Annotated in this window: 58 protein-coding genes and 2 pseudogenes (1 of these 60 running past the window's edge); 40 read left to right on the top strand and 20 right to left on the bottom strand. The window is 43.0% G+C overall.

Going from position 1 to position 43,105, the window contains the following annotated elements:
• From PCAR9_RS02520 to PCAR9_RS02510, 3 genes are all read left to right on the top strand, one after another.
• The coding region (locus PCAR9_RS02520; protein ID WP_232091096.1) for a GNAT family N-acetyltransferase at nucleotides 1-687 on the top strand (687 nt) is incomplete at its 5' end.
• A complete protein-coding gene (locus PCAR9_RS02515; protein WP_179982263.1) occupies nucleotides 687-986 on the top strand; it encodes a hypothetical protein in 300 nt (99 codons plus the stop codon). The genes PCAR9_RS02520 and PCAR9_RS02515, both read left to right, overlap by 1 nt.
• A 68-nt stretch (nucleotides 987-1,054) precedes the next feature.
• The gene (locus PCAR9_RS02510) at nucleotides 1,055-1,462 is read left to right on the top strand and encodes a GNAT family N-acetyltransferase (RefSeq protein WP_179982262.1); all 408 of its coding nucleotides are present in this window, start codon (nucleotides 1,055-1,057) and stop codon (nucleotides 1,460-1,462) included.
• Between the two features lie 102 nt (nucleotides 1,463-1,564).
• Here the strand turns inward: PCAR9_RS02510 and PCAR9_RS02505 are convergent, their stop codons facing one another.
• Complete coding sequence (locus PCAR9_RS02505; RefSeq protein ID WP_069943669.1) at nucleotides 1,565-1,867, bottom strand: type II toxin-antitoxin system RelE/ParE family toxin; 303 nt, start codon at nucleotides 1,865-1,867, stop codon at nucleotides 1,565-1,567.
• Nucleotides 1,864-2,106, bottom strand: coding sequence for a type II toxin-antitoxin system ParD family antitoxin (locus PCAR9_RS02500; RefSeq protein WP_014978218.1), 243 nt, complete (start codon nucleotides 2,104-2,106; stop codon nucleotides 1,864-1,866). Before PCAR9_RS02500 ends, PCAR9_RS02505 begins: the two co-directional genes overlap by 4 nt.
• A 192-nt stretch (nucleotides 2,107-2,298) precedes the next feature.
• Here PCAR9_RS02500 and PCAR9_RS02495 point away from each other — a divergent pair, with 192 nt between their 5' ends.
• The 7 genes and pseudogenes from PCAR9_RS02495 (at nucleotide 2,299) to PCAR9_RS02465 (ending at nucleotide 5,482) form a co-directional block, all read left to right on the top strand.
• On the top strand, nucleotides 2,299-2,772 hold the full coding sequence (locus PCAR9_RS02495; RefSeq protein WP_179982261.1) for a GNAT family N-acetyltransferase: 474 nt from the start codon (nucleotides 2,299-2,301) through the stop codon (nucleotides 2,770-2,772).
• A 111-nt stretch (nucleotides 2,773-2,883) separates the two neighbouring features.
• A complete protein-coding gene (locus tag PCAR9_RS02490) occupies nucleotides 2,884-3,579 on the top strand; it encodes an alpha/beta hydrolase (RefSeq protein ID WP_232091095.1) in 696 nt (231 codons plus the stop codon).
• 288 nt (nucleotides 3,580-3,867) lie between these two features.
• Complete coding sequence (locus PCAR9_RS02485; protein ID WP_232091094.1) at nucleotides 3,868-4,500, top strand: DUF1349 domain-containing protein; 633 nt, start codon at nucleotides 3,868-3,870, stop codon at nucleotides 4,498-4,500.
• 27 nt (nucleotides 4,501-4,527) lie between these two features.
• Complete coding sequence (locus tag PCAR9_RS02480) at nucleotides 4,528-4,725, top strand: addiction module protein (protein ID WP_232091273.1); 198 nt, start codon at nucleotides 4,528-4,530, stop codon at nucleotides 4,723-4,725.
• Nucleotides 4,726-4,728: 3 nt separating this feature from the next.
• Nucleotides 4,729-5,013 (top strand): type II toxin-antitoxin system RelE/ParE family toxin, encoded by a 285-nt coding sequence (locus PCAR9_RS02475; protein ID WP_179982260.1) that lies wholly within the window; start codon nucleotides 4,729-4,731, stop codon nucleotides 5,011-5,013.
• Nucleotides 4,971-5,189 (top strand): annotated as a pseudogene (locus PCAR9_RS02470) (type II toxin-antitoxin system RelE/ParE family toxin); the annotation flags it as partial. The gene PCAR9_RS02475 and the pseudogene PCAR9_RS02470, both read left to right, overlap by 43 nt.
• Complete coding sequence (locus PCAR9_RS02465) at nucleotides 5,189-5,482, top strand: HigA family addiction module antitoxin (protein WP_179982259.1); 294 nt, start codon at nucleotides 5,189-5,191, stop codon at nucleotides 5,480-5,482. The pseudogene PCAR9_RS02470 and the gene PCAR9_RS02465, both read left to right, overlap by 1 nt.
• A 118-nt stretch (nucleotides 5,483-5,600) precedes the next feature.
• Here PCAR9_RS02465 and PCAR9_RS02460 read toward each other — a convergent pair whose 3' ends face one another.
• The 4 genes from PCAR9_RS02460 to PCAR9_RS02445 all read right to left on the bottom strand — a co-directional run bounded on the left by PCAR9_RS02460 (nucleotide 5,601) and on the right by PCAR9_RS02445 (nucleotide 6,948).
• Nucleotides 5,601-5,891, bottom strand: a complete 291-nt coding sequence (locus PCAR9_RS02460) for a type II toxin-antitoxin system RelE/ParE family toxin (RefSeq protein WP_179982258.1) — start codon at nucleotides 5,889-5,891, stop codon at nucleotides 5,601-5,603.
• A complete protein-coding gene (locus PCAR9_RS02455) occupies nucleotides 5,884-6,105 on the bottom strand; it encodes a TA system antitoxin ParD family protein (RefSeq protein WP_012518669.1) in 222 nt (73 codons plus the stop codon). Before PCAR9_RS02455 ends, PCAR9_RS02460 begins: the two co-directional genes overlap by 8 nt.
• A gap of 172 nt (nucleotides 6,106-6,277) precedes the next feature.
• Nucleotides 6,278-6,559 carry a type II toxin-antitoxin system RelE/ParE family toxin gene (locus PCAR9_RS02450; RefSeq protein ID WP_179982257.1) on the bottom strand — a complete coding sequence of 94 codons (282 nt, stop codon included), beginning with the start codon at nucleotides 6,557-6,559 and terminating at the stop codon, nucleotides 6,278-6,280.
• Entirely contained in the window at nucleotides 6,556-6,948 is a 393-nt protein-coding gene (locus tag PCAR9_RS02445) for a type II toxin-antitoxin system TacA family antitoxin (RefSeq protein ID WP_420000779.1), read from the bottom strand. Before PCAR9_RS02445 ends, PCAR9_RS02450 begins: the two co-directional genes overlap by 4 nt.
• Nucleotides 6,949-7,024: 76 nt before the next feature.
• Here PCAR9_RS02445 and PCAR9_RS02440 point away from each other — a divergent pair, with 76 nt between their 5' ends.
• The 18 genes and pseudogenes from PCAR9_RS02440 to PCAR9_RS02355 all read left to right on the top strand — a co-directional run bounded on the left by PCAR9_RS02440 (nucleotide 7,025) and on the right by PCAR9_RS02355 (nucleotide 15,315).
• On the top strand, nucleotides 7,025-7,372 hold the full coding sequence (locus PCAR9_RS02440; protein ID WP_179982256.1) for a DUF3024 domain-containing protein: 348 nt from the start codon (nucleotides 7,025-7,027) through the stop codon (nucleotides 7,370-7,372).
• A gap of 211 nt (nucleotides 7,373-7,583) precedes the next feature.
• Nucleotides 7,584-8,147: a helix-turn-helix transcriptional regulator gene (locus PCAR9_RS02435; RefSeq protein WP_179982255.1), complete on the top strand. Its 564-nt coding sequence runs from the start codon at nucleotides 7,584-7,586 to the stop codon at nucleotides 8,145-8,147.
• A 142-nt stretch (nucleotides 8,148-8,289) separates the two neighbouring features.
• Nucleotides 8,290-8,523, top strand: coding sequence for an RH3 domain-containing protein (locus PCAR9_RS02430; protein WP_179982254.1), 234 nt, complete (start codon nucleotides 8,290-8,292; stop codon nucleotides 8,521-8,523).
• Nucleotides 8,507-8,773, top strand: a complete 267-nt coding sequence (locus PCAR9_RS02425) for a type II toxin-antitoxin system RelE family toxin (RefSeq protein WP_179985126.1) — start codon at nucleotides 8,507-8,509, stop codon at nucleotides 8,771-8,773. Before PCAR9_RS02430 ends, PCAR9_RS02425 begins: the two co-directional genes overlap by 17 nt.
• Nucleotides 8,774-8,785: 12 nt before the next feature.
• Nucleotides 8,786-8,899, top strand: a pseudogene (locus PCAR9_RS02420) (peptidase); the annotation flags it as partial.
• A 32-nt stretch (nucleotides 8,900-8,931) separates the two neighbouring features.
• On the top strand, nucleotides 8,932-9,174 hold the full coding sequence (locus tag PCAR9_RS02415) for a HigA family addiction module antitoxin (RefSeq protein WP_332066659.1): 243 nt from the start codon (nucleotides 8,932-8,934) through the stop codon (nucleotides 9,172-9,174).
• Nucleotides 9,175-9,264: 90 nt separating this feature from the next.
• Entirely contained in the window at nucleotides 9,265-9,753 is a 489-nt protein-coding gene (locus PCAR9_RS02410; protein ID WP_179982253.1) for a zinc-ribbon domain containing protein, read from the top strand.
• Nucleotides 9,754-10,017: 264 nt separating this feature from the next.
• On the top strand, nucleotides 10,018-10,479 hold the full coding sequence (locus PCAR9_RS02405) for a DUF3291 domain-containing protein (RefSeq protein ID WP_179982252.1): 462 nt from the start codon (nucleotides 10,018-10,020) through the stop codon (nucleotides 10,477-10,479).
• Between the two features lie 120 nt (nucleotides 10,480-10,599).
• Nucleotides 10,600-11,181: a DUF6630 family protein gene (locus PCAR9_RS02400; protein WP_179982251.1), complete on the top strand. Its 582-nt coding sequence runs from the start codon at nucleotides 10,600-10,602 to the stop codon at nucleotides 11,179-11,181.
• A 68-nt stretch (nucleotides 11,182-11,249) separates the two neighbouring features.
• Nucleotides 11,250-11,687 (top strand): hypothetical protein, encoded by a 438-nt coding sequence (locus PCAR9_RS02395; protein ID WP_179982250.1) that lies wholly within the window; start codon nucleotides 11,250-11,252, stop codon nucleotides 11,685-11,687.
• A gap of 140 nt (nucleotides 11,688-11,827) precedes the next feature.
• The gene (locus PCAR9_RS02390; RefSeq protein ID WP_179982249.1) at nucleotides 11,828-12,277 is read left to right on the top strand and encodes a hypothetical protein; all 450 of its coding nucleotides are present in this window, start codon (nucleotides 11,828-11,830) and stop codon (nucleotides 12,275-12,277) included.
• Between the two features lie 177 nt (nucleotides 12,278-12,454).
• A complete protein-coding gene (locus tag PCAR9_RS02385; RefSeq protein ID WP_179982248.1) occupies nucleotides 12,455-12,751 on the top strand; it encodes a hypothetical protein in 297 nt (98 codons plus the stop codon).
• Nucleotides 12,752-12,833: 82 nt separating this feature from the next.
• Complete coding sequence (locus tag PCAR9_RS02380; protein WP_179982247.1) at nucleotides 12,834-13,118, top strand: hypothetical protein; 285 nt, start codon at nucleotides 12,834-12,836, stop codon at nucleotides 13,116-13,118.
• A gap of 118 nt (nucleotides 13,119-13,236) precedes the next feature.
• Nucleotides 13,237-13,671 (top strand): energy transducer TonB, encoded by a 435-nt coding sequence (locus PCAR9_RS02375; RefSeq protein ID WP_179982246.1) that lies wholly within the window; start codon nucleotides 13,237-13,239, stop codon nucleotides 13,669-13,671.
• Nucleotides 13,672-13,689: 18 nt separating this feature from the next.
• Nucleotides 13,690-14,016, top strand: coding sequence for an antibiotic biosynthesis monooxygenase family protein (locus PCAR9_RS02370; RefSeq protein ID WP_179982245.1), 327 nt, complete (start codon nucleotides 13,690-13,692; stop codon nucleotides 14,014-14,016).
• Nucleotides 14,017-14,024: 8 nt separating this feature from the next.
• The gene (locus tag PCAR9_RS02365; RefSeq protein WP_179982244.1) at nucleotides 14,025-14,453 is read left to right on the top strand and encodes a GNAT family N-acetyltransferase; all 429 of its coding nucleotides are present in this window, start codon (nucleotides 14,025-14,027) and stop codon (nucleotides 14,451-14,453) included.
• 52 nt (nucleotides 14,454-14,505) lie between these two features.
• A complete protein-coding gene (locus PCAR9_RS02360) occupies nucleotides 14,506-14,961 on the top strand; it encodes a GNAT family N-acetyltransferase (protein WP_179982243.1) in 456 nt (151 codons plus the stop codon).
• A gap of 24 nt (nucleotides 14,962-14,985) precedes the next feature.
• Entirely contained in the window at nucleotides 14,986-15,315 is a 330-nt protein-coding gene (locus PCAR9_RS02355) for a zinc ribbon domain-containing protein YjdM (protein ID WP_118490383.1), read from the top strand.
• 17 nt (nucleotides 15,316-15,332) lie between these two features.
• Here the strand turns inward: PCAR9_RS02355 and PCAR9_RS02350 are convergent, their stop codons facing one another.
• Entirely contained in the window at nucleotides 15,333-16,190 is an 858-nt protein-coding gene (locus PCAR9_RS02350; RefSeq protein ID WP_179982242.1) for a LysR family transcriptional regulator, read from the bottom strand.
• A gap of 233 nt (nucleotides 16,191-16,423) precedes the next feature.
• Here PCAR9_RS02350 and glyA point away from each other — a divergent pair, with 233 nt between their 5' ends.
• Nucleotides 16,424-17,680, top strand: a complete 1,257-nt coding sequence (gene glyA, locus PCAR9_RS02345; RefSeq protein ID WP_179982241.1) for a serine hydroxymethyltransferase — start codon at nucleotides 16,424-16,426, stop codon at nucleotides 17,678-17,680.
• An 11-nt stretch (nucleotides 17,681-17,691) separates the two neighbouring features.
• Here glyA and PCAR9_RS02340 read toward each other — a convergent pair whose 3' ends face one another.
• The 4 genes from PCAR9_RS02340 to PCAR9_RS02325 all read right to left on the bottom strand — a co-directional run bounded on the left by PCAR9_RS02340 (nucleotide 17,692) and on the right by PCAR9_RS02325 (nucleotide 21,795).
• Nucleotides 17,692-18,159, bottom strand: a complete 468-nt coding sequence (locus PCAR9_RS02340; RefSeq protein WP_179982240.1) for a hypothetical protein — start codon at nucleotides 18,157-18,159, stop codon at nucleotides 17,692-17,694.
• Between the two features lie 247 nt (nucleotides 18,160-18,406).
• Nucleotides 18,407-19,678, bottom strand: coding sequence for an NRAMP family divalent metal transporter (locus PCAR9_RS02335; protein WP_179982239.1), 1,272 nt, complete (start codon nucleotides 19,676-19,678; stop codon nucleotides 18,407-18,409).
• 181 nt (nucleotides 19,679-19,859) lie between these two features.
• The gene (locus tag PCAR9_RS02330; protein ID WP_179982238.1) at nucleotides 19,860-20,657 is read right to left on the bottom strand and encodes a substrate-binding periplasmic protein; all 798 of its coding nucleotides are present in this window, start codon (nucleotides 20,655-20,657) and stop codon (nucleotides 19,860-19,862) included.
• A gap of 19 nt (nucleotides 20,658-20,676) precedes the next feature.
• A complete protein-coding gene (locus tag PCAR9_RS02325) occupies nucleotides 20,677-21,795 on the bottom strand; it encodes a TonB-dependent receptor (RefSeq protein ID WP_179982237.1) in 1,119 nt (372 codons plus the stop codon).
• Nucleotides 21,796-22,138: 343 nt separating this feature from the next.
• Between PCAR9_RS02325 and PCAR9_RS02320 the strand changes: the two genes are divergently transcribed.
• The 4 genes from PCAR9_RS02320 to PCAR9_RS02305 all read left to right on the top strand — a co-directional run bounded on the left by PCAR9_RS02320 (nucleotide 22,139) and on the right by PCAR9_RS02305 (nucleotide 24,175).
• Nucleotides 22,139-22,393, top strand: coding sequence for a Rho-binding antiterminator (locus PCAR9_RS02320; RefSeq protein ID WP_179982236.1), 255 nt, complete (start codon nucleotides 22,139-22,141; stop codon nucleotides 22,391-22,393).
• Between the two features lie 45 nt (nucleotides 22,394-22,438).
• Nucleotides 22,439-22,828 (top strand): VOC family protein, encoded by a 390-nt coding sequence (locus PCAR9_RS02315; RefSeq protein WP_179982235.1) that lies wholly within the window; start codon nucleotides 22,439-22,441, stop codon nucleotides 22,826-22,828.
• 88 nt (nucleotides 22,829-22,916) lie between these two features.
• Nucleotides 22,917-23,228 (top strand): hypothetical protein, encoded by a 312-nt coding sequence (locus tag PCAR9_RS02310; RefSeq protein ID WP_179982234.1) that lies wholly within the window; start codon nucleotides 22,917-22,919, stop codon nucleotides 23,226-23,228.
• Between the two features lie 233 nt (nucleotides 23,229-23,461).
• On the top strand, nucleotides 23,462-24,175 hold the full coding sequence (locus PCAR9_RS02305) for a YitT family protein (protein ID WP_179982233.1): 714 nt from the start codon (nucleotides 23,462-23,464) through the stop codon (nucleotides 24,173-24,175).
• Nucleotides 24,176-24,877: 702 nt separating this feature from the next.
• Here the strand turns inward: PCAR9_RS02305 and alr are convergent.
• Nucleotides 24,878-25,954 carry an alanine racemase gene (alr, locus tag PCAR9_RS02300; protein ID WP_179982232.1) on the bottom strand — a complete coding sequence of 359 codons (1,077 nt, stop codon included), beginning with the start codon at nucleotides 25,952-25,954 and terminating at the stop codon, nucleotides 24,878-24,880.
• 188 nt (nucleotides 25,955-26,142) lie between these two features.
• Between alr and murQ the strand changes: the two genes are divergently transcribed.
• Together murQ and PCAR9_RS02290 are read left to right on the top strand one after the other, a co-directional pair.
• Nucleotides 26,143-27,138, top strand: coding sequence for an N-acetylmuramic acid 6-phosphate etherase (murQ, locus tag PCAR9_RS02295; RefSeq protein WP_179982231.1), 996 nt, complete (start codon nucleotides 26,143-26,145; stop codon nucleotides 27,136-27,138).
• A gap of 56 nt (nucleotides 27,139-27,194) precedes the next feature.
• Nucleotides 27,195-28,661, top strand: a complete 1,467-nt coding sequence (locus PCAR9_RS02290; protein WP_179982230.1) for an exo-beta-N-acetylmuramidase NamZ family protein — start codon at nucleotides 27,195-27,197, stop codon at nucleotides 28,659-28,661.
• A 147-nt stretch (nucleotides 28,662-28,808) separates the two neighbouring features.
• Here the strand turns inward: PCAR9_RS02290 and PCAR9_RS02285 are convergent, their stop codons facing one another.
• Both PCAR9_RS02285 and PCAR9_RS02280 read right to left on the bottom strand, forming a co-directional pair.
• A complete protein-coding gene (locus tag PCAR9_RS02285; RefSeq protein ID WP_179982229.1) occupies nucleotides 28,809-29,879 on the bottom strand; it encodes a mechanosensitive ion channel family protein in 1,071 nt (356 codons plus the stop codon).
• An 89-nt stretch (nucleotides 29,880-29,968) separates the two neighbouring features.
• Entirely contained in the window at nucleotides 29,969-32,071 is a 2,103-nt protein-coding gene (locus PCAR9_RS02280) for a glycoside hydrolase family 3 N-terminal domain-containing protein (RefSeq protein ID WP_179982228.1), read from the bottom strand.
• A gap of 220 nt (nucleotides 32,072-32,291) precedes the next feature.
• Between PCAR9_RS02280 and PCAR9_RS02275 the strand changes: the two genes are divergently transcribed.
• The 3 genes from PCAR9_RS02275 to PCAR9_RS02265 all read left to right on the top strand — a co-directional run bounded on the left by PCAR9_RS02275 (nucleotide 32,292) and on the right by PCAR9_RS02265 (nucleotide 35,722).
• Nucleotides 32,292-33,668, top strand: coding sequence for a Na+/H+ antiporter NhaC family protein (locus PCAR9_RS02275; RefSeq protein ID WP_179982227.1), 1,377 nt, complete (start codon nucleotides 32,292-32,294; stop codon nucleotides 33,666-33,668).
• Nucleotides 33,669-33,744: 76 nt separating this feature from the next.
• Nucleotides 33,745-35,463, top strand: a complete 1,719-nt coding sequence (gene ggt / locus PCAR9_RS02270; RefSeq protein WP_179982226.1) for a gamma-glutamyltransferase — start codon at nucleotides 33,745-33,747, stop codon at nucleotides 35,461-35,463.
• A gap of 67 nt (nucleotides 35,464-35,530) precedes the next feature.
• Nucleotides 35,531-35,722, top strand: a complete 192-nt coding sequence (locus PCAR9_RS02265; protein ID WP_179982225.1) for a hypothetical protein — start codon at nucleotides 35,531-35,533, stop codon at nucleotides 35,720-35,722.
• On the opposite strand, the gene PCAR9_RS02260 is transcribed toward PCAR9_RS02265, so the two are convergent.
• Nucleotides 35,697-36,167, bottom strand: a complete 471-nt coding sequence (locus PCAR9_RS02260; RefSeq protein ID WP_168463103.1) for a LabA-like NYN domain-containing protein — start codon at nucleotides 36,165-36,167, stop codon at nucleotides 35,697-35,699. The two genes, PCAR9_RS02265 and PCAR9_RS02260, sit on opposite strands and share 26 nt — an antisense overlap.
• Before the next feature lie 89 nt (nucleotides 36,168-36,256).
• Here PCAR9_RS02260 and PCAR9_RS02255 point away from each other — a divergent pair, with 89 nt between their 5' ends.
• Complete coding sequence (locus PCAR9_RS02255; RefSeq protein WP_232091091.1) at nucleotides 36,257-36,964, top strand: PepSY domain-containing protein; 708 nt, start codon at nucleotides 36,257-36,259, stop codon at nucleotides 36,962-36,964.
• A gap of 127 nt (nucleotides 36,965-37,091) precedes the next feature.
• Here the strand turns inward: PCAR9_RS02255 and PCAR9_RS02250 are convergent, their stop codons facing one another.
• The 5 genes from PCAR9_RS02250 to PCAR9_RS02230 form a co-directional block, all read right to left on the bottom strand.
• Complete coding sequence (locus tag PCAR9_RS02250; RefSeq protein ID WP_136783501.1) at nucleotides 37,092-37,508, bottom strand: VOC family protein; 417 nt, start codon at nucleotides 37,506-37,508, stop codon at nucleotides 37,092-37,094.
• 11 nt (nucleotides 37,509-37,519) lie between these two features.
• Entirely contained in the window at nucleotides 37,520-38,926 is a 1,407-nt protein-coding gene (locus PCAR9_RS02245; RefSeq protein ID WP_110289448.1) for an aldehyde dehydrogenase family protein, read from the bottom strand.
• A 316-nt stretch (nucleotides 38,927-39,242) separates the two neighbouring features.
• Nucleotides 39,243-40,541 carry an adenylosuccinate synthase gene (locus PCAR9_RS02240; RefSeq protein WP_156085873.1) on the bottom strand — a complete coding sequence of 433 codons (1,299 nt, stop codon included), beginning with the start codon at nucleotides 40,539-40,541 and terminating at the stop codon, nucleotides 39,243-39,245.
• Nucleotides 40,542-41,044: 503 nt separating this feature from the next.
• Nucleotides 41,045-41,227, bottom strand: coding sequence for a DUF2065 domain-containing protein (locus PCAR9_RS02235; protein ID WP_014948108.1), 183 nt, complete (start codon nucleotides 41,225-41,227; stop codon nucleotides 41,045-41,047).
• A 56-nt stretch (nucleotides 41,228-41,283) separates the two neighbouring features.
• The gene (locus tag PCAR9_RS02230; RefSeq protein ID WP_179982224.1) at nucleotides 41,284-42,462 is read right to left on the bottom strand and encodes an aminotransferase class V-fold PLP-dependent enzyme; all 1,179 of its coding nucleotides are present in this window, start codon (nucleotides 42,460-42,462) and stop codon (nucleotides 41,284-41,286) included.
• A gap of 264 nt (nucleotides 42,463-42,726) precedes the next feature.
• Between PCAR9_RS02230 and PCAR9_RS02225 the strand changes: the two genes are divergently transcribed.
• Nucleotides 42,727-43,105, top strand: partial view of a hypothetical protein gene (locus PCAR9_RS02225; protein ID WP_179982223.1) — the 5' portion only. 41 nt of this gene lie beyond the right edge of the window; only the first 379 of its 420 coding nucleotides appear in the window; its start codon is at nucleotides 42,727-42,729; the stop codon falls past the right edge of the window.

The raw sequence follows: 43,105 nt of genomic DNA, 5'->3' as shown, positions 1-43,105 counted from the left end.
GCATTTACGCGGGGCGGCTTCGCCATTATGCCCCACGTACCTGCGCCCCTTAGCTTAATGTTATGCATCTTTATAGGATTTAAAGGTATGTTTAGAGAGTTTAATTTGGAAGATTCATCAAATATAGTCGCATTGTTGAACGATGCTGATGTTTCAAAGTGGACCTCTCACATTCCTTTTCCATACACAGAAAACGACGCGATTTCTTGGCTAAAAAAACAAGAAAATTCTCTTCGAAAACCACTCGCCATAGAAATAGAAAACAAACTAGTTGGTTGCATTTCATATTGGCATTTAGATTCACTGACTACCGAAGTGGGCTATTGGATAGGCAAATCTTTTTGGGGTAAAGGAATCGCGACCACTGCAGTGTCTAGTTTACTAGACAGTACAATATTCCCAACCACTCCGAAAGTTGCTGCAAAAGTAGCAGCAGAAAACATTGGTTCACTGCGAGTTCTCGAAAAATGCGGATTTAAGGTTAACAAAAAATGTAGGGTAGAAAAGTCTGGCAAAATGATCGACGCTTTTTTTTTTACATTAAAACTAATGCATAACAACCCAATCAACACACTCACTGCGTTCGCTGGGACGCATACACGCGGGGCGGCTACGCCATTATGCCCCACATGTCTGCGCCCGTTATTGGAAAGTTATGCCCCATCGAGTTTAACAAGGAGAAAATAATGGAAGAATTAACAGTTACATGGACCAAAGCATTAAGGATATGGTGGAGTTGGTTTTGGCGCTCTATGGCGTATACATTGCCGGTTGCTTTCCTGTTTGGCTTCATAGTCGGTATTTCAGGTCAGGCGACAAATATAGATGCAACAACTATGGCCTTTATTACACAGTTGACAGGTGGGCTTATCGGTGTGTTTTTTGCAATCTTTGCACTAAAACGGGTCCTAGCGAAAAGCTTCAACGGTTATCGTATTGCACTAGTTAAAACAACTGACGTTTCTACTTCAACAGTTAAGGCATAACAAAAAAATTATGTCGCACGCAACTGCGCCGCTTAGCTTAATGTTATAAGCCTTACCAGAGCTGAGTTATGGAAATTGAAATCTTATCTGATAAAACGAAGCTCGATGTTGAGTTAATTCATCGTTTCTTGTCTCAAGAGTCGTATTGGGCGAAAGGCCGTTCCTTAGAAACAGTGGTTAACACTATCCAAAACTCGTTTTGTATTGCAGCCTATTCAAAGGGACGTCAGGTTGCATTTGCAAGGGTAGTAACAGACTATTGTACTCATGCATACATCATGGACTTCTTTACCTCAGATGGTCTGCGGAATACGGGAATTGGTAGTTCATTGTTAACGGCATTACTTGATGCGCCAGAGTTGTCTGCAGTAAACAAGTTCACTTTAAGTACAGACTCAGCTTCGCAGTTTTGTCGTCGGGCGGGTTTTAAACCAGTAGCGAAATCAATTTTAGCTTGGGAGCGGGGCGGCTTATAACAAACGCATTAAATCGCTCGCAAGCTCGCTAGGACGCTAACACATAGGCTGCGTCACTTCGTTTCTATTTTAGCCCATGTGTTACTGCCCCTTATGTGGAAGTTATGCGCCAAAGCGTACAGGATTTACATCCATACTTTTATGAAGGATTCTTATGATCAGAATTTCCTGACTGCCCGTTTGTTTGTAGAAAATCACATGGCTACCTTGAGGAAATTTTCTGTATCCATCTCTTATTTCGTCGCAGCTTTTACCAATGTCAGGATTTTCAGACAACATCCAAAATGAATCGTCGAATTGTTTAAGATATACATTACGCTGTTCTCGGCCCCATTTCCGTTGCGTAAACAATGCGATATCTTTTAGATCTGATTTTGCTAGTACGGTTAATTTAAACGGTTTCACTCTTTTAATTCACCGTCTAGTTCTGATATCAGATGCTCAAGGTCGTATTCAGCTTCACCGCTTTCTTCACCTGCTACAAGTAATTGACGCAGAGTGTTTAATTTGGTTTCCTGTGTTTCTAGTAAGCGAAGAGCTGAACGAATCACCTCACTTGCTGAACCATACCGACCAGTTTGAATTTGGCTAGCAATAAAGCCATCAAAATGGTCTCCAAGGGTAATGCTGGTGTTTTTAGCCATCTGATTTCTCCAAGTACCAATATATACCTAATTATGGTACTTGCGCGTTGTAAGTCAATAGCGCATAACAATCACATTAAGCCGCTCGCAGGCTCGCTGGGACAGTAACACATGGGCTCTGCCGCTTCGCTCGGATTTTAGCCCACGTGCTAGCGCCCCAAAGCTTAGCGTTATGCGTCAATTTGAGAATTTATGATTATTCGGAAAGGAAAACCTGGCGACGAGGAGATTATTCTTGCGCTAATACAACAGAAAGCTGAATTCGATAGAAGCATGAAAGGTTTTGATGGTGAAATTAGTACTGACGTTACAGCTATAAAAAACACTATCACTTCATCTACTCCATTTGCTGCTGTGTTGTTAGCAGAGAGCAATAATAGAGTAATTGGATTTGCTCTTTATCATTTCAGGTACTCGTCATTTAAAGGTCAGCCTTCTATCTGGCTTGACGACTTATTAGTTATTTCGTCCAATCGTTCAAAAGGCGTTGGACAAGAATTAATGAAAGCACTACAGCTAGAAGCAAACCTAATTAATGCGTCACATATTGCGTGGACAGCTAGCCCAAACAATAAGCGTGGAATAGACTTCTACATTCGCATTGGGGCAAATATTGATAGATACGAAGGTGAACGTCCCTTTTTTAGCTTGGAACTTAGCGCATAACAAACCAAGTAAGCGGGACACTAACACGTAGGCTTCCGTCACTTCGTTCCCTATTATAGCCTACGTGTTATTGCCCCTTCTTGGGGCATTATACACATCAAGGAAGTTAGTATGAATAAATTAGTGTCAGTGATTATGGCTTGTATGTTCACTGCAAATACTCTTGCTTCAGAAGTAATCAAGTTAGGGATTTCAACTTCATTAACATCGAATGTCATGGAAGAAGAAAGGCCTTATATGGTCTATCTCCCACCGTCTTACGACGCTGTTTCAGAAGTGTACCCGGTCATTTACCTATTAGACGGAGATGTGCATCGGTTTAAAGGTTTCGTGGGTGTATTGGAATCATTAAGCACTGACACTTTGGGAAATCAGGTACAAGAAGCGATTGTTATTGCGGTCCCAAATACAAATAGACCAAGAGATTTAACCCCATCAAAGCTAAAAGAATGGGTGTTCAAAGATCGTGTCTTGGATACATTTTCAGAGACGGGAAACGCTTCACAATTTCAAGAGTTTCTGGAAACAGAGCTAATCCCACAAATTGAGCAAATATATAGGACTTCTGGCAAGCGAGTGTTGGTAGGCGAATCTTTTGGCGGTTTGTTCGCCGCAAACACGCTTCTTAATTATTCCTCGTTGTTTACAGATTATCTAATCATAGACCCAACGGCGCTCTGGGATGATAATTATCTAAATCGCACATATAGTAATATGAACAAGCCTCAGGACTATGGTTTCAATGTGTATTTTGCCTTTGCGAATAATTCTCACATTGGAGAAATTGGACTCACAAACTATAAGTGAGGAACGTCCTTCGCGTCTTCTATCATCAAAGATGTTCAGAAAATAGGTAAGCAGCAATATTTCGAAAACGAAACTCATGGAACGGTTGCATTCTTGGCATGGTATGAAGGTTTAAAGGTTCTCTTACCAACCACCGAGAAGTGATGTGTATAACAAAGCGCTAAACTCGTTTACTCCGTTCACTGGGACAGTAACGCGGCGGCGCTTCGCGATTATGCCGCCACGTCACTGCCCGTTAGCTTAGCGTTATGTGAATCCAGTAAGTTCAGTGCAATTAATAAGAGAGTAATGATGGTAGATTTTACAGTTGGTAAGTGGATATTTGAGCCGAAAGTCAGTGAAGTGAGTGAAAAATCAGTCTCAATCACAACCGAGCCAAGTACTGATTTTTGGCAACGTTCATACTACGGTTTCCGTAATGATAATGCGCCAGCATTACAAATTGAATCTGGTGAAAATTTCACATTTACAACTAAAGTAAGCTTCGATTATCAAGCTCAATTTGATCAATGTGGATTAATTATCTACCTAGATAATGAAAACTGGTTTAAAGCTTCTATTGAGTACGAAAATAGTGAGTTTTCACGATTGGGTAGTGTTGTAACCAACCTAGGTTACTCAGATTGGGCAACTTCAGATATTCCGCTTCCAAATGAAATTTGGTATCGGTTAAGTCGAAGAGGGCCGGACTTCTTAATTGAATCATCCTTGGACGGTGTTACTTTTAAGCAAATGCGTATTTTCCATCTACATAAGCTTGGCGAAACAACGGCTGAAATGGGTAAATGCAACCCACCAATGCCAGCAAACTCGGTAGTAAATTTTGGTGTATATGCGTGCAGCCCATTAGATTCGTCGTTCACAGCTTTTTTTACCGATATGAGCTTAGAGCCTTGCACGTGGCTTGCTCATGCGGTCTAAATTAGCATAACAAAGCATTTAAGAGTGATGCTTGAAAATATCGAGCAACTCAGTACTAAAGAGAAAGCACTTGCTGCCCACTGTCTTTTAACGGCTATGGATACCAAGATTGATAGCGATGTGGAGTCCGAGTGGTTAAAACTTGCAGAATCTTGCAGCGCAGAGCTGGAGTCTGGTGCGGTAAAAAGCATTAATTGGGACGAGATAGAAAAGGATCTTAATTAAAAGATGCTGCCTGTTTCCTTTCACCCAGAGGTTAAAAGGGAAATAAAAGAGTCGTTTGATTGGTATCAAGAACAGTCATTGGGGTTGGGTCACGAATTTACTCAAGAACTCAAGGAAGCCATCGATTCAGTTAGCTCTTTGCCATCGGCATGGACACAAATGGGGCAAACTCATCGACGCTTTGTCTTAAGCAGGTTCCCATACTCTATTATTTATAAAATTATCGAAAACAGGGAAATTAGTGTGGTATACAGATTATGCATGCGAAAAAACTTCGCATGCAGTTAGCTGCTATCCATACCGCACAAGATATCGATGACATTAATTTGCCCGGATTTTCTCTTCACCAACTTAAAGGAGAAAGGTCAAATATTTGGTCGATATCAGTTAACGGTAATTGGAGAGTAACTTTCGAGTTCACGGATGGTAATGCTTACATCTTAAATTACGAGGATTATCACTAATGAATATGCATAACCCACCACATCCCGGTGAATTTATTGAGTCCATTTACATGGAGCCACACGGCATAAGTTGCCGGACACTTTCGACACATCTTGGTGTTGCCGCTTCTACACTCAATCGCGTCGTTAAGGGGAAAAGTGCAGTAACGCCAGAAATGGCATTAAGGCTATCAAAGGTATTAGGGCGCAGCCCTGAAAGTTGGCTTAGTATGCAAGACAACTATGAACTCTGGCAGGCAAAGCAAAACATCAACTTGGATAACGTACAGCCAATAGATCTGCATGCCGCCTAACAAAAAAATTAAGTCACTCGCTCCGCTCGCTGGGACACAAATATGGCGGCTGTGTCACTTCGTTCCTAATTTTAGCCCACGTATTACTGCCCCTTATGTGGGTGTTATACGCATCCGGTCAGAATAACTTTTTAACATCGCGGTAAAAGTTTTCATGAGAACCAAGAGCTATTAATTCAAGTATCATAGTGCCATCCTCGTAGCTGTAACCTAGTAAGGTTAACTGCTTAACCATCTTGAACTTGTACACGCGAAGAAAAGCTAGCTCGCCTTTTTTCTGTTCTCCTAAAAGAGGATCGTCCATCAGTTCCTTTACAGCTTTATCCAAGTCTTTTTTCTGATTCTTATGTAACTTCTTTACTGCTCTTTTAAAATTGGCTGTCTGTAAAACACTCGTAATCTTAGCCAAAATCGTAAGGCTCCAATTTTCCTGCCTCTTTTTCCGCTTTGGAAATAATTGCCTGTTTCACGAATTCGTATGGTAAATCAGGATTATCTTCCATCATTTCACCTATTTTTGCCCAATGCTCAATCTGTTTTGGCATAGTTCGATTTAGTGCTTTGCCCATAATGGTAGCTTTCTCAACTAGATCTTGGTCTAGTCTTACGCTCGCGGTTGCCATAATATATCTCCAGTCAGTTCATAAACAAATTGTAGCAATGCGCTACAATTGTGGCAAATTGCGCATAACAAGCGCATTAACACTCGCTGCGCTCGCTAGGGACAAAAACACGTAGGCTCCCTGCGCTTAGCTTGGTATTCTAGCCTACGTATTTTTGCCCGTTATGCGGGAGTTAGTTGCCTACAGGAAATTTTTGCTTCTGGTGTAAAACTCGAAGAATGTGAATAATGTCGTCTTTTATGAAATATGAAACGATCATTGAAACCTCTGGAGTTATTAACAGTCTTCCCGGTATACCCTCTCTCTCCACTCCCATAAGAGGTTGCTGGCTCAACTTTTCAACTTTCTTCTCAATTAATGCGTCAGTTTTTTCTGCTGCTAATGGGTTAAATTCGTATAAAAACTCGAAAATAGCCTCACGGTCGTCCAACGAACTTTTTTCCCATAAGATCATTTTTTGGCTTTATTCCTAATTTTCATTTTTCGAGCTTCCATGTCCAAGTTCGCTTCTTCATGACTGACAAACTTACTTTTCCCACTCTCTAATTTACTGAACGCAGCATTAACCTCTTCAGTAAGCCACCGATCATGAGTAATTATTTTTCGTTGCTGTTCAGCGAGTTCTTCCGTAAGCTCTCTACAAGCGTCACTTAGAGTGCGTCCTTGGCTTTCGGCCATTATCTGAGCTAGCCGTTTAGTTTCTTCATCTACTCTAAACTGAATACGGGTATCCATGGTAAACTCCTTATGAAATGTACACACAGATGTTAGCACGCCTATTGAATTTACGGCAACTAACAAACGCATTAACTCGGTCGCTGGCGCTTCTTGGGACAAAAACACGTAGGCTCCCTTCCCTTCGCTTGGTATTCTAGCCCGTTATGCGGGTGTTATGTGACAGATGGAAAATTAAACGTTTATGGCCTTAAGTGAATTCGAAATAAAGAAGATAGAAAAAGCTGCCAACGCGTTTTTAAATAAGCGTAGGCCACCAGTGCATATTAGAAATGAGTTAGATATTGGTTGGCGGCTGGAGAAACAATCAGTTTATATCTATGAAACACGTCCTATTTGGAACAGCCCAAATGAATATCATGACTTAGATATGGCCAAAGCAACTTTTATCCGTACTCAAGGTAAATGGAAAATTTTCTGGATGCGACAAGATCTAAAATGGCATGGCTATGAGCCGAATATGTATGTAAAAACTATTGAGCAAGTCTTTGCCATTATAGATCATGATGAATATGCTTGTTTTTTTGGGTAAGTAACATAACAAAAAATCAAGCTCGCCCGCTGCGCGGGCTGGGTCGCAAACATGCAGGACGGGTTCGCCATTAAGCCCCACATGCCTGCGCCCCTTATTTAAAAGTTAGCTGCTTGGCGTACTACTGACGTCGCACTGGCGTGTGTTTGTCGTAACAAAAATGAGGACTATTCCCTTACGATAGAGCTTTGTTAAACAAAGGAATAGTAATATGGAAATGAAAATAAACTCAAAATTAATCGTTAAACTCAGAAAAGAGAAAGGGTGGAGTCAGCAGCATCTTTCCCTTGTTTCAGGTGTAAGTCTACGCACTATTCAGAGGGTAGAGAACGAAGGAAACACATCTATAGAAACGCTGAAATCTCTAGCATCAGCTTTTGAAACTGACTTTAACAGTCTAATTCTCAGATCCCCACAACCAAACAAGGTGCTAAAGAAAACAATAACCTCTTTTGCTCTACTTTTTAGTTTAGCCACGAGTATTTTTCTTACATCAACAACCACTGCTTCACCAGGTATGGAAGTTCAAGCGGAAAAAATGATTGTCTCTCAGGATAAAAGAGATACCACGTTCTTGGGCAATGTAATTATGGTTATTCCCTCTACAGTTCCATTTGAGATTTCATCGATTGAAAATCACTCGAGCAAGGGCTATCAACTCAAAATCACTACGGGTGGATCATCATTTTTAGTTTCGGACGCTCGAATTACGAGAGTAGATAACGGATTAGAGGTTAGAGCAGCAGAAGTGCAAGCAAGCAACGCGACAGAATAGTGATTGCAGCTAACAACTCAATCAACATACTCACTACGTTCGCTGGGACGCATTTAAAAGTTAGGTACTCTTGAGCAAAAATTAGCCCCACTGACACTTTAACGCTATAATGTTTTAATGTTACTTAAATGGAGACTTATTCATGAGTACTTTATCAAAACGATCAACCGTTTACTTCGAACCAGCAATTCATAATGCTTTGAAACTGCGGGCAGCATCATCAGACACCTCAATATCAGAACTGATTGATGAAGCAGTAAAACTCCTTATGAAAGAGGATCAAGAAGATTTGGCTGCGGTAAGACAAAGGGCCGAAGAGCCCGAAATTTCCTATGAGGACTTGCTAAACAGTTTGGAAGCTGACGGAAAATTATAGCGTCACTTTCAAGAAATCAGTAGCCAAAGATTTTAGGGCAATTCCCAAGTCGGACGTTAAAAAGATCCTCGCCAAAATCGACTTATTGGCTGAAAACCCGCGAAGGGATAGGGCAACTAAGCTTAGTGAACTCGACTTGTATCGTATCCGGCAAGGTTTTTATAGAATTATTTATGAAATCCGAGAAACCGAGCTTGTAGTACAGGTGATAAAAATTGGGCATCGATCCGATGTTTATAAACGTACCTAACAACTCAATAAACTCAAAGGTAACAGAAATGATATTTGGTCTGTCAGAGTGAGTGGTAACTGGAAAGTTACATATCGCTTTGTCGGACGAGATGTCGAAATCGTTAACTACGAGAGTTATCACTAATGAATAAGCATAACCCAGCACATTCCGGTTAGATACTCAAAGAACTTGTTATTGAAGCTCTAGAACTCACTATCACTGACGTAGCTCAGCATTTAGATGTTAGCCGCAAAACACTGTCAAAAGTTCTTAATGGCAAAGGAGCTATCACCCCAGAGATGGCTCTTCGTTTGGAGCTGGCCTTTGGCTACGTTTGCAAAATGCTTTTGATTTATGGCAAACGCGGCAATATCAAAGTTCTTTACATGTCTACCCCCTATAATCTGGCGGCGGTATAAAGGCGCGTATAACAATCACATTAAGCCGCTCGCGGGCACGCTGCGACGCATACATGCGGGGCGGCTCCGCCAGAGGTTATTTTCATCCAAATGAATTATGTAAAACACCCCAGATATGGAAATAAGCCTATCCCATCAGGCGAAAACTACTCTGAAGAAGATATTTTATCTGCTCACTGGAGCTACTCATCGCTTAAGATCTTCAAAGAAACCGCTATAAAAGCTGATATATCAAAGCAAAATTACGGTTTGTACCCGCGTAAAATCTACGTAGATATTGAGGAAACATGCAACATTTGTAAAAGAGCGTTCATCTTTTTCGCCAAGGAGCAAATGTTTTGGTTTGAACAGTTGGGCTTTTATGTAGATGCGCATTGCAACCGATGCCCAGATTGCCGAAGGCACTCAAGAAATACCAAAAGCTTACAAAAACGCTATCAATTACTTGTAGAGACGGAAAACAGAACCACCAAGCAAAATAAACAGCTTAAACAAATTGCAATGGAACTATTCCAATTAGGGTACATAAAAGATGAAAAGCTGCTTCGAATTGACACGGGCAGTAAACAAGACGCTTAGCGTTATGTCTCAGAAAAATTTTGAAGGTCAGATTTCTTATTCTGTATGGCTGGTATCAGACAGCATTGAGGAAACAACCTCTATCTTTCCCCTAATTTTGTATGAGGAAAAAAACAGAACTATGACATAGTGTGAAATAGATGCGGGGCTTGCTATAAAGCACTTTGTAGTAGCCATCTTAAATGATTAGTGCGACTCTAAGTCTGTTCAAGGAAGTTTTTTGCTAGTGAGACATAATAAATCGTTATGCGTTAAGGAGACTAAATGCACCTCGCTCAACTTAATATTGCAAAAGTAAGATTTGATCTAGAGTCACCGGAAATGTCGGACTTTGTTAATAATTTAGAGCCTATTAATGCTATTGCAGAAAAGAGTCCGGGTTTTATTTGGCGCTTAAAAGATGAAACAGGCGATGCCACTAGTATAGAAGTAGAAAACAACCCAGATATCATCGTAAATATGTCGGTCTGGGAAAGCGTAGAGTCGCTTAAAAACTTCATGTTTAAAACGCATCACATCGATTTTCTTAAGCGCAAAAAAGAATGGTTTATTCCGCTTGGCGAAGCATCTTATGTGTTGTGGTGGATTCCAGAAGGCCATATACCAACCGTACAAGAAGCCATGGCCAAATTGGAGCACCTTAGGCAAAATGGAGAAACTCAGGAAGCATTTAGCTTTAAAGGTAACTATGCCAAGCTCGAATCGGCGCATACTTCAAACGCCTAACCCCCCAATCAACTCACTCACTGCGTTCGCTGAAACGCATACTCGCGGGGCTGCTTCGCCATTATGCCCCACGCGTCTGCGCCCCTTATTTAAAAGTTACATCTCAAGGAGGTACACCAGATGAGGGAGCTTTTAAAAAAATTGTTACGAGGCCCTAAATCGGATCAGCAGCCTTTAGTGGCTTTGTCGAAACTCGTTTCTCGGAACAACCCAGAGGTGATGAGAAAAGTTCGGCTTTTTGAGTCTTCGCCGAACAGATATTTTGAGGCACTTGATGAAGATTTAAAAGACGACTGTTTTATAGAATCGCCCACAGATATTTCAACCACCTTTGTTCTAGTCCGTGCTCTTTATGAGTCGAATCTGTTGGCAGTTGCCAATGGCCGTGAAGAACCGTTATCAGTCTTAGATAAATTGAATCTTCGATCCGAAGGCCTTCTAGAAAAAAGTACCCACTATGAGGACTTAAAAAACTTCTACGCACAAACTGAGTTTGGATTTGGCTCACTTGTAGGTGGTGCTGGTAGCGTAGAGCATAGCCCCGATATTTTTACTTGCGCTCGTGCCGCAAATTTGGCTATTTTAGCAATAGACGATAGTAGTGATGTTTTAGTGCTTTTCGTTTGCCCGCTGGATCAACGTAGTAATATTTCATTGTTGGCCAAGCAAGCAGACATAAGGTTATTTTTTGAAAACATGTAACAAAGCCAAGTAAAATCGTACTACGTGCTCGCCTTTGCGGGCGATGTTATGTGCCAAAAGGAATTTGAATGCACAAGAATAACCAACTATTAATCGCTGGTATTTTAAGCTTCTTAGCCGCACTACTTCATATCAGTTGTATTTTCGGTGGTCCTGATTGGTATCTCTTTTTTGGTGCTGGTCAACGCATGGCTCAACTCGCAGCTCAGGGCGACCCTTACCCCACAATTGCAACTTTGGTAATTGCTTCAATTCTTACTGGCTGGGGCTTATATGCATTTTCTGGTGCAGGTATCATCATCAAATTACCACTACTAAAAACCTGTTTAGCTTTAATTACTGCCATCTATTTGTTGCGTGGTATCGCAGGTTTAGTTGGTCCCTTTCTAACTTCAGACCCTGTGGTGCACCAAAATTCAATAACCTTTTGGTTAGTCAGCTCAACTATATGCTGTATTTATGGTACGTTTTATTTATTAGGCACAATAAAGTTATGGCGGCAGTAGAAAGTGTGCTGGCACCTAACAAAGAAAATTAAGTTACTCACTTCGTTCGCTGGGACGCTTACTCATGGGTTACTCATTTCGTTACCTATTTTAGCCCACATGCTATCACCCTTTAGTATGGTGCTATAAGGAAATAAATTATGAAAATTGTTGTTTTGACGTTTATCTTTTTACTCGCTGGTTGCACTTCCACAACTTTACACACTGAGTCTACATTCTCAGACACAATGGCAATAATAAAGGCTGCTGCAGATTCAGCGCCCAAAGGTGTTCCTGGGCAATACTCACTTCAAATAGTAGCCACTGGTAGCCAAGGGCAATATGTATATTTGAATACTGAAAAAGACTATCGTGATCAGAGAGCTATAACCGTCACTCTACATCCGAAAGTAATTGCACAGTTATCTGCTAGATATGGAATGCCACCACAGGAATACTTTATAAATAAAGCAATAGTAGTTAATGGTATTGCTCAGCGGGTTAAGATTGCATTGCTATCAGATGGTAAACCTACTGGTAAATACTATTACCAAACGCATGTGAGGGTAATGGACATATCGCAACTGAAAGTTATGGGTGAACATGCTTAAAGAGCTAATTAACACACTCGTTTCGCTAGAGGGGAAATATACTGGCGGGGCATAAGCTGTATATGGAAGATCCTATAATCTCAATTCATCGCACTATGTTAGATGGTTAATTGATCTTCAATCTATACATTACTGCCCCTTAGTGGATGTTATAAGTACTATTAGGATTTATTCGCAATGGAATACGAAGCAATTAAAGCCCAAAGGGCTGCAATTTTAATCAAAGTAGCTATGGCAGCCGTGATTCTTATAGAATCAGTCGCTTACCAAAACACTAAGACACTGAACTTCGGTTCTATCACCATGACATTGGGCGTCTTATGTTTATTAGGCGGATTGTTGTCATCGCCGTACATGTTAACCATGCCAGTGAAGGCTTGGTTCAAACAAAATGTAAGCGTCAACCCAGTTAGTAGTAAATATTTTCTTTGCGCTTTTATACTTTTATGTGTTGGCTCAATGATGCACGTATAACAAAAAACTTAGTTCGCCCTCTTTGTAGGCTAGGCGAAAATATGTGCTAATCTGTGTGACGAAAGATAAAAGGAATTATTTTATGAAATTAGTCCCGTTTTTAATTCTAAGTGTGTCTTTGCTAAGTGCTTGTGTAGTCGTTCCAGAAACCGATACGGCTAAAGTGAACAAGTGTGAGATATCATCGGATCGCAAAACCCTAAAAGTTATTAATGGATTTAAGGATACCAATACCTTTTATTCAATTAGTGGCCTTGTACTACTCCCCATATCAGGTGTTGTTTCCGGCACATACGTAGCTATTAATAATGTCTACCATCTGGGTCAAGAAACATTTGTCTGTGGGTCTGAAAATGCAAGCACCTAACAAAATAGTTTCTTCGTAAACTGACACGCTACATTAGACTTCGTCCCATCGCTCCGTCCATAGAAGCCGTATTTGAGCTTTTATGCTAATGTTTTTTGAACCCACTAAGGAAGGTTGTATGAACTATAAGAATTTACTCTTCGTCATCTATTTTTTATCTAATGGCACACTCGCAGCAGTTAATTATGCTTCTGTGGAGTTGACACATCTAAAGCCAACAATTGCTGAAACCACCTGGTTGAGAGAAAAACAATTTATGCCACGCTACCCCGTTGAATTAGCAAAAAAAGGCATTGTTGGCTGCGGAGTATTTAAAGTAATAGTGGACGAAAGTGGTTTGACCGAAAGCATTGAGCTTATAAGTTCAGTACCTAAAAAGGTTATTTCTAAGCCGGCAACCAAAGTTATTCAAGATTGGGAGTGGACATTGGTTAAGAGCAAAACCCCTAAACGCGAAGAAAAGCTATTGAGGTTAGATTTCTGCATGGGTGGTAATACAGAGGCAGAATCTATTTCAAAGTGTAAGCAACAAGCCGCAATGGCTTGCGAATAGCGGTTGGAGGATATACCGATGTTTATCGTCATGTTTGAGTTTGTCGTAAAAGAGGGATTTGAAGAGCAATTCCTAGCGTCATGGCCAAAGGCTACGCAAGGCATTTACCTATTCAAAGGAAGTCTTGGCTCCAGATTACACCGAGATAAAAGTGGAGCATACATAGCTTATGCTCAGTGGCCTAGCGAGGAAACTTACCGAAAGGCAGCTGATATTGAAATGAGCGCCGAGTACGAACTTCACCGTCAGAATATGCGTGACAGTCTCAATCTAAAGTCCACTCGTACGTTACATGAAATGGAAGTTGAAATTGACTACCTGCATCGTCGGGAATTTGAGGTGTAGTTATAACCATGGAGATTACTTTCTTTAAAACTACAAACCTTCAGCGAGCAGCCGAGTTTACCTTTGCGAACATGCAAGATTATTACGCTAAATTCGCTCCCGACTGGAACGCTGAAAAAGTGCTAGAGGTTACGGCTGAGCTAGTTAACTACGACATTCAATTAGACAACCAAACAGTGGGTGTTATGCGCCTACAGTTTGAAGATAACAACTGTGTTTTACGCGATCTTCAAGTTATACCAAGTGCGCAAAATAGGGGCATAGGTAGTGCAGCTATTAAAGAAGCAGAAAAGCTTGCTCTAGCGGCCAAGGTTAACTCGCTAACTTTGCGGGTTTTCAAAATTAGCCCAGCGATTTCGCTTTATAATAAAGTGGGCTTTGTTGTAAGTAGTGAAGACGATCGCTTTTATAACATGGTTAAACCTTTACACAATTAACCCACAGGCTTTTATGGTCGCCAATTCCCGATACATATAAAGGACAAAGTACATGAAGATTATAATTGATGATCTTACGGGAGGAGATGTACTAGCGCTTTTAGAAGAGCATTTGTCAGATATGTATGCAACGTCGCCGCCAGAGTGCGTGCACGCACTAGATGTTAATGCACTAAAAGCGCCTAACATTACTTTTTTTAGTGGTTGGAAGCAGCAACAGCTTGCGGGTTGTGTTGCTATTAAAGCTCTTGATGCGCAAAGCGCAGAGCTAAAATCTATGAGAACGGCAAAGCCCTATAGAGGGTGTGGCGTGGCTTCTCAGTTATTACTTTTTGCCTTAGAACATGCGAAAATGAAAGGGTTTAGTTCGGTAAGTTTAGAAACAGGAACGCAAGACTACTTTTTAGCTGCAAGAACGCTTTATAAAAAGTTCGGTTTTGTCGACTGCGGCCCTTTTGGTAGCTATTCACTAGACTCTAACAGTCACTTTATGACCCGAGCGCTTTAATTTAGTATTTTAAGAGAATTCCACATGTCACTACCCCCTTGCCCGCATTGCCAGTCTGAATATGTATATGAAGACCAGTCTTTACTTATTTGCCCCGAATGTGGTCATGAGTGGAACCCGAACGAGGTTGAAGAAGAAGTCTCTGCAAAAGATTATAACGGTACGCCGTTAGTTGCTGGTGACAAGATAACGCTGGCAAAAGATTTGAAAGTAAAAGGCAGCTCGCTTGTACTTAAAATTGGTACCAAAGCGGTTATCCGTCATGTGAAAGATGCCAAAGACCACCAGCTAGACTGTAAAGTAGATGGTGCCGGTGAAATGATGCTTACCGCGCAGTTTGTTAAAAAAGCATAGACAAACAATATATCACTTTAGAAATTAGCGACCTCGTTAGTAATGGTTTCGGTCAGCAGGCTAATCGCTTTAGATGATACTTTCTGAGGGTTAACTAAGCAAACGCCTACATGTCCAAGTTCGGGCAAGTTTTCTGAATTAGATAAAATGTGCAATCCTGACGGTACTGAGCTTTTTGCCAGTACCGTAATGCCTAGCCCTTCATTAATAGCAGTTTGAATACCGTTTAAATCTGCAATGGTGTATACCACCTGCCACGGCTTTTTTATTGCGGATAAAAGGTTAGTGGCACGCTTGCGATAAATACACGGTGAGGGGGCGGCAATAATAGGGAGCTTAGCAGGCACACTGTTAACAAAGCGCTGACTGCCTACCCATACCAGTTGATCTGAGATGATGAAGCCATCCTGCTGTGGATTTGGTGTTTCCTGTAATGACAAAATTAAGTCGAACTGGCTTTTTAACGGTTCGCTCAACAAATCTTTGCTTAGCGCGCAATGCACCTCTAGCGATATTTCCGGGTAAGTTTGTGTGAACCGCCGAATGATTTTAGGCATAAGCGTGGTACTAAATTCACTGGGGATGCCTAACTTAATATTTCCGGTCACTTGAGGCTTACCGAACTCAGCCATAGCTTGGTCATTAAGCGCTACTATTTTCTCACCATATGACAACAAGCGACTACCAGCGCCAGTAAGCGCTAAACGATTTTTGTCGCGAGAAAATAGCTTCTCCCCAATCATTTCTTCTAGTTTTTTAATTTGAAGACTTATTGCAGGTTGAGTCCGTTGCAGCTGCTCGGCGCACTGTGTGTAGCTTCCCGTCTGTGCGATAAGCACGAACGAACGTAGGAAATCTATGGACAAGTTCTTCATTACTTTGCTTTACACCTTCTTTAATAGCTTCAATTAAACACTGACCTTTCACCAACGAAGTTTAAAGGCCCACTCTATTAGCCGCTTCACTACAGACAAAGCACAAACGTGCCGTGCCAAAAGTACAGCTGCAGTCATTTAATAAAATTATAATGCCATATTTTTTATTAATTTTATTTATTCATTTTGCACTTCTAGTATCGAGTACACAACAACGACAATTAGGAGAAAGCATGAATACGCTAAACCAAAACCTTACTCAGCAAGACCCAGATATCGCCCAATTTATTGCACAAGAAGACGAACGCCAAGAACATCACATCGAGCTAATCGCATCAGAGAACTACACCAGCAAAGCCGTTATGCAGGCACAGGGAAGTCAGCTAACGAATAAGTATGCGGAAGGCTATCCGGGTAAGCGCTATTACGGTGGCTGTAAAGCCGTGGATAAAGTTGAACAGCTTGCTATCGACAGAGCCAAAGTCCTGTTTGAAGCTGATTATGTTAATGTTCAGCCCCACTCTGGTTCGCAAGCGAATACTGCTGTTTACATGGCACTGCTAAGCCCTGGCGATACCATACTCGGGTTAAGTCTTGATCACGGAGGTCACCTAACCCATGGTGCAAAACCTAATTTTTCAGGCAAGCTATACAATGCCATTCAATATGGGCTCAACACCGAAACCGGTGAGATTGACTACGACCAAGTAGAAGCCTTAGCTAAAGAGCATAACCCAAAGATGATCGTGGCAGGGTTTTCAGCTTATTCTCGTGTTGTCGATTGGCAAAAGTTTAGAGAGATTGCCGATAGTGTAGGCGCGTATTTGCTGGTAGATATGGCGCACGTAGCAGGTCTTGTCGCAGCGGGAGTTTATCCCTCGCCAATTAACGCCGCGCACGTGGTTACTACCACTACCCACAAAACACTACGTGGCCCTCGCGGCGGGCTCATTATGTGTAAATCAAACCCTGAACTTGAAAAGAAGTTTAACTCACTTATTTTCCCGGGGATTCAGGGTGGTCCACTCATGCACGTTATCGCCGCTAAAGCTGTTGCGTTTAAAGAAGCCATGACAGCCGAATTTAAAGCGTATCAAAAGCAAGTGGTTACCAATGCACGCGCGATGGCAGACGTATTTATGAGGCGTAAATTTGATGTGGTCTCTAACGGAACTGACAACCACATGTTTTTGCTAAGTCTGGTTAGTAAGGGGATGACGGGTAAAGAGGCAGACGCTATTTTAAATAGTGTGAATATCACTGTTAATAAGAATACTGTGCCTAACGACCCACAGTCGCCCTTTGTTACAAGTGGCATTCGGATAGGTACGCCAGCGGTGACTTCTCGTAATTTTAGCGAAGACGATTGTGCCCAGTTAGCTAACTGGATTTGCGATGTGTTATCAGAACCTGAAGACAATAATCTTATTCAGCAAGTTAAAGATAAGGTTGCTACGCTAACTGCTGCTCGCCCTGTTTACACTAAGTAAAACCTAACGGCTTACAAAGAGCGAACTCGTGCGTTGCAGGTAGCGACCATTACCCGCCACACGAGTTTAGCTCGTTCGTTAAACTCAATAGTTTGAACGCCCCATGCTTCTTCCATTGAATTTTGCCACACGTCACAGGTTTCGATTGTGTTGCTATACAGTGGTGCTAGCGACAAACTTATTCTTAATGACTCTAGCCATTCGGTAAATAGTGGGTCGTGCTGCCCTGTCTTGCGAAGCTGGGATAGCTGAAGCGATGCTTGCAGTTTCATGCCCTGCAAACGCTTATAAATTTTTCTCGGGTCATCCTGCTGCCCTAGAAGGTGAAGCTCCCTTTCAATATCATAGGCATTGTTCCACTGTATGGATTTCGGCTCATCTTTTGTGCATCCCCACATCGTCAAACATACGAAGCAAAGCAACACAAAGCTTATGTATTTGCCTGAATGTAGTGATGGAAATAATTTTACTTTACGCACCGAATTGCGCACTCCTTTAGCAGCGTCGCTTTTAGTATAGATGAGTCTTAAATGAATACTTGGACTGGTATAAATAATTAAACTAATTTACTACTGCTCGAAGAAATAAAGCACCAACCGAGGGGTTCTCATGTCTTTAGGCGCTTTCAAAAGATTCGTATTAAATTGCTGAAGTGGGCCGGCTAGCAATAGCAGTAACCGGCTGGCAAAGGTGGTGGCGAGAGAGGCCATGTTCTGGGGTTAGTCGTTAGCTAAACCACTTCCACCAAACAAATACCAAAAGAAACCCAAACAGGTAAACCAGGCCTAGCAAACTAAGTAACTTTACTACCTTATTAGGCGCGGCATCAGGGTGCAGTTTAGTTTGTGCCACCAGCTTATGGTTAAGCCAAGCAAACATGGGCGTGGTTACAAAAGCTAACGTCATAGCAAAGCCTAGCATGGCTAATAGAGCAGACTTGAAAAAGAGCACAATAACAAAGCTGAATATTGCCATGAAAAGCAATACTGGTGTCACAAGTGTATTGCGGGCAGCTTTATCCTTGTTAAACAATAGCGCAATTGCTTCTGCAACCACTCGCGCATAGCCATCATATACCGTCAACGCCGAGCCGAAAATACATAGAAACGCCACTATCGCAATAAGCAGATGCGCCCACTCCCCGATGGTTGACGAGTACATGCTGATTAGCTGGTGAGAAAAGCCAATACCACTAGTACTAAGTTCTGTGCCGCTGCCATACAGAATTAATGCGCCTAGCCCCAAAAACAGCAGAGCAAGCAATACGGTTACCGCATAGCCCAAGTTGAAATCAAAAAGGGCCGACTTCGGGGTCACCGCTTGACCTTTGCATTGTCGCTTTAACCAAAGAGAAGTAATAGACGATATTTCAATAGGTGCAGGCATCCACCCCATTGTTACCACTAAAAAACCGAGCGTGGCAAGCGTCCAAGGCGAAGGCTGCTCTTCGGCAGGCACCATTGGCGCAGTATAATTACTAAGTGCAACGATAAACACTGCTATGGTTGCCACTACAAGCACACCCATTATGCCTTTGGCAATGTTGTCTAGCCCTTCAAAATGCCCTGCCAGTAAAATCAGTAATATGAGTGCTAAAACTACTGAGGCAGACACCGCTATAGCTATATCAAATGGAATAAAATACGACAATAAACTTGCTGCAAACAGTAACAGTGCCGCAGCATTGACTACCGATGCGATAGTATTTAAGCACAAGGCAATGGCTAGGTAGCGTTTACCCATCTCTAAATAGCCTTGCTGCAGGGTTTGCTTCGTGCTGATGGTGTAACCTACGCCTGCCCTGAAAAACGGGTATTTAAGTAGGTTTACCACCAATATGAGAAGCGCTAACTGCCATCCGAACTTTGCACCCGCCTGAGTTGAGGCCACCAAATGGCTTCCACCTACCGCCGCCGTTGCCATAAGCACACCAGGACCGAGTAATTTTAGTAAGGTGGTAACGCGGGCAAGGAACGATGTTTCAGCTGAGTACGACAAGGCAACCTCTAAATGGGCATTAGAAAATAGCCGTTAACCATATCAGTTTAATAATCAGCAGAAAAGACACTAAGTGATGAGAAAGCAGCATGAATAAAGGTTGCGAACCGCATTTGGTTCGCAACCTTTTTTTCAAATTGAAAAGTCGTGGATTAGCATGCGTTTAAAACACGGCTGTGTGTTAGCGTCGGTCGAAATTTACCTTTTTCTGCGGGTGCTGATAATAACCTTCTTTTAGCAGACGCTTGAAGCGAGTTAGTTTACCTTCCAACGTTAGCTCTTCTAGCCCTTTATTGAATAAAGACAAAATAAGCTGGCTATCGCCTTGCCCTTTAGGCACTAACAAATGCGTGGTTACCGTAGAAACAAAAGGTTTAATAGGCATGACATCACGACGGTCGCCAATGTTGAAGTCTCGCTGTAGCAAATACCAACCGGTAAGTTCATCAATGGGGAAAACATCGATATCACCGTTTATTAGCGCTTCTAGGTTCGCTTTATCAGTCTTGCGCTCTACTACACTTTCGTTACCTTTAATGAAGGCAGCAAGCTCATCGTTATATAGATACCCTTCTGTGATCCCCATTTTTAGACCTTGCATATCGCTAAGGTCACTCCAACTATCGGGGCCTTTTTCGGCATTAACATAAAACACCAGGCTCTCTGCGCTTATTGGGTTGCTGTGAAAAAACTCGCTTTCTCGAGAACGTACAAAGTTACCGTAAGAAACTGCGTCGTATTCACCTTTTAGCGTTGCCTCTAAGGCTTCTTCCCATGGTAAGGATACGAACTCAACCACAACGCCCGTCTCTAAGAACGCATCGGCGATAATATGGTTTATGTAACCTTCGTGCTGCATATCAGTTGACGTGTAAGGCGCATATTCTGTGGTCGCTATGCGCAGTTTCATCCATGAATGGGCAAAACTTTGCATTGGAATTAGCGCTAGTATCAATGTCGCTATAAGTAGTAATCGCATGTCAAAGTCCTGTTATTAATTAGAAGTAAATGCCAAGGTTTATGTTCAACCTGTGGGTAGTTTCTTGTCTACCGCCTAAGTCTAGCCCTACGCCAGGGCCGCCTGAAAACCACATGTTTTTGCCTTGGATACTATCTACATATACAAACAATTTATCCCAGCCAAAGCTACAGCCATTTATCCACTGTGAAGAGTTTTTCCCTTCATTTCCTTCGCCTTTGGCAACACTGTATTCTGAATAGCAGGTAAGTGACTCTATATGCGTAAACTTATAGGGCACCGAGTACACAAGGTTTGCTGAATAAGTTTTGCCGTCAGCAGCCGCCAAGAAAGGAAAGGTAAAAGACGATAGCGCTATACGGTCATCAGCCTGCCCTTCAGGTGCAGCTAAATCGTATTCATAGTCGATATACTGTAGCTCAACTTTCACGTCACCTTGAGTGTGACGCATATGAACGGCATAAGCATTCATATCGCCATCGTCTAATGTATCTAAGTTTAAAATGTTACCGTACTGATACGACACGCCGATATCGGTAGTGGCACCGCGAATAAAATTCGCAGAGTAGTTAGCACGTAGATTGTACTGCCCGTCTTCTTTATTTCGGTATTCCCCGTCATCTGCTACATCAAATGAGTAACGACCAAATTCGGCTGCGTCATTGTACTCATCATTCATAAAGTAAGCGGCTTGAAAATCCCATTTACCCCAGTCGTGATTGATTTTGACCCCAGCATCGTAGTCATCTTCGAAGCCAAGATAGTAATTAACTGAAAACCAAAAGTTGTTACTGGCAAAGGGCTGTAGACCAAACGGGGTTTGCGTTATACCTGCGGTAATTTCGGTTTGATCATCAAAATGATAAGTAAGATCAGCGAAGCGAACGGTATCAAAATCGGTATTTTCGTACCAGCGGTACTCTGCTTTATAGCTAAACTGATCTGACTCGCCGGATACGCCAAGTTTGAATGATTCGAACTCAAAACCATCTCTAAACTCGGGAATTTGCCAATCTTGATGTCCGTAATTAACCCTTACGTGACCGCTTAAATTAAAGGGGAGTTCGTCGGCTTTTACGCCGCTCGAAGCGCATGTAGCAATTGAAACTAAAGAAAATGCGGATAGTAGCTTGTTCATTACTGTTCCTGTATTGAATTTTTGGCGGGAACCCTTTGCTAAAAATTGCCTCTAATGAGTAAAGGGGCGTTTAAGCGCTTAGGAGTTTCGTGCACCAAAATAAATCCTTCAGTACTTACAATACTGAGCAAACCTTAAAAAAAGATCATTTGTTAAGGTCTGACTTCTGTGATTTGAGTTGAGAAACTTCGCCGCCCCGATAGGCGGCGGCATTTAAACATTGGCAGTCGAATGTTTAAAGTGAAGTGGAATGAATGTACGGTAAATAAAGAAGTTTTTGCCGTGAACGCCAGGGCTTATCTAAAATTTGAGCAACACTTTAAAAGCAACTATAGGAAAGCCTGTGAATATAGCCTGTCAGCTTTATGACTACATAGAAATAGCCTGCATGTATAAACTTGAGGTAAGCGCCGTATTAAAAAGTGGGGAACTAAAAAACGGCAAGGCACTAAATACAATTATAGATAAACACGGTGACGCGCCAACAGAATGTATACAAATGCGCATTAACGGTAATGTAGAAAATATTGCCCTTAATGAAATCGCTCAACTTCATGCAATAACTGATAATCCGCATTTCAGCTCGGTGAGCTTTTAGGTAGTATGCCGAGTTCACTTAACCAATTTGAACTGAACTACATTTATGAGACAACACCTTTCGGCGATTACCTTCTTTGTAGACGACTACGACAACGCAATTGAGTACTTCACAACGGTTTTAAATTTCACCTTAACTGAAGATAAAGCAACCGGAGAAGACTCGCGCTTTGTGTTAGTAACGCCGCCAAACAGTTCAGCCAGCTTGCTGCTAGCACAAGCTAAAAACGACGTTGAATTAGCGCTTATTGGTAACCAAGCCGCAGACAAAGTATTTTTAATTTTAAATACCGATGACTTTTGGCGCGACTTTAACGAAATGCAAAGTAAAGGCGTGGTGTTTTTAGAAACTCCCCGTGAAGAAGTTTATGGTACGGTAGCCATCTTTAAAGATAAGTTTGGCAATAAGTGGGATTTGATCCAAACCTCTGAATAGCACTTTATACAGGTGCACCTTGCTTATAGCGCATTTTGTATCACAAGGTTTTATCATTCACAGTAAAGACGTAGAGGAGAAGTAAAACGTGCAGGCCATGAAACGTTCTATTATTGCAGATGTTGTTGCAATAGCGGCGATAGCACTGTTGATCACCACTACCTTTTACTGGATTGAAGCAAGACGTGAGGTCATTATTCTTTGCGACAACTTTACGCCAGGGGTGTCAAAAAAAAGCGTTGAACGCCAGCTTAACACCGCAGACTTATTGTTGTGGGATACTGAGTTTGTAGCAAATGGCAGCAAAATTGAAGCATATAGTCCACTGCACTTAGGAATCATGAAGTGCAGTGTAGAATTTAATAAGCAAGATATTGTAGTGTTCTCTATTGTTGAATAATCATACAGCCTACAAATATTAAGAGCGCATTGCGCTTTTCAAGTTATAAAACTGAACCACCTTGGTGCAGCGTTTACATTGCCGCAACACCCTATTCACCGAAGCGCTAAAAGTCGTAAAGGCAAACTTACCTTCTTACTTTTATCGTACTGACTTAACTTTTCATCTTGCTGTCACCGAATGTGCTGTAAACGTATAATTACGCTGTGTCTTCTTAACGCAAACTCTTTTTTATGCAAAAAACAAAACACAGTGTCATCGAGGATGTTTTCGCCCTGATAAGCGCCGGCTTGTTTGTTGCTTTTGGCGTATATCTTTTTCAGTCTCAAGACCTAATGGTAGGTGGCGCGGCAGGTCTTGCGCTATTAGGTACCTATGCTTTCGACATGGACTTCGGCTTGTTATTCTTTTTGATTAACCTACCTTTTTATACTCTAGCTTGGACGCAAATTAGTAAACGTTTCACCATCAATACGTTTATCTCTGTTACCACTGTTTCAGTGTTAACAGAGCAAATTCCGGCATTTGTAGATATTAGCCACGTTAACCCGTTTTTCGCAGCGGTATTTGGCGGAATTTTAATTGGTGTAGGCATGCTGATGATGTTCCGTCACAGCTCTAGCCTAGGCGGCGTTGGTATTATGGCCTTTTACTTACAGCAACGCTTTAATATCAGAGCTGGGACTTTTCAGTTAACTGTAGATAGCTGCATATTGCTTAGCGCACTGTTTTTTATTTCGTGGCCATTAGTGCTTATCTCGATACTCGCCGCGTTTTGTTTAAATATGGTAATTTCGCTTAACCATAGACCTGAGCGTTACTTCCCAGTACTCGGCGAAGACAGTTCAGACAAGGCTAAAACAGAATCAAAAAAGGCTGACGCGAAGCGTGTGGATAGCAATGAGCACAACAGCATAGACAGCGAGCTTCGCGCCCAAAACGGCTAAGTTGGTAGTCAGTTCTTATGGTTTTGCGTTTACGTTTAAAAGCTCAAGCGTGTAAACAGATACCGGCAAGCTGAAAGTACTTAACGGTGCACATAAGTAGTTAATAGAAAGCCCGGTTAGGCAAACCTAACCGGGCTTTATTGTATCTTTTATTTGTATTCCTTGACGCCTACAACAAACCTATTACTTCTTTTGAACAGGCCTTGACGGTCGACTAACTACTCCACGATTCACTCTCGGTCGAGAAAACGAAGTACGCATACAAACCTCACTTATGAGTTTATGCTCAGAACAGTTGGAGGCGAAATATTCGCCGCAATCCCATCACTAAGCTACAACAGTAAAGCCCAAATTAGGGGTAAAAGTCTCATTCTTTTAATGAATAGTGCTTTATTAAATTATACCAATCCGCACATATCATTGCCCACTCAGAAGGCGCTGGCAAGTTTCCTAGCAAAGCGTGGGAATGCAGGAATGGCTGTTCCCTTTCAAATTCCCAGAATGTAGCTAGGAAGCTTGCCAGACCTTCCCGAAGGGCGAGTTTAAAATGCCCGTACTCTTTGTTGTGTCACCTTGATGTAGAACCACTATACCTGCGGTAACACGCCGCGATTACGAACATTTTAACTCTCGCTGAGTGGGTAATTATCTGTGCGGACTGGTATTGTATAAAGATTACTCAAACTGGCATTGCGTTGATAACTAAAGGTATTTCACAATGCGCGGTACACGTTGAGAAACTCGCGTCATTAATTCGTAGTCGATGGTGTCAGCATTGGCTGCAACTTCCTGAATAGATACATTCTGACCCCACAGCTCTACTTCATCGCCCACAGCTACGTTGTCGATATGGGTCACATCAATGGTGATCATGTCCATAGATACGCGACCAGCCAAATAAGCGCGCTTACCCCTAACCAAGACTGGCGTACCGTTTTTACAATGCCTAGGGTAGCCGTCGGCATAACCAATACCTACGGTTGCAATTTTGCTGGTTTTATTCGCCACCCAGGTTTGCCCGTACCCGATACCCTCGCCTGCCGGTATAGTTCGCACAGCCAGTACGCTTGAGCGAAGGGTCATGGCTGGATACATTTCAACATCTATGTTTTGCGAGGTTGAAACAGCACCACCGTAAACGCCCACTCCCAACCGGTTCCATGCATTTCGACTTGCCGGCCAATTTACCGTAGCCGGAGAGTTAGCCACGCTAGTAGGTAAGCCCAGCTTTTCAGCAACCTGATTAAACCCACTCATTTGAGTATGGGTGAAACTGTTATCCACATCATCGGCACATGCAAAGTGTGTAGCAATAACCGTGTTATCACTTAATAGATGTCGATATTTGTCAGTAATCTCTTCGATTTTTGAAAGCGCAAAGCCTAAGCGATGCATACCGCTATCTACTTTCAACCAAATGTGGGGGCGTTGTTGTTCAGGGCATTTTTCTAGCCATGCAAGCTGTTCTTCACAATGCATAACCAAAATGCAGTTATGCTGAAACGCCATTTGGCACTCTTTTGCTTGATGAGCCCCTTCTAAAACAACAATTGGCGCGGTAATTCCCGCATCGCGAAGGGCAATAGCTTCTTCGATAATAGCTACAGCAAAACGCGAAGAAACATGCTGAAGAATACGCGCCACATTTACGGCTCCATGACCATAGGCATCAGCTTTCACCACCGCCATAGATTGGCTTGATGGCGCTAAAGCGGCAAGGGCTTTGAAATTATGTAAAATGGCGTCAGCATGAATAATAGCTTGCGTTTGTCGGCTCACTGAAAAACACGTTCCTTAAATGTTTAATGGGGAAACATATAAAGCCGAAGTGTACCACGAGAAGCGCATTAAGGGCGCAGGATTAATATTGAAAAAACGACTGTCTAACGCAAGGTTTCTTATGGTTTAAAATACCGTTATGCTTTGCGCTCGCTTATTATAATCATTTCGTCGCTTCAAGGTTTATCATGTCTTCGCACAACCCTTCTACTTCAGATTTGCCCGCAAACACCCGTATTAAAAACAAAGCGGCAGTTGATACTCCCACCGTGAATGAATTAGCTAAATCACTGAATAAAGTCGTCTCAGAAGGCAGAAACCCCGATACCTTGGATATAGACACGTTAAGTACCCAAGGCATTCTTACCCGCCTTAACGCCGAGGATGCTAAAGTCGCAAACGCGGTAGCACTTCAAATACCCCAAATAGCGAAAGCGGTTGATGCCGCAACTATCAGCATTAAAAACGGCGGAAGACTTATTTATATCGGTGCAGGTACCAGCGGTAGGCTGGGCATTCTTGACGCAGTTGAGTGTCGCCCTACCTTTAGTGTACCCGATGAAATGGTTGTGGGTGTAATAGCCGGCGGAGAGAAGGCCGTTCAGCACGCAGTTGAAGGCGCAGAGGACGATTTTAATTCAGGTCGAACTGACCTTGAAAGTTTATCACTAACGCAGAACGATACAGTTATTGGTATTTCAGCTAGCGGTCGCACGCCCTATGTAAGTGGAGCATTGGAATATGCCCGTTCCCTTGGCTGCTTTACCGGCGCAATTGCTTGTAGCCCTAACGCAGCTATTTTTGAAAATGCTGACACGGCCATATGCCCCGTTGTCGGCCCTGAAGCACTTACCGGCAGTACACGTATGAAGTCGGGTACGGCACAAAAGCTTGTACTTAATATGATTAGCACCAGCGCTATGATTAAGCTGGGAAAAACCTACCAAAATTTGATGGTAGATGTGAATGCTACTAACGAAAAACTAAAAGCTCGTGCTCTTCGCATTGTTATGCAGGCTACCGACTGTAGTGAAGATGCCGCTTTAGCAGCGCTTAGTGCATGCAACAACAAAGCAAAGGTCGCCATTCTAATGGTACTAACAGGGCAAACCGCAGAGCAGGCAGCCGCACAGCTAAGTGCTAACGATGGCTACTTACGTAAAGCCGTAGTAGAAAGTAAATAGCTAAGGCGCTTCTCTCCAATAAGGGACTGCAATAAGGGGATTCAGGTTTAGCCAATATGAGCACAAATATTACACGTCATACAAAGAGCGCATTGATTATCGCGCTTACCTTACTGGTCAGTTTTTCCTTCTTGACCTCATGTGCGCAAAACAGCTTATCTACACATGTATATACAACTGATGGTGACAGTTTAAAAGCAAAACAAAGTGGGCTGGCTAATGAAGACTTAAACGCCAATCAACTTGCTGTAGGTGCTGAACGCTATTCAAGATACCTCCCTTTGTTAGAAGGTAAGCGAGTTAGTTTGGTAGTAAACCAAAGCTCTTTAGTTAGAGGTGATTTGGTTAGAAATAACGAGATAACTGGTCCTTCAGGAACGATAAAAGCAAACCAACCCTATCAGCATTTGGTGGATGCCTTATTACAACGTAATGTTGACCTAGTAAGTATTATGTCACCCGAGCACGGATTTAGGGGGGATAAAGGCGCAGGTGAAAAGGTAAATAGCGATATTGATGCTAAAACGGGTTTACCTATTCATTCGCTTTACGGGGCAACTAAAAAGCCCACGACGGCTATGCTGGAAAATACCGACATAATTGTTTTCGATATTCAGGATGTGGGCGTACGTTTTTACACATATTTAAGTACGTTGCACTATGTAATGGAAGCCGCTTTTGCCCAAGGCATTCAGGTTGTGGTTCTAGATAGACCAAACCCTAACGGCCGATATGTCGACGGCCCAGTGCTAAAGCCAGCATTTTCATCGTTTATTGGCATGCACCCTATTCCCGTTTTGCACGGCATGACATTAGGTGAACTTGCTCAAATGATCGTGGGAGAGCGCTGGTTAGATATTGAGGCAACTAACTACAACCAAGCAAAACTTACCGTAGTGCCGGTAGAGGACTATGAACGCACTGCGCACTATTCCCTGCCGGTGGCACCTAGTCCTAACTTACCAAACGATTTGTCTATCCAGCTATACCCCACGCTATGCTTTTTCGAGGGAAGCGATGTCAGTATTGGCCGTGGCACTGACTTCCCATTTCAGCTTGTTGGTCACCCTAATATCGAATTCGGTGAATCTCAAATACTGGTAAAAGCAAATAGTGCAGCGCCTTACCCTAAACATGAAAACACTTTACTAAATGCTCACGTTTTTACCCGCGCTGATCTTATCGACTCTGAATATATGGACTTGGAAAACTCAAGCCTTAAGTTACAGAATAGAGAAGGTTCACCAGTTAGCGGATTGGAAATAGAAACCTTGATTAATGCCTATTCTCGCTTTTCTGAATACAACCGTATTGCCACCGCCAGTGGAAGTTCTACAGAAACATTTTTCACACGCCCAGAATTTTTCGATAAATTGGCGGGTACTGATGCACTAAGGAATCAAATCCAAACCGGGAAAACATCTGCTGAGATTCGCCAAAGTTGGCAAAAGAGTTTGAGTGCGTTCAGAGAAAAAAGAAAGCCATATCTACTTTATGAAGACATCGAACGACGTCAAGAATAACTCACGTAGCCTTGCTAATTTAACAAGCTGTTAGATAGACAAAATCGGGAGGCACGATTAGCGACCATTGAAAGGGTTAACATTAAAGTAAATACTTACTTAGCCCTTAAGGCTTATATCACAAGTCCTAAAAAAAGTTAGTGAAAACTAACTCTCCTCTGTTTTAGTTTTTACCAGTGTTGCAAGTCTAGCTTCTGCTGTGGCTTTTTGTTGCTTTAGCTCGTCTTTATTTTCACTGTCGGTCTCTGCGATTTTTGCATCAATATCGGCAATGGTCTGCATTAACATTTCTTTGTTCTTTTCTTTTTGCTCCGCTTCTTCAGCCTTGTCAAAAATCACGTCTTCTGGAGACGCTTCTTCTTTAGTGGTTTGGCTGGGAGATTTAGCAATCATTTTCAAACCATCGGCCTGAGGACGCTGGTTCATGAAACTAGGCGAAACAATTTCAATATCAGAATCGTGTAAGGCATCAAGTACAGCTTTGTGCAGCCTTGAACGAGCGCTCAGCAAGCTCTTTACTTCGGTTAGTAACCCAGAAATACGATAGCTTACAGAGAAATCGCCTAGCCCCATGACCTGTACAAAAGGCTCTGCCAGCTTTGCATTTTCAGCAGCCGCAAGTAGATGCTTTTCAATGACACTGTGGTGAATATCATAGCCTAAGCTAATATCCACGCTAACAATTGCACCAGAAGCACGCGTGACCGAAACAGGCGAACTCACCATAAGCGTGTTGGCGAAAGCAATTAGTTCTCTGCTCTCCGTCTGAATTTCAACATCAAGCAAGCCCATTTCAGTAACGCGCCCGCTATAACCTTCTACTTTTATGAAGTCACCGACCCTAAAGGGGCGGTTTACCCTAAGTACTATTCCTGCCATCAAACTACCCACCATTGTGGTAGATGAAAAAGCAATGACACCAGAAATAAGTACACCGATAAGTGCGATAACTTGATTTCGCGTACTTTCACTTACTGGAAGAGTCATCGCTATAACAACTGTACCAATGATAGTAAGTACTAACATTCCAACTTGTCGGGGCAGTTTCTGCTCGCTGGTAAGGTGGCTTTGTTTAGCAAGCAAAAGGTAATGTAGAGTAACGAGTGTACTTACAACCAATGCTATAGCAACGAGTAAAGGAACAAATGTAAGGAACGTACTGAACACAGAGTCAATTAGTGATGCTCGCGTAGTACCTGATAAGTTTTCTGTATTCACATGTTTTCCTTTAAGGTTGGCTAAAGAAACACCTTTAAACTAGCCTTTCACATTGTCGCTCAAACTGCCGCTTTTAGGTATAGAGAAAGTTACTCTAACGAAACTGGTGCACGACCTTCGGCAACTGCGTTACCTACTAAGACATCAGCCAGTGCGTTCAGACTATAGCTGGTAACCTTGTTATCACCCTTACCAACTTGCTCGTCTATGCTTATCGCATAACTAAATGTTGCAATAGCGATGTCTGTCACATTTTTGAGATCATTTGCTTCATACGGCATACGTAGGGGAGCAAAAACCACGGTTTTCTTCTGTGTTTTCGCAGCAGTCATCATCATTTTGCTAAATGCCATCACATCAGATTCACTTGCGCGATGCTTTATATGTTCAGGTAGATCAAGCCCACCTAACTCATAGTTCGCGTGAAGCGGATTAATATTACCCACCACTAGTACTTCTGCCTGTTTTAAAAGCATCATAGCTAGCTGTTTTTTTGGCAATGCCATTAAGGGTAGACAAGCAAATTCTAGGGGCTTATTAGTACTCTTTGAACCTGCTCGTATCAGTGCACTTTCAAAGGCTAAACACCTTGCGGCATCAGGCATTAGCGCAAGCCAGCGCGTTGATTTTACCGGAAGCTTCCCCTTTCCATATAGTACCGAGACCGAAGCCTTAGAAAGCGCTTTCTCAATTCGGATTCCTTTGTTTTTTAGACTGTTAGGATTATCAATCGTTGTATTTTCTTTTGCCTCATCAAGCCACCAAGATACAGGTTTAGAAACGAAGCTTTCTAAAGTAAACTGTTGTTTTGCTTTAAGAATACGATTATAGGAAGATACCAAGAAAGCGCTTTCTGAAAACGAGTCTGATGACGTGTTTACAAGTCTTATTGCCACATTATCTAAAAGCTTTGAGAATGCGTTGATATCCTTTTTATTTCTTATGGTGAAAGGCATGAGCGCAATATCCGCACCGGCACTGAATGCGCGAACGAGTGCTTCTTCGTGCGAGAAGAACTGTGTAATACCAGCCATATCTAACGCATCTGTAACGACCAGGCCTTTATACCCTAATTGCTTGCGAAGCACGTCGGTTAGTATCTTTTTCGACAAGGTAGCGGGAACAATTTGCAGCTTGCCATTCTTGTCTGCAATTTCAGTATCATCCAAAGACGGATATTGAATGTGTGCGCTCATTACCATTGCCGGCGGGGTCGCACTATTAATTATATTAGCGAAAGGAAGAACATCCTCTGCCATTGCTTGAGCCTTGGTATGCGTGACTTGCGGTAAGCCACTGTGACTGTCCACATGGGTATCACCGTGACCTGGGAAGTGTTTAATAGCAGCCAAGACTCCCGTACTTTGCATCGCACTTACAAACGCCTGTCCGAGTGCCGCCACCTGTTCTGGTTTTTCAGAAAAACTGCGTACGTTTATAACGGGGTTCTTTGGCTCACTATTTACATCCACCGACGGCGCAAAATTAGTGTTAACCCCTAAAGGTAACAGCGTTTGGCCAATGTGCGATGCTACGCTTTGGGCAAAGGCATGGCCCCGCTGATGAAAGGTAGCACCGATGGCCATGTTACCTGCAAACGGCGAAAGCATATCTGAAGGCAGTCTCGCTACTCTCCCCCCTTCTTGGTCGACAGCAATGAATAGCGGTTGTCTACCTGCATTTACCATATGTCGCTGCATGGTGTAATTAAGCGTAATTAACTGCTCGGCATTTTGAATGTTTTCCGAAAATAAAATAACGCCGCCTATGTTGTGTGTACTGAGCACACTTAAAAGCGAAGGAGGAATTTCGGTCATGGGCGTGCGACAGCGTGACGATGGCGTACCATCTTCACAAAAATAGCGAAAATCCAAAATAATCTTTTGCCCAAGCATGTTCTTTACTGCGCTGACAGCTTCGCTGCTAATCGTTTTCGCGCTACCCGTTTCATCGCCAGCTTTTTTAGCAGCAACCTTTTTAGCGGTGATTTTGTTAGCGCTAGCCTTTTTGGCGTTAGTTGGGGGCAATTCAGTATTGGTGGCACTTGGGGTAGATGTGTCGCCGTTTAAAGCGTTTGCCGTTGCACTAGCAGCAAGAATGCCGACACTAAATAAAACTAAAATGCCTGAAAGAAAATGGCTTAAGCTCAATACAGAAGTACGCTTTTTACAAATAACTTGCTGGAATAACAATGTTTATCTAATCCTTGGTAACACAGAGCACAATACGGTACGCTAGCATAAATGAGAGAAGCATGTTCGCCAACTTTGAACTGTATTCACACCTTCTCTTACGCGTTAGTTTATATAATTTGCTACGTGAAAAGACATACCTGTAGGGCACGCTGAACTTAGGTAAACAATCTAGAGCAGCAGGTTCTAAGCACACATAAATTTAAGTTTGGAAAGAAGTATGGATTGGATGTCAGTCATCCCCCCTCTTGTGGCTATTGCCGTCGTTTTTTGGAAAAAAGAAGTTATCTTAGCATTGGCGCTGGCCGTACTGTCTGCTGAAGCCTTAATTCTAGTCAATGCTGATATCACAACCAGCTATATGGCCCCTATTAATGCCATAGAACGTGTGGTTGATACCGCTGCTAGCCCAGGGAACACGCGGGTGCTTATTTTTTCCGTTCTAGTCGGCGCACTATTGGCTTTTATTCGTGATTCTGGTGGCGTAACGGCAACCGTTAACTTTCTGGTTAATAAGGGCGTAGCGAAAAGCCGTAAACAAGTAGGCGGCTTAACCATGTTTACTGGTATTGCCGTATTCATAGAATCGAACTTGAGCGTGCTTACTGCTGGTATATTCGCCCGAGGGTTGTTTGATCGTTTCAACATGAGCCGCGCACGTTTAGCTTACATAATTGATTCCACCAGCGCGCCAGTTTGTATTTTGATTTTATTAAACGGCTGGGGCGCTTTTATACTCAGCCTACTCGATGCCTACGAACTACCCGCTTCGTCAGCTTCCATTTTATGGGGCAGCGTATTTTTTAACTTTTACGCTATTTTCACTTTACTTATTGTGGCTTACACAATTTCCGCTGATAAAGTGCACGGCCCTATGGCTGAAGAAGAAAAAGCACTGTCTCATGTTGAGGTAAATCACACGACTGAGCCTGCCACTAAAGCGCGATTTATGCTGGTTCCGCTGCTGGTGATGGTATTGAGTATGGTTGGCTTCATGTTCTGGACAGGTAACGGCGTTTTATCTGAAGGCAGCGGCAGTAAATCAGTTCTTTATGCGACGGCTCTTGCCACTGCTATTGCCTACGGTCTGCTTCTCGTTCATAAACGATTTACTCATAAAGAAGCGGTAGACATCGGTTTTAAAGGGATGGGCGAACTACTCCCCCTAGTTACCATAGTGTTACTTTCATTAACCTTAGGCAATAGCCTTAAGGTGCTAGGAACCGGCGTATTTGTGGCAGGAATAGTGGGTGAATACCTTCCAATGGTGCTGATTGTTCCCATGTTATTTATTGCCGGCGGGATCATGTCGTTTACCACAGGCACGTCATGGGGTACGTTCGCCATCCTTATACCTATTGGTGTACCACTAATTCAGAGTTTAGGGTTGCCTCCTTCTTTGGTTATTGGCGCTATATTGGGTGGCGGTATATTTGGCGATCACTGTTCGCCTATTTCCGATACCACAGCCGTATCTTCGCTAGCAGCGGGTACTGACGTATTAACGCACGTTAAAACCCAGTTTCCTTACGCACTATTTGCCGGCGCACTTACGCTTATTGCCTATTTTGTAGCAAGCTTAGTCATGCTTGGCTAAACATGTGACTAAGGTTTGTTGGTAGCCGATTGCTAATATCAAGGTGTTAGCAATATCTGTAGCAAGGAGTTTTCTAATGAAAAGACGGATAGCAAACATCGGGTTTATCTCGATGATAGTAGCATTTATTTCGGTAGTGGCAGCATGTTCACATTCGCCAAACGACACAGTTAATACTGTTGGAGAAAATGCCGTAGGCTTAAGTCAGCAGGCCGTTGCCATGCCTGACAGCTATAGCGCCGATGCTGCTATGCAGGTACTTCAGGAAGGCGGCAACGCTATTGATGCGGCTATTACTGCTCAGTTTGTTTTAGCCGTAACATTGCCAGAGGCGGGTAACGTTGGCGGCGGTGGCTTTATGACAATAAAGTTCGAAGATAGCACCGACTTTCTTGATTACCGCGAAATGGCACCTGAAAATGCGCATCGGGATATGTATCTTGACGAGCAAGGTAACGTAAAGCCATATGAGTCATTGTTTGGCGCTAAAGCGTCTGGCATTCCCGGTACCGTTGCCGGCATGTGGGCCGCGCACAAAAAATACGGCACATTGGATTGGGAGCGTCTACTCGCACCAGCGGTTGATTTGGCCGAGCAAGGTTTTGTGGTTCACGAGAAGCTGGCTAATAACATTAGACGCTATATTGAACGTACCAAAAAAGCAGGTATCAATAACAACTTTAGCGAGTATTTTGCACACGCCAAAGCAGGCACTACCTTCAAACAGCCAGAGCTAGCGAAAACGCTTAAAGCTATTCAGCAACAGGGAAAGGATGGCTTTTATAAAGGCGATGTAGCAAAGCATATTGTTGATTTTATGCAGCAAAACGGCGGCCTTATTACCTATGAAGATTTGCAAGCTTACAAAGCCGTGTGGCGCAAACCGCTACACTTAAACTGGCAAGGTTATGAGCTGGTGACCGCACCTCCTCCAAGCTCTGGTGGTGTTGCCGTTGCCCAGTGGATTGGCATGCTAGAAGCCTATGACGAAACGCACGACTTGCCAGCGCAAAACAGCACCGAATATATTCATGTTATGTCTGAAATAGGCAAGCGCGTGTTTGCCGATCGCGCTGAATACATGGGCGATCCTGACTTTGTTAGTGTTCCGGTAAAAGCGCTTACTGACGCTAACTATATTACTCAACGCGCAGCAGATATTCAGCCTACCAGCATTTCTGATACCCCAAGCGTTAAGCCTGGTTTAAAAGAAAGCGAAGATACTACACACTTCTCCATTATGGACAGATGGGGTAACGCGGTTGCCAATACAACGACCATCAACCTTACGTTTGGTAGCGGTGTTGTTGTGACTGGTGCTGGCTTTTTGTTGAATGATGAAATGGACGACTTTAGTGCCAAGCCTGGCGTGCCTAACTTCTTTGGCGCAGTGGGTGGTGAAGCGAATGCTATTGAACCTTACAAGCGCATGCTGTCTTCTATGACACCAACGCTGGTCACTAAAGACGACCAAGTGGTTCTGGTAACAGGCTCTCCTGGCGGCACTACCATTATTTCGTCGGTCACACAGTCGCTATTGAATGCACTGCTTTACGATATGAGCGCTGAAGAAGCCGTGAACGCACCACGTTTTCATCACCAGCTACTGCCCAAAGACACCATTCGTATGCATGACGGGTTTACAGAGGCAACGGTAAATGAGCTTAAAGCAATGGGCTATACCATAGATAACCGTCGATTTGGTGATGTGCATTTAATTAAGCGCACTAAAGAGGGTGTAGAAGCCGCATCTGAAAAAAGCGGACGAGGTAAGAGCCTTGTCCAGCCTTATTAGCACAGTAGTATTAATGTAAGCCATATTAGGGTAAGCCGTATTTGCTCAGCCCTTTAAAGGCGAAGCGATGATGACTGAGAACTTATGGCTACTAGCTAAAGGGCTGATGGAAACGTGGAACTTCAAGTGGTTTCAGTATTCATACAGCCCTTTTTCAGAGGAGATAGCTGTGGAGTATTCCACAGTTGGCCTATTTAAATATCGCATCAACTCTGGCGAAACTGCTAGTGTGTTTACAGCAACAATGCAGCGTCGATAGGCACGTACTTAGACGCCACTTTTTGAATACTTTCAGCCGTTAATGCAGGGACACCGTACACCGTTACGGTTTTCCCTTTTGCTTTAAGGGCGTTTACAAGAATATCGAAATCGCCGTCGCCCGACACCAAAATGATCTCATCAACATCGTCGGCGTGTTCAAGTGCATCTACTGTTATACCTACATCCCAATCACCTTTCGCCGAGCCGTCAGCACGTTGAATGAAAGGCTTTAACTTTACTTCAAACCCAATAGCACGAAGAATGTTTTGAAATTCACGTTGCTTGCTGTCACCCCTGTCTATTGCGTAAGCAAAAGCATGTGCTATGTCTAAATTATAGGTAAGTTCACGCCAAAACTGGTTGTAATTAAAGTTACGTTTGTACGCCTGACGGCAGGTGTAATACACGTTTTGTACGTCTACCAGCACTAATGCTTTATTCAAAACCACCCTCTTCTTCGGTTTACTCGGTTATTGTTTTCTGATGTTATAGCCTTTTGATAATAAAACCAAAAAACCTGATGATGAAATTTATGCGCAAGGCGCACAACTACCTGGGCTTAATTTTGTTTGTGCAAATAGGTCTATGGTTTTTAAGTGGCTTAGTCATGGCCTTGTTACCCATAGATGAAGTAAGAGGCAATCACTTAAAACATGCCGTCACTACGTCGTGGCACGATGTTACGGTTACCCCTTCCGACATTTTGCGCCACCACAGTAGCGCTGCCGTACTTTCACTTACTCATCGTATAAATGAAGTTGGCCATGCTGGCTCAAACACGCTTGATGCTATTCCTGTTTATCATGTCGTAGATGACAACATTGCCTATCGCTACAGCGCATTAACAGGTGAAGCTTTGCAAACCATGCAAGAAAGCGCTATTCGTAAAGCAGCAAAAGGGCAATACACAGGTACTGGCGATATTGGTGAGACCCAGCTATTAAGCGTGTTACCTCAAGAAGTGCAAAACCTGTCTGCGCCATTATGGCAGGTAAACTTCGATGACGACTTTAATTCGCGGTTTTATATCGACCCAAACACAGGCAGTGTTCTGCGCGTACGTACCGACACATGGCGGCTGTTTGATTTTATGTGGATGCTGCACATAATGGATTATAAGGACAGAAGTAACTTTAACACGCCGTGGTTAATTGCTTTTTCGGGCAGCGCCTTTTTGTTCACCCTTACAGGTGTTGCGCTTTTATATAAGCGCTTCAAACCAAAAAAGAAGAAGCGCTAGCCAAGAGCCTGTAATCTTTAACGTACTAATTTTGGTCTAGATGGAAGTCTTTTAAAGAGGGCAACAGTGCTGCCCACAAAGGGAACTGCGCTACAGGACGCTAACAAAGAGTAAAAGACCCCAATTATTATGAAGCGAAAAGCTGAGAAATATCGGCGAACGCTTTGAACTCTAACGCGTTGCCGAAAGGGTCTTTGAAAAACATGGTGGCTTGTTCGCCCGGCTTACCTTTAAAACGAATATAAGGTGCGATAACAAACTCAATATCAGCAGCTTCCAGTTTACTTGCCAATTCTTGCCAGTCGTCCATGGTTAGCACAACACCAAAGTGCGGCACCGGCACAGCATGATCGTCTACCCCGTTATAGGAAGGCGGCGACGGCATAGCCTCTACACAATGGGTCACTAATTGATGGCCGAAGAAGTTCCAATCTATCCACTGGGTGTCACTGCGGCCCTTTTCACAACCCAACAACTCACCGTAGAACGCTTCAGCATCGGTTAGATTAGTGACCGGTATGGCAAGGTGAAAAGGCTGAACCATGAAAATTCCTGTTATAAAAACTTCTTAAGTAACGATAGCTTAAACTTTGAAAACGGTGCGTAACGAAAGAACACGTCTAACGCAAAAGAACGCTTCATCACTGTTTTAATATGACTGAATGTATCAAAACCTGCTTGGCCATGATAGCTACCCATGCCGCTATTTCCTACGCCACCAAACGGTAACTCAGGGTTAGTCATAAACAGCATAGTGTCGTTAGTACACACACTGCCTGAACTGGTTTTGCTGATAATATTATCAAGCACATCATCCTTATCACTAAATGCATAAAGTGCGAGTGGCTTAGGCCTGCTGTTCACAAACTTTATGCCCGCCTCCATGTTGTCGACAGTGATAATAGGTAGAATAGGGCCGAATATCTCTTCTTTCATTAGCGGGCTATCTAGCGATGGCTCCAGTACAAGGGTAGGCGCCATTGCTGGACGAGATTCATCTAGCTCGCCGCCATACACCACATTGACGTTTTCAAGGTAATTTTCAAGACGCTTTAAGTGACGATGATTAACGATATTGCCGTAATCTCGTGACGATAAAGGTGCTTTGCCGTATTGCTTTTTCAGCTCTTTTTTAACCGCATCAATAAGCTTTTGCTCAAAGCCCTTTTCAACAATGACATAGTCAGGCGCAATACAAGTTTGGCCCGCATTCATCCATTTACCCCACACTAAACGGCGCGCGGTGACAGCAAGGTTTGTGTTTTTATCAACAAAACAGGGACTCTTACCGCCAAGCTCAAGGGTTACTGGAGTTAAATGTTTGGCCGCGGCGCTCATGACAATTTTGCCCACCACTTCACCACCGGTGTAAAAAATATGGTCCCATTTGCAGGCAAGTAGCGCCGTCGCTTCATCTTTACCGCCTTCTATTACGGCAACGCATGAATTATCCATATATTGGGGGATAAGCTTAGCCACCAGCGACGAGGTTTCTTCAGCCAATTCAGAGGGTTTCAATACCGCACAGTTGCCCGCTGCAATAGCGGCGATATAAGGGGCAAGCAATAACTGAAGCGGATAATTCCACGCTCCGATAATAAGCACAGTGCCAAGCGGCTCAGGCTTGCGAAAGCTCTTACCTGGCCATGCCACCATGGGCGTTGATACTTTGCGTGGCTTTGCCCATTTATCCAAATGCTTAAGCGTATGCTTGATATCAGAAAGCAGAAACCCTTGTTCCGCTACCATGGCTTCGGTCTTACATTTGCCCAGGTCATTTTTAAGGGCCTGCAAAATGTCGTGCTGGTTGTCTTTCAGTAAAGTTTCTAATGCCTTTAACTGGCTTTTACGCCACTCCAAGGACTGGGTTTTCCCTGTATCGAAACTGTCGTTAAGCTTGTGAACAACGTCAACGAAACACACGCCAGTTTCCACTGCGTGAAGAGAAGGTCTATTTGGCATAAGAAGGCTCCGATAGCATAACACCCACTGCAACAATTCTATGGCTCATCTTAAGATTGTTGTCGGGCAAAGCAGCGCAATAATTAACTGATACTATCTTATATTAATAGGGATGTTCGAAGACAACGCAACTAAATTGTTAATTAATGTTTAATGAGCTCGTATTTTAGGTGCAAGTGGCTGACGTTACACTTAAGAAGTATAAACAGTTAACGTTGAAGCGATAACAAGATTATATAAAAGTAAAAGGTCGAAAAATTACAAACAAAAAAGCCCAGTGAACACTGGGCTTTTAAACATATTTAATGTGAAACTATTACGCGTCGTACGGGCTGCGTAAAACGATAGTTTCGTTTCTGTCAGGGCCTGTTGAAACGATATCAACCGGCACACCTGTTAGCTCTTCAAGACGCTTAATGTAGTTTTTCGCTGCTTGTGGAAGCGCTTCAAACTCAGTTACACCAAAGGTGTTATCTGTCCAGCCCGGCATTTCTTCATAAACTGGGGTTACTTTTTCGTAACCATCAGCCGCCATAGGTGGAACGTCTTTCACGTTGCCGTCTGCATCTTTGTAGCCTACACAAATTTGAAGGCTTTCAAGACCGTCTAGCACGTCAAGCTTGGTTAAACAGAAACCTGTAATAGAGTTAATTTGTACTGCGCGTTTCATCGCAACTGCATCGAACCAACCTGTACGGCGCTTACGGCCTGTAGTTGCGCCAAACTCGTGACCTTTAACACCTAAGTGTTGGCCTACTTCACATTCTAGTTCAGTAGGGAAAGGACCTGAGCCTACACGCGTAGTGTATGCTTTAACAATACCCAGTACGTAATCTAGCTTAAGTGGGCCAAAGCCAGCACCCGTTGCTACACCACCAACGGTAGTGTTTGAGGACGTAACATAAGGATAAGTACCGTGATCGATGTCTAGAAGTGTACCTTGTGCACCTTCAAACATAATAGGCAAGCCAGCATTGTGTGCTTTGTCTAGTTCGTCAGTTACATCAACAACCATTGCTTTAAGAATGTCAGCAACTTCCATTGCACCTTTCAAGGTTTCATCAAAGTCTACCGCTTCTTCACCATAGTATTGCGTAAGTGTGAAGTTATGCACATCTAGCACTTCTTTCAGCTTTGCTGCGAAGTCTTCGGCGTTAAATAAGTCGCCTACGCGTAAACCGCGACGAGCTACCTTATCTTCATAAGCAGGACCGATACCACGACCCGTTGTACCAATTGCTTTTGCGCCACGGGCTTTTTCGCGCGCTACGTCAAGTGCAATGTGATAAGGAAGAATTAGCGGACAAGCTTCACTAATCTTTAATCGCTCGCGCACTGGAACGCCACGCTCTTCAAGCATAGTCATTTCTTTCATTAGTGCGTCAGGGCTAAGCACAACACCGTTACCAATAATACAGGTAACATTTTCGCGTAGGATGCCTGATGGGATTAAGTGAAGTACGGTTTTTTCACCGTCGATTACTAGAGTGTGACCTGCATTGTGTCCGCCTTGGTAACGAACAACATATTTTGCGCGATCAGTGAGTAGGTCTACGACCTTGCCTTTACCCTCGTCACCCCATTGAGTGCCGAGTACCACAACGTTCTTTGCCATGAATCATATGTGTAAGAAAATTAGGCGGGGATTCTACAAAATTCTAGGGCAAGGATCATCTCTTTTTCGAACAAAAATACGACTATTTTATTTTTATTTTTGAAATCACAAAGATGACCCACTGCCGCTCGATCCTTTTTGAAATAAGGCTTGGCTTCTTATTTTTCAGCACAAACATTCTAAGACGCTAATTTTTAAAGCTTTCTAAACATTACCAGGTAAAAAAGCTGAACAGACGGTCTATCGCAGTCTGCGCTACGCCCATTTATATAACGTTTTGCTATTATTCGCGGGCATTGGATGCTTAAAAGCTAATGAGGTATTCAAAGGGCTGAAAATACACATCTGAATGTTGAATACAGGTTTAAGAGCACACTTTTCAGTCAACGGTAAAGTCGCGCTCCTTTTCGTACTATGTATTATGGTAAAGCGTGTGGCAGTGTTTGATGAGGTCCGTTTTCACACCGCTTCACGCCTCTTAATGCCTAGATCTGGGCGCTAACTCAACTGAAATAAAACAGCAGTAGTGCGCCTATTATCACAAGGGTTCCGCCAATTTGACGCAGTTGATTGCTGGGCTGTTGGCTTATCTGAAGTAAATAATTGCGCCATTTATTAGGAAAAAGAAGCGGCCCTATTCCTTCTATAATAAGTACCAACGCTAAAGCGGGTAGTAGCCACTCCATAAAACTATCCTTAAATAAGTGTGACGTTAATATTTACGTATGTTTAAAGCAACGACTTACGCTTTCTGATTCAGTGCGGTTAAATCAATGTACTCAGGGGTGTGGTACAGACCAAAACCAAACCGTAAGCGGTTTCCTCTAAAATCGGTAAGGATATGGTGCTCTTTAAGCGCTGAAGCAAGGGCTTTTGTTTCATCGGCACTATCTAATTCAAAGGTAAGGAAATGCCCTCGGTTTGCTTCATCACTTACTGCTAGATGTTTTTCGTTTAGCAAGGGATGGTTGCAGGTAGCAAGTTTCTCTAGAAATGTGCGCTGCATGCCCATTATATATTCGTTAACTGTGGCAACATCTAAACTATTATCTTCAAACATGCGAAGCACAGCTCTTAACCTGTAGAGCGCTGTAAAATCCATAGTGGCACCGGCAAAGCGCATCCCATCTAAACTATATTGCACGTTATTTTTACCGCCCGTCTCGCGGGGTTTGTCTAACTCGCCAAATTCGGCAAACCAGCCGGTATACGTGGGTCTTAGCTTACAACCCACCGGCACGTGGGCGAAGCACGCCCCCTCTCCCGCCTGTGCGTATTTATAACTACCTGAAAGATAAAAAATACGATGAGCAATATCGGCAAGGTCCGTAGGCTTTGCCATAAAGCCGTGATAACCATCAACTACGACGAGGGTATTGTCGTTAGTCACACTATGTACAATATGTGAAATATCACTTACCACATAACCAGAGTTGAAAAAGACCTGACTAAGGAAAACTAGCTCAGGATTGTGTTCGGCAATAGCCGCTTTAAAGCGTGAAGAAAAAGTATGATAGGGCTTGGTAGGTACGGTAATAAGTTCTATTGCACCCTGTTCTTCTAGCCTACTCGCTTGGCGCTGAAAACTGTGAAACTCGCTGTCCGTCGACACCACTTTATAAGGTGCAGCACTATCTATGCAGCTCATAATACGATAAAGCAATTCATGAGTATTTGGCGCAAAAACGATTTGCTCAGGCGCGCCAGTATTCAGTATGTTGCTAATACGCTGCTGCAGTTCCGGTACTAAAGTTTGGAAAAAATACCCCCACTTTTCGTCTACGTATTTAGCACTGTCATCCCAATAGTTAAGCATTGCTTCGCGTGTGCAGTCTGGCCAAAAATAATGGCTGTGACACGCATAGTGCTGCTTACCTTTGTTAGCGTTGAGAAACCCCGTATAAAACTGCTGATATGCCATGCTTTATTGCCTAATATTAAAACCGCTTAAACCCTATCAAACTTCAGCGTACTTCGCATGAACCTGCGCCTACAGCAAAACATTTATTTACAAAATAGGTGTAAATAGTTTTGCCCAAGTCGTTGCGCTTAATGTTATTTCTTATATACATACGCCCACTGCAAAACTGAAAAACTCTGCTATACCCTATAGAGGTGAGCTGGATTTGTAAGTCTAGTTAGCAAGCTCCATCTGTTCCACGCAGACACACATTAAAGGTACTTTATGCGTTTTCCTAAATACGGAAATTATTCATTGGATGTCTCAGGTAACGTTCTTGAAGTGTTTGCTACCGGAGCGTGGAACCTTAAAACAACAGAATTTTTTATAGAGGAAATGCATGAGCTTATTGATAGGTTCGACAATAAGCCTTGGGCAGCCTTAATGGACGGACGCCGTTGGGTATTATCTACGCCGGAATGTCAGACCCGTTTAGCGGATGCAATAAAGGTAAATATTTCGAAAGGGCTTAGTCGTTCAGCGTATGTGCTAGATAGCGGAATGATCAAGCGTGCTCAACTAGAACGCACCCATCCTTCAAACCAACGTGATTTTGAAACGAGCAACTATGAACGGGAGTATTTTGAAAAATACTTCGAGGCAC

It is taken from the genome of Alteromonas macleodii (assembly GCF_903772925.1).
GTDB lineage: Bacteria > Pseudomonadota > Gammaproteobacteria > Enterobacterales > Alteromonadaceae > Alteromonas > Alteromonas macleodii_A.
The sequence above is the reverse complement of the archived record's forward strand: the minus strand, read 5'-3'. Positions and strand labels throughout refer to the sequence as shown.

Bases quoted from the DNA above. Each gene is read 5' to 3' on its own strand.
- PCAR9_RS02410 (WP_179982253.1), top strand. From the start codon at position 9,265: ATGAATTATGTAAAACACCCCAGATATGGAAATAAGCCTATCCCATCA.
- PCAR9_RS02490 (WP_232091095.1), top strand. From the start codon at position 2,884: ATGAATAAATTAGTGTCAGTGATTATGGCTTGTATGTTCACTGCAAAT.
- PCAR9_RS02365 (WP_179982244.1), top strand. From the start codon at position 14,025: ATGGAGATTACTTTCTTTAAAACTACAAACCTTCAGCGAGCAGCCGAG.
- PCAR9_RS02275 (WP_179982227.1), top strand. From the start codon at position 32,292: ATGGATTGGATGTCAGTCATCCCCCCTCTTGTGGCTATTGCCGTCGTT.
- PCAR9_RS02500 (WP_014978218.1), bottom strand. From the start codon at position 2,106: ATGGCTAAAAACACCAGCATTACCCTTGGAGACCATTTTGATGGCTTT.
- PCAR9_RS02430 (WP_179982254.1), top strand. From the start codon at position 8,290: ATGAGTACTTTATCAAAACGATCAACCGTTTACTTCGAACCAGCAATT.
- PCAR9_RS02290 (WP_179982230.1), top strand. From the start codon at position 27,195: ATGAGCACAAATATTACACGTCATACAAAGAGCGCATTGATTATCGCG.
- PCAR9_RS02375 (WP_179982246.1), top strand. From the start codon at position 13,237: ATGAACTATAAGAATTTACTCTTCGTCATCTATTTTTTATCTAATGGC.
- murQ (WP_179982231.1), top strand. From the start codon at position 26,143: ATGTCTTCGCACAACCCTTCTACTTCAGATTTGCCCGCAAACACCCGT.
- PCAR9_RS02315 (WP_179982235.1), top strand. From the start codon at position 22,439: ATGAGACAACACCTTTCGGCGATTACCTTCTTTGTAGACGACTACGAC.
- PCAR9_RS02350 (WP_179982242.1), bottom strand. From the start codon at position 16,190: ATGAAGAACTTGTCCATAGATTTCCTACGTTCGTTCGTGCTTATCGCA.
- PCAR9_RS02325 (WP_179982237.1), bottom strand. From the start codon at position 21,795: ATGAACAAGCTACTATCCGCATTTTCTTTAGTTTCAATTGCTACATGC.
- PCAR9_RS02305 (WP_179982233.1), top strand. From the start codon at position 23,462: ATGCAAAAAACAAAACACAGTGTCATCGAGGATGTTTTCGCCCTGATA.
- PCAR9_RS02405 (WP_179982252.1), top strand. From the start codon at position 10,018: ATGCACCTCGCTCAACTTAATATTGCAAAAGTAAGATTTGATCTAGAG.
- PCAR9_RS02380 (WP_179982247.1), top strand. From the start codon at position 12,834: ATGAAATTAGTCCCGTTTTTAATTCTAAGTGTGTCTTTGCTAAGTGCT.
- PCAR9_RS02435 (WP_179982255.1), top strand. From the start codon at position 7,584: ATGGAAATGAAAATAAACTCAAAATTAATCGTTAAACTCAGAAAAGAG.
- glyA (WP_179982241.1), top strand. From the start codon at position 16,424: ATGAATACGCTAAACCAAAACCTTACTCAGCAAGACCCAGATATCGCC.
- PCAR9_RS02450 (WP_179982257.1), bottom strand. From the start codon at position 6,559: ATGATCTTATGGGAAAAAAGTTCGTTGGACGACCGTGAGGCTATTTTC.
- PCAR9_RS02245 (WP_110289448.1), bottom strand. From the start codon at position 38,926: ATGCCAAATAGACCTTCTCTTCACGCAGTGGAAACTGGCGTGTGTTTC.
- PCAR9_RS02240 (WP_156085873.1), bottom strand. From the start codon at position 40,541: ATGGCAAAGAACGTTGTGGTACTCGGCACTCAATGGGGTGACGAGGGT.
- PCAR9_RS02230 (WP_179982224.1), bottom strand. From the start codon at position 42,462: ATGGCATATCAGCAGTTTTATACGGGGTTTCTCAACGCTAACAAAGGT.
- PCAR9_RS02485 (WP_232091094.1), top strand. From the start codon at position 3,868: ATGATGGTAGATTTTACAGTTGGTAAGTGGATATTTGAGCCGAAAGTC.
- PCAR9_RS02355 (WP_118490383.1), top strand. From the start codon at position 14,986: ATGTCACTACCCCCTTGCCCGCATTGCCAGTCTGAATATGTATATGAA.
- PCAR9_RS02400 (WP_179982251.1), top strand. From the start codon at position 10,600: ATGAGGGAGCTTTTAAAAAAATTGTTACGAGGCCCTAAATCGGATCAG.
- PCAR9_RS02465 (WP_179982259.1), top strand. From the start codon at position 5,189: ATGAATATGCATAACCCACCACATCCCGGTGAATTTATTGAGTCCATT.
- PCAR9_RS02255 (WP_232091091.1), top strand. From the start codon at position 36,257: ATGCGCAAGGCGCACAACTACCTGGGCTTAATTTTGTTTGTGCAAATA.
- PCAR9_RS02360 (WP_179982243.1), top strand. From the start codon at position 14,506: ATGAAGATTATAATTGATGATCTTACGGGAGGAGATGTACTAGCGCTT.
- PCAR9_RS02455 (WP_012518669.1), bottom strand. From the start codon at position 6,105: ATGGCAACCGCGAGCGTAAGACTAGACCAAGATCTAGTTGAGAAAGCT.
- PCAR9_RS02510 (WP_179982262.1), top strand. From the start codon at position 1,055: ATGGAAATTGAAATCTTATCTGATAAAACGAAGCTCGATGTTGAGTTA.
- PCAR9_RS02395 (WP_179982250.1), top strand. From the start codon at position 11,250: ATGCACAAGAATAACCAACTATTAATCGCTGGTATTTTAAGCTTCTTA.
- PCAR9_RS02370 (WP_179982245.1), top strand. From the start codon at position 13,690: ATGTTTATCGTCATGTTTGAGTTTGTCGTAAAAGAGGGATTTGAAGAG.
- PCAR9_RS02515 (WP_179982263.1), top strand. From the start codon at position 687: ATGGAAGAATTAACAGTTACATGGACCAAAGCATTAAGGATATGGTGG.
- PCAR9_RS02480 (WP_232091273.1), top strand. From the start codon at position 4,528: ATGCTTGAAAATATCGAGCAACTCAGTACTAAAGAGAAAGCACTTGCT.
- PCAR9_RS02440 (WP_179982256.1), top strand. From the start codon at position 7,025: ATGGCCTTAAGTGAATTCGAAATAAAGAAGATAGAAAAAGCTGCCAAC.
- ggt (WP_179982226.1), top strand. From the start codon at position 33,745: ATGAAAAGACGGATAGCAAACATCGGGTTTATCTCGATGATAGTAGCA.
- PCAR9_RS02390 (WP_179982249.1), top strand. From the start codon at position 11,828: ATGAAAATTGTTGTTTTGACGTTTATCTTTTTACTCGCTGGTTGCACT.
- PCAR9_RS02235 (WP_014948108.1), bottom strand. From the start codon at position 41,227: ATGGAGTGGCTACTACCCGCTTTAGCGTTGGTACTTATTATAGAAGGA.
- PCAR9_RS02330 (WP_179982238.1), bottom strand. From the start codon at position 20,657: ATGCGATTACTACTTATAGCGACATTGATACTAGCGCTAATTCCAATG.
- PCAR9_RS02250 (WP_136783501.1), bottom strand. From the start codon at position 37,508: ATGGTTCAGCCTTTTCACCTTGCCATACCGGTCACTAATCTAACCGAT.
- PCAR9_RS02475 (WP_179982260.1), top strand. From the start codon at position 4,729: ATGCTGCCTGTTTCCTTTCACCCAGAGGTTAAAAGGGAAATAAAAGAG.
- PCAR9_RS02495 (WP_179982261.1), top strand. From the start codon at position 2,299: ATGATTATTCGGAAAGGAAAACCTGGCGACGAGGAGATTATTCTTGCG.
- PCAR9_RS02385 (WP_179982248.1), top strand. From the start codon at position 12,455: ATGGAATACGAAGCAATTAAAGCCCAAAGGGCTGCAATTTTAATCAAA.
- PCAR9_RS02265 (WP_179982225.1), top strand. From the start codon at position 35,531: ATGATGACTGAGAACTTATGGCTACTAGCTAAAGGGCTGATGGAAACG.